This window comes from Mycobacterium parascrofulaceum ATCC BAA-614 (genome assembly GCF_000164135.1).
Lineage (GTDB): Bacteria > Actinomycetota > Actinomycetes > Mycobacteriales > Mycobacteriaceae > Mycobacterium > Mycobacterium parascrofulaceum.
Genome location: NZ_GG770554.1, coordinates 505,971 through 548,568, shown reverse-complemented (window position 1 = coordinate 548,568; position 42,598 = coordinate 505,971). Strand labels below are relative to the sequence as shown.

At 69.5% G+C, this 42,598-nt stretch carries 32 protein-coding genes, 1 tRNA gene and 4 pseudogenes; 20 read left to right on the top strand and 17 right to left on the bottom strand.

Annotation, left to right across the window (positions count from 1 at the left end):
* Positions 1–140 (top strand): annotated as a pseudogene (locus HMPREF0591_RS30950) (type VII secretion protein EsxI); the annotation flags it as partial.
* A gap of 72 nt (positions 141–212) precedes the next feature.
* Here the strand turns inward: HMPREF0591_RS30950 and HMPREF0591_RS34400 are convergent.
* Positions 213–1,595 (bottom strand): PPE family protein, encoded by a 1,383-nt coding sequence (locus tag HMPREF0591_RS34400; protein ID WP_007168949.1) that lies wholly within the window; start codon positions 1,593–1,595, stop codon positions 213–215.
* 479 nt (positions 1,596–2,074) lie between these two features.
* On the opposite strand from HMPREF0591_RS34400, the gene HMPREF0591_RS12635 reads away from it, so the two are divergent.
* From HMPREF0591_RS12635 to HMPREF0591_RS12600, 8 genes are all read left to right on the top strand, one after another.
* Positions 2,075–2,848, top strand: coding sequence for a response regulator transcription factor (locus HMPREF0591_RS12635; RefSeq protein WP_007168948.1), 774 nt, complete (start codon positions 2,075–2,077; stop codon positions 2,846–2,848).
* Positions 2,845–4,392, top strand: a complete 1,548-nt coding sequence (locus HMPREF0591_RS12630) for a sensor histidine kinase (RefSeq protein ID WP_007168947.1) — start codon at positions 2,845–2,847, stop codon at positions 4,390–4,392. The genes HMPREF0591_RS12635 and HMPREF0591_RS12630 overlap by 4 nt, the downstream gene beginning before the upstream one ends.
* 244 nt (positions 4,393–4,636) lie before the next feature.
* Positions 4,637–4,726: a K(+)-transporting ATPase subunit F gene (kdpF, locus tag HMPREF0591_RS30330; protein ID WP_050790038.1), complete on the top strand. Its 90-nt coding sequence runs from the start codon at positions 4,637–4,639 to the stop codon at positions 4,724–4,726.
* On the top strand, positions 4,726–6,396 hold the full coding sequence (gene kdpA, locus HMPREF0591_RS12620; protein WP_007168946.1) for a potassium-transporting ATPase subunit KdpA: 1,671 nt from the start codon (positions 4,726–4,728) through the stop codon (positions 6,394–6,396). The genes kdpF and kdpA overlap by 1 nt, the downstream gene beginning before the upstream one ends.
* A complete protein-coding gene (gene kdpB / locus HMPREF0591_RS12615) occupies positions 6,396–8,546 on the top strand; it encodes a potassium-transporting ATPase subunit KdpB (RefSeq protein WP_007168945.1) in 2,151 nt (716 codons plus the stop codon). Before kdpA ends, kdpB begins: the two co-directional genes overlap by 1 nt.
* A 1-nt stretch (position 8,547) precedes the next feature.
* Complete coding sequence (locus tag HMPREF0591_RS12610) at positions 8,548–9,465, top strand: potassium-transporting ATPase subunit C (protein WP_007168944.1); 918 nt, start codon at positions 8,548–8,550, stop codon at positions 9,463–9,465.
* 12 nt (positions 9,466–9,477) lie between these two features.
* Positions 9,478–12,045 carry a sensor histidine kinase gene (locus HMPREF0591_RS12605; RefSeq protein WP_007168943.1) on the top strand — a complete coding sequence of 856 codons (2,568 nt, stop codon included), beginning with the start codon at positions 9,478–9,480 and terminating at the stop codon, positions 12,043–12,045.
* Positions 12,042–12,722 carry a response regulator gene (locus tag HMPREF0591_RS12600; protein WP_007168942.1) on the top strand — a complete coding sequence of 227 codons (681 nt, stop codon included), beginning with the start codon at positions 12,042–12,044 and terminating at the stop codon, positions 12,720–12,722. Before HMPREF0591_RS12605 ends, HMPREF0591_RS12600 begins: the two co-directional genes overlap by 4 nt.
* Before the next feature lie 33 nt (positions 12,723–12,755).
* On the opposite strand, the gene HMPREF0591_RS12595 is transcribed toward HMPREF0591_RS12600, so the two are convergent.
* From HMPREF0591_RS12595 to mfd, 7 genes and pseudogenes are all read right to left on the bottom strand, one after another.
* Complete coding sequence (locus HMPREF0591_RS12595) at positions 12,756–13,700, bottom strand: Ppx/GppA phosphatase family protein (protein ID WP_007168941.1); 945 nt, start codon at positions 13,698–13,700, stop codon at positions 12,756–12,758.
* Positions 13,694–14,182, bottom strand: coding sequence for a DUF501 domain-containing protein (locus HMPREF0591_RS12590; protein ID WP_007168940.1), 489 nt, complete (start codon positions 14,180–14,182; stop codon positions 13,694–13,696). Before HMPREF0591_RS12590 ends, HMPREF0591_RS12595 begins: the two co-directional genes overlap by 7 nt.
* The gene (locus HMPREF0591_RS12585) at positions 14,175–14,861 is read right to left on the bottom strand and encodes an FtsB family cell division protein (RefSeq protein ID WP_040622432.1); all 687 of its coding nucleotides are present in this window, start codon (positions 14,859–14,861) and stop codon (positions 14,175–14,177) included. The genes HMPREF0591_RS12590 and HMPREF0591_RS12585 overlap by 8 nt, the downstream gene beginning before the upstream one ends.
* Position 14,862: 1 nt before the next feature.
* Positions 14,863–16,152, bottom strand: a complete 1,290-nt coding sequence (eno, locus tag HMPREF0591_RS12580) for a phosphopyruvate hydratase (RefSeq protein WP_007168938.1) — start codon at positions 16,150–16,152, stop codon at positions 14,863–14,865.
* 70 nt (positions 16,153–16,222) lie between these two features.
* Positions 16,223–16,951 (bottom strand): lytic transglycosylase domain-containing protein, encoded by a 729-nt coding sequence (locus HMPREF0591_RS12575; protein ID WP_085981629.1) that lies wholly within the window; start codon positions 16,949–16,951, stop codon positions 16,223–16,225.
* A 123-nt stretch (positions 16,952–17,074) separates the two neighbouring features.
* Positions 17,075–18,048: pseudogene (locus HMPREF0591_RS12570) on the bottom strand (nucleoside triphosphate pyrophosphohydrolase); the annotation flags it as partial.
* Entirely contained in the window at positions 18,045–21,704 is a 3,660-nt protein-coding gene (gene mfd, locus HMPREF0591_RS12565; protein ID WP_040622428.1) for a transcription-repair coupling factor, read from the bottom strand. The pseudogene HMPREF0591_RS12570 and the gene mfd, both read right to left, overlap by 4 nt.
* A 107-nt stretch (positions 21,705–21,811) precedes the next feature.
* On the opposite strand from mfd, the pseudogene HMPREF0591_RS12560 reads away from it, so the two are divergent.
* Positions 21,812–22,534, top strand: a pseudogene (locus tag HMPREF0591_RS12560) (diaminopimelate decarboxylase); the annotation flags it as partial.
* A 27-nt stretch (positions 22,535–22,561) separates the two neighbouring features.
* Here HMPREF0591_RS12560 and HMPREF0591_RS12555 read toward each other — a convergent pair.
* Entirely contained in the window at positions 22,562–23,155 is a 594-nt protein-coding gene (locus tag HMPREF0591_RS12555; RefSeq protein WP_003877537.1) for a TetR/AcrR family transcriptional regulator, read from the bottom strand.
* 168 nt (positions 23,156–23,323) lie between these two features.
* Here HMPREF0591_RS12555 and HMPREF0591_RS12550 point away from each other — a divergent pair.
* From HMPREF0591_RS12550 to HMPREF0591_RS12530, 5 genes are all read left to right on the top strand, one after another.
* A tRNA-Gln gene (locus tag HMPREF0591_RS12550) sits at positions 23,324–23,395 on the top strand.
* Positions 23,396–23,574: 179 nt separating this feature from the next.
* Positions 23,575–25,062, top strand: a complete 1,488-nt coding sequence (gene glmU / locus HMPREF0591_RS12545) for a bifunctional UDP-N-acetylglucosamine diphosphorylase/glucosamine-1-phosphate N-acetyltransferase GlmU (protein WP_007168932.1) — start codon at positions 23,575–23,577, stop codon at positions 25,060–25,062.
* 91 nt (positions 25,063–25,153) lie between these two features.
* The gene (locus HMPREF0591_RS12540) at positions 25,154–26,134 is read left to right on the top strand and encodes a ribose-phosphate diphosphokinase (RefSeq protein ID WP_007168931.1); all 981 of its coding nucleotides are present in this window, start codon (positions 25,154–25,156) and stop codon (positions 26,132–26,134) included.
* On the top strand, positions 26,135–26,491 hold the full coding sequence (gene arsC, locus HMPREF0591_RS12535) for an arsenate reductase (glutaredoxin) (protein WP_007168930.1): 357 nt from the start codon (positions 26,135–26,137) through the stop codon (positions 26,489–26,491).
* The gene (locus HMPREF0591_RS12530; protein WP_007168929.1) at positions 26,488–27,135 is read left to right on the top strand and encodes an LpqN/LpqT family lipoprotein; all 648 of its coding nucleotides are present in this window, start codon (positions 26,488–26,490) and stop codon (positions 27,133–27,135) included. Before arsC ends, HMPREF0591_RS12530 begins: the two co-directional genes overlap by 4 nt.
* A gap of 81 nt (positions 27,136–27,216) precedes the next feature.
* On the opposite strand, the gene HMPREF0591_RS12525 is transcribed toward HMPREF0591_RS12530, so the two are convergent.
* Positions 27,217–30,510, bottom strand: a complete 3,294-nt coding sequence (locus tag HMPREF0591_RS12525; protein WP_085981628.1) for a helix-turn-helix transcriptional regulator — start codon at positions 30,508–30,510, stop codon at positions 27,217–27,219.
* Positions 30,511–30,663: 153 nt separating this feature from the next.
* Here HMPREF0591_RS12525 and HMPREF0591_RS12520 point away from each other — a divergent pair, with 153 nt between their 5' ends.
* From HMPREF0591_RS12520 to pth, 4 genes are all read left to right on the top strand, one after another.
* On the top strand, positions 30,664–31,905 hold the full coding sequence (locus HMPREF0591_RS12520; RefSeq protein ID WP_007168927.1) for a cytochrome P450: 1,242 nt from the start codon (positions 30,664–30,666) through the stop codon (positions 31,903–31,905).
* Between the two features lie 25 nt (positions 31,906–31,930).
* Positions 31,931–32,812 (top strand): oxidoreductase, encoded by an 882-nt coding sequence (locus HMPREF0591_RS12515; RefSeq protein ID WP_007168926.1) that lies wholly within the window; start codon positions 31,931–31,933, stop codon positions 32,810–32,812.
* A 255-nt stretch (positions 32,813–33,067) separates the two neighbouring features.
* Positions 33,068–33,736, top strand: a complete 669-nt coding sequence (locus HMPREF0591_RS12510; protein WP_007168925.1) for a 50S ribosomal protein L25/general stress protein Ctc — start codon at positions 33,068–33,070, stop codon at positions 33,734–33,736.
* Positions 33,737–33,748: 12 nt separating this feature from the next.
* Positions 33,749–34,324 carry an aminoacyl-tRNA hydrolase gene (gene pth / locus HMPREF0591_RS12505; RefSeq protein ID WP_007168924.1) on the top strand — a complete coding sequence of 192 codons (576 nt, stop codon included), beginning with the start codon at positions 33,749–33,751 and terminating at the stop codon, positions 34,322–34,324.
* A 22-nt stretch (positions 34,325–34,346) separates the two neighbouring features.
* Here the strand turns inward: pth and HMPREF0591_RS12500 are convergent, their stop codons facing one another.
* The 5 genes from HMPREF0591_RS12500 to HMPREF0591_RS12480 form a co-directional block, all read right to left on the bottom strand.
* Complete coding sequence (locus tag HMPREF0591_RS12500) at positions 34,347–35,981, bottom strand: fatty acyl-AMP ligase (RefSeq protein WP_040622425.1); 1,635 nt, start codon at positions 35,979–35,981, stop codon at positions 34,347–34,349.
* Positions 35,982–36,307: 326 nt separating this feature from the next.
* A complete protein-coding gene (locus HMPREF0591_RS12495; protein WP_208600848.1) occupies positions 36,308–37,264 on the bottom strand; it encodes a 4-(cytidine 5'-diphospho)-2-C-methyl-D-erythritol kinase in 957 nt (318 codons plus the stop codon).
* Positions 37,265–37,329: 65 nt separating this feature from the next.
* On the bottom strand, positions 37,330–38,283 hold the full coding sequence (rsmA, locus tag HMPREF0591_RS12490) for a 16S rRNA (adenine(1518)-N(6)/adenine(1519)-N(6))-dimethyltransferase RsmA (protein ID WP_007168921.1): 954 nt from the start codon (positions 38,281–38,283) through the stop codon (positions 37,330–37,332).
* On the bottom strand, positions 38,247–39,374 hold the full coding sequence (locus tag HMPREF0591_RS12485; protein WP_040622422.1) for a resuscitation-promoting factor: 1,128 nt from the start codon (positions 39,372–39,374) through the stop codon (positions 38,247–38,249). Before HMPREF0591_RS12485 ends, rsmA begins: the two co-directional genes overlap by 37 nt.
* A gap of 166 nt (positions 39,375–39,540) precedes the next feature.
* Positions 39,541–40,392 (bottom strand): TatD family hydrolase, encoded by an 852-nt coding sequence (locus tag HMPREF0591_RS12480; protein WP_007168919.1) that lies wholly within the window; start codon positions 40,390–40,392, stop codon positions 39,541–39,543.
* 19 nt (positions 40,393–40,411) lie between these two features.
* Between HMPREF0591_RS12480 and metG the strand changes: the two genes are divergently transcribed.
* Entirely contained in the window at positions 40,412–41,953 is a 1,542-nt protein-coding gene (metG, locus tag HMPREF0591_RS12475) for a methionine--tRNA ligase (protein WP_007168918.1), read from the top strand.
* On the opposite strand, the gene HMPREF0591_RS12470 is transcribed toward metG, so the two are convergent.
* Positions 41,938–42,315 carry a nitroreductase/quinone reductase family protein gene (locus HMPREF0591_RS12470; protein WP_007168917.1) on the bottom strand — a complete coding sequence of 126 codons (378 nt, stop codon included), beginning with the start codon at positions 42,313–42,315 and terminating at the stop codon, positions 41,938–41,940. The genes metG and HMPREF0591_RS12470 overlap by 16 nt on opposite strands.
* A gap of 43 nt (positions 42,316–42,358) precedes the next feature.
* Positions 42,359–42,598 (bottom strand): annotated as a pseudogene (locus HMPREF0591_RS12465) (DUF1772 domain-containing protein); the annotation flags it as partial.

The following is a 42,598-nucleotide window of genomic DNA, read 5'->3' as shown; positions in this document are numbered from 1 at the left end:
CCTGCCAGGAGTTCATCACCCAGTTGGGTCGCAACTTCCAGGTGATCTACGAGCAGGCCAACGCCCACGGGCAGAAGGTGCAAAGCGCCGGCAGCAACATGGCCAGCACCGACAGCGCCGTCGGGTCCAGCTGGGCCTGACACCGCGTCTCCACTCGAAGGGCCCGCACACCACGGTGTGCGGGCCCTTTTGGGTTCGGGCCGGCCAGGGGTTCAGCCGGCCACCGGCGAACGCGGGATGAGCGAGGGCCGGAACCCGATCCGGTGCACCGCGCCGTCGGACTCGCGGCCGACCATCCCGCCCAGCGGCAGCTTGGAGATCCCGGCGGCTTGCGACGGCGCCGCGCCCCACCCGGCCGGCGCGGCGCCGGCGTCGAGAGCTGCGGGTAGCGGTGTCACCGACGACGTCGCGTTGGCCCAGCCTGGCGGCACCGACAGGGTCCCAAGTGAGCCTCCCTGACCCAGGCTCGCCGATGCGCCTTCACCGAGGCCACCCAGCGCCCCCATGTTCCCCAAGGCAGAACCACCCAGAGCTTGCGGGCCGGTGAAGCCGGGAACTCCCTCTGCTCCCAGGATCGAACCCGCACCCTCCATGTCGAGGGCCAGACCCCGGTAATCGAGGTCCAAGCCTCGATAATCAAGCCCCAGCCCGTATAGATCGATACCGACACCGCCGCCGTCGGCGCCGAATCCCGCCGCATCAGAACCCAGGCCGGCCACGTCCGAGAACAAACCGGCCGCATCGCCGGTGCCGGCAGCCCCGCCGACAGCGGATACCAGGCCCGACGCCGCCCCGGCACCGGTGCTGACGCTCTTGGTGGCGCTCTTGCCCGACGCGCCGGTCAGGCTCGAGAGGGCGCTGAGCGGGGTCGTAGCCCCCGTCGTTCCCAGTGAGGCCTCCGTGCCTATCGCCGCTTGCGAGAGGCCGGTGCTCGACGACGACCCGGGGGTGGACAAACTCTGCAGGGCCTGTGGCACCGACATGAGGTGCGCCGACGCCGTCTGGGCTTTGCTGGCCGCCTGAATGCCGGTCGCCTGGGTCACCGTGCCGGCCTGACCGGCGACCCCGGCGGGATTGGTCGTCTGCGGCGGCGGGGCGAAGGCGCTGAAGGCCGACGCGGAAGCCGAGCTGGCGGCGTAGGTGTACATCGCGGTGGCGTCCTGGGCCCACATCTCGCCGTACTGGGCCTCGGTGGCCATGATCGCCGGCGTGTTCTGTCCCAGGACGTTGGTGGCGATCAGTGCCATGAGCTGACTGCGGTTGGCCGCGATGAGCGGCGGCGGCACCGTCATCGCGTACGCGGCTTCGTAGGCCGCCGCGGCTGCGGTGGCCTGCGTCGCCGACTGTTCGCACAGCTCGGCGGTGGCCCGCAGCCAGACCACGTACGGCGCCGCCGCGGCGGCCATCGACATCGACGTCGGACCGGTCCACTCCTGGGTCAGGGTGGTAATCACCGATTCATACCCGCCGGCGGCCGAGGTGAGCTCGAGGGCCAGCGACTCCCAGGCCGCCGAGGCGGCCAACAGCGTCGCGGGCCCCGGGCCCAGATACATGCGACCGGAGTTGACCTCCGGGGGCAACGCGCCAAAGTCCATTACTTTCCTTCTGCTAGTTGAGCCCGTCGGGCCCGGCCCGAGGCGCCGACAGCCGTGCCGGAGGAGGCTGCGGCGGGTGGTGCCGGCGCGCACTCTTCGGCGAAAACCATTTCAAACGAACAACTTTGGTAACGTCACGGAACGTAGATTGATGGGAGCCGGGACGCCGTCGTCCCGCTTCATCGAGCGTAGGCACCGGACCCTGAGAGCCGTCCGTAACAATTCGGGGTCCTGCAAACCGGCAGATCCGTTCTGCTGCGGTTAAATCCCGGAAAACTGCCTGGCATCGCGCGCCCAGGCGACCTCGAGGCCCATGCGTCGCAGCACTTTTGGCAAATGGTGCCTGTCCGGGCCCGTCGAAGCGACACATAGAAAACTCATATTTGAATGCCCTTTGACGCGGTGCGCCTCCCCCGTCACATTTGAGCTCTCTATGAACTTCGTGACAGTCAGGTGTGTGGCTTGCCAGAATGTAGGAAATGACCGCAATGTCGGGTTACGCGGGTGGCCAGCGCCCCCGCCAGGCCATCCTCGGGCAGCTGCCCCGGATCTACCGCGCTGATGGATCACCGATCAGGGTGCTGCTGGTCGATGACGAGCCGGCGCTGACCAACCTGGTGAAGATGGCGCTGCACTACGAGGGTTGGGTCGTCGACATCGCCCACAACGGGCGCGAGGCCATGGCCACCTTCGACAAGGTCAGTCCGGACGTGCTCGTGCTCGACATCATGCTTCCCGACGTGGACGGCTTGCGAATCCTGGAGCGCGTCCGCCAATCCGATGCCTACACCCCCACCCTGTTCCTGACCGCGCGGGACTCGGTCATGGACCGGGTCACCGGCCTGACCGCCGGCGCCGACGATTACATGACCAAGCCGTTCAGCCTCGAGGAGCTCGTCGCCCGGTTGCGTGGGTTGCTGCGCCGCTCGGGCCAGCAGACGCCGCCCGCCGACGAAACCCTCAAAGTCGGCGATCTTCGCCTGGACACCGCCAGCCGCGAGGTCACCCGCGACGGCACGCCGATCTCGCTTTCCTCGACCGAGTTCGAACTGTTGCGCTTCCTCATGCGCAACCCCCGCCGCGCGCTGAGCCGCAGCGAAATCCTCGACCGCGTCTGGAACTACGACTTCGCCGGGCGCACCAGCATCGTGGACCTCTACATCTCCTACCTGAGGAAGAAGATCGACTCGGGGCGGGAACCGATGATTCACACCGTGCGCGGTGTGGGATACATGCTGCGGCCCCCGGAATGACCCGGGACCGGGACGCCCTGTCCGGGGATCTCCCGCGGTGGCTACCCCGTTCGCTGCGCCGCCAACTGTTGTTGGGCGTACTGGCCGTGGTCAGCGTGGTGTTGATGACGGTCGGATTCGTCTCCGTGCTCAGCCTGCGCGGCTACGTCACCGCGATGAGCGACGCCGACGTCGCCGAGTCCCTGGACGCGCTGGGCAATTCATACCTGAAATTCCGCACCGGCGAACCCAATCCGGATGCCGACGCCAAGCCGCTGGGCCGGGCGATGTTGCAGTTCACCGATCAAACGCCGGGCAACCTCATCGTGGTTTTGCGCGACGGCGCCGTCATCGGGTCCGCGGTCTTCTCCGAAGCCGAGGCGCGGCCGGCGCCCGCCGACGTGGTCCACACCATCGAAGCGCAGTCCTGGACCGACGGCCGGCCGCGGACCGAAAATCTGGGCAGCCTCGGGTTCTACCGGGTCAAGAGCCATGTCAACGGATCCGACGTGCTGATCGCCGGGGTGTCGCTGAACCTCGCCGACCGCATCATCGCCCGCAAGCAGGTCACCACCACCCTGCTCATCGCGGCGGCCTTGGTGATCACCGCCGGGCTCACCGTGTGGGTGGTCGGCTACACCCTTCGACCGTTGCGCCGGCTGGCCGGTATTGCGGCGGAGGTCGCCGCGATGCCGCTCACCGACGACGACCACCGGATCAGCGTCCGGGTGCGGCCGCGGGACACCAACCAGCAGAACGAGGTGGGCATCGTCGGCCACACCCTGAACCGGTTGCTGGACAACGTCGATAGCGCCCTGGCGCAGCGCGCCGAATCCGATCTGCGGATGCGGCAGTTCATCACCGACGCCAGCCACGAGCTGCGAACCCCGTTGGCGGCGATCCAGGGATACGCCGAACTCACCCGCCAGGACAGCTCCGAATTGCCGCCGACGACCGAATACGCGCTGGCCCGCATCGAATCCGAGGCGCGGCGGATGGCGCTGCTGGTGGACGAGCTGCTGCTGCTGTCCCGGCTGGGCGAAGGGCAGGACCTGCAGAGCGAAGACGTCGACCTGGCCGAGCTCGTCGTCAACGCCGTGAACGACGCGGCGGTCGCGGCGCCGACGCACCACTGGGTGAAGGACCTGCCCGACGAGCCGGTGTGGGTCCGCGGCGACCAGGACCGGCTACACCAACTGGTCAGCAACCTGCTCAACAACGCCTGGGTGCACAACCCGCCCGGGGTCACCGTCACCACCGGAATCACCTGCCACCGCGACGGTCCCGACGCGCCCTGGGTGGAACTCACGGTCGCCGACGACGGCCCGGGCATCGACCCCGCACTTCTCCCCCGTCTGTTCGAGCGGTTCGCCCGCGCGGACAACTCGAGGCTCAACGGCACGGGCACCGGACTGGGCCTGGCGATCGTCAATTCGATCGTCAAGGCCCACCACGGCTCGGTCACCGCCGAATCCAGCGATGAGAGAACGGTTTTCCGGGTCCGGATGCCGATGATCGACGGGCCCGGCGTCGACGCCGGACAACCCCGTGCGCCGGGGCGTTAAGAAACCGTAAATGCGCCGCGCGGCCCCGTTAGGAAAGCGTCAACCAACGGTCCTGGCACCGGCACGCCAGCTAATTTCAAGCTGACCTTGCCTCCGAGACGGCGCCGCCGCTGGCTCGATGGGCCTTTTCGCATGCACGTGACCGGAGACAGGATGGGCTCGAGATGGGCATAGTGGCGTTCGTCGTTCTCACGGTGGGCGTGTTCGCCGTCCTGGGCATGGTGCAGAAGCTGGTCGAGCGGCTGTGAGCTACGAAAACATCGTCGGTTTGGTGCTTTCCGTCCTGCTCGCGCTGTTTCTCGGCTGCGCGCTGCTGTTCCCGGAGCGGTTCTAGTGAGCACGGCAGCGGCGGGGGTGCTGTTTCTCGCGGTTCTCGTCGTCGCACTCGTGGCGGTGCATGTGCCCTTGGGCGACTACATGCACCGGGTCTACACGTCCGAGACGGACTCGTACGTCGAGCGCGCGATCTATCGGCTGATCGGTGTCGATTCCCGCTCCGAACAGACGTGGGGGGCCTACGCCCGCAGCGTATTGGCGTTCTCGTCGATCAGCATCCTGTTCCTGTTCTTCTTCCAGCTCGTGCAGGGCAGGCTGCCGCTGCATCTGCACGACCCGGCCACCACGATGACGCCCGGCCTGGCGTGGAACACCGCGGTCAGCTTCGTCACGAACACCAACTGGCAGGCCTATTCGGGTGAATCCACACAGGGCCACCTCGTGCAGATGGCCGGGCTCGCGGTGCAGAACTTCGTCTCCGCCGCCGTCGGCATGGCGGTGGCGATCGCGCTGGTGCGCGGGTTCGCCCGCACGCGCACGGGCGAGCTGGGGAACTTCTGGGTCGACCTGGTGCGGGGCACGCTGCGGATCCTGCTGCCCATCGCGACTTTGGGTGCGCTCCTGCTGGTTGCGGGCGGAGCGATTCAGAACTTCCACCTGAACGACCAGGTCGTCACCGGCCTCAACGGGGCGCAGCAGACGGTCACCGGCGGCCCGGTGGCCAGCCAGGAAGCCATCAAGGAGCTGGGCACCAACGGCGGCGGGTTCTACAACGCGAACTCCGCCCACCCGTTCGAGAACCCGACCAGGTGGACCAACTGGCTGGAGATCTTCCTGTTGCTGGTGATCAGTTTCTCGCTGCCCCGCACGTTCGGGCGCATGGTGGGCAGCAAGAAGCAGGGCTATGCGATCGCATCGGTGATGGCATCGCTGTACGCGATGAGCGTGACGTTCATGTTGTGGTTCCAGTTGCAGCACCACGGCACCGTGCCGACCGCGGTCGGCTCGGCGATGGAAGGCGTGGAACAGCGGTTCGGCGTCGCCAACTCCGCGGTGTTCGCCGACTCGACGACGCTCACCTCCACCGGAGCCGTCGACTCCTTCCACGACTCCTACACCAGCCTCGGCGGGATGATGGCCCTGTTCAACATGCAGCTCGGCGAGGTGGCGCCCGGCGGCACCGGCTCGGGCCTGTACGGCATGCTGATCCTGGCGGTGATCACCGTGTTCGTCGCCGGGCTGATGGTCGGCCGCACCCCGGAGTACCTGGGCAAGAAGATCAACCCTCGCGAAATCAAGCTCGCCGCAAGCTATTTCCTGGTCACTCCGCTGATCGTGCTGACCGGGACGGCGATCGCGATGGCGCTGCCGGGCGAACGTGCCGGCATGCTGAACACCGGTCCGCACGGCCTGTCGGAGGTCCTGTACGCCTTCACCTCCGCGGCCAACAACAACGGGTCGGCCTTCGCCGGAATCAGCGTCAACACCAACTGGTACAACACCGCGCTCGGCCTGGCCATGGTCTTCGGCAGGTTCCTGCCGATCGTGCTGGTGCTCGCCCTGGCCGGCTCGCTGGCCAGGCAGGGCGCCACCCCGGATTCGGCGGGCACCCTGCCCACCCACCGGCCGCAGTTCGTCGGAATGGTCGCCGGGGTGACCTTGATCCTGGTCGCCCTGACCTTCCTGCCCATGCTCGCGCTCGGGCCCCTCGCCGAAGGAATCCATTGATGACCGCGCCCACCGTCGATTCGGCCGAGCAGTCGCAACCCGCCGGCCACGCGAACAGCAAACGGGTGCAAGGGGGTTTGCTGGACCCGAAGATGCTCTGGACCGCGACGCCGGACGCGCTGCGCAAGCTCGACCCGCGCACGCTGTGGCGCAACCCGGTGATGTTCATCGTCGAAATCGGCGCCACCTGGGCCACCGCGCTGGCCCTGATCAACCCGACCTGGTTCGCGTGGTTGATCGTGACCTGGCTATGGCTCACGGTGCTTTTCGCGAACCTCGCCGAGGCGGTGGCCGAAGGCCGCGGCAAGGCCCAGGCCGAAACCCTGCGCCGGGCCAAAACCCAGACCCTGGCCCGGCGGCTCAGGGACTGGTCCCCGGGCGCGCCCGCCGTCGAGGAGCAGGTCGCGGCGCCGCTCCTGCAGCAGGGCGACATCGTGGTGGTGGAGGCCGGCCAGGTGATACCCGGGGATGGCGACGTCGTCGAAGGCATTGCGTCGGTGGACGAGTCGGCCATCACCGGTGAATCGGCGCCGGTGATTCGCGAGTCCGGTGGTGACCGTTCGGCGGTCACCGGCGGCACCACCGTGCTGAGCGACCGGATCGTCGTGCGGATCACCCAGAAGCCCGGCGAGAGCTTCATCGACCGGATGATCGCGCTCGTCGAGGGCGCCAACCGGCAGAAGACCCCGAACGAGATCGCGCTCAACATCCTGCTGGCCGCGTTGACGATCATCTTCGTCTTCGCCGTCGCGACCCTGCAGCCGCTGGCGATCTACTCGAAGATGAACAATCCCGGGGTGCCGGATACCCAGGCGCTCAACGCAAACGGGGTCACCGGCATCGTGATGGTGTCGCTGCTGGTCTGCCTGATCCCGACGACCATCGGCGCGCTGCTGTCCGCGATCGGCATCGCCCGCATGGACCGGCTGGTGCAACGCAACGTGCTGGCGATGTCCGGGCGCGCGGTCGAGGCCGCCGGTGACGTGAACACGCTGCTGCTCGACAAGACGGGGACCATCACCCTGGGTAACCGGCAGGCCGCGGCCTTCGTCCCCCTCGACGGGGTCTCCGACGAGCAACTGGCCGACGCCGCGCAGCTGTCCAGCCTCGCCGACGAAACACCGGAGGGACGCTCCATCGTCGTCTACGCCAAGCAACACTTCGGGCTGCGCGCCCGCACGCCGGGCGAGCTCACCCACGCCCACTGGGTGGAGTTCTCCGCCGCGACGCGGATGTCGGGAGTGGATCTTGACGGCCACCAGCTGCGCAAGGGCGCGGCCAGCTCCGTCGCGGAATGGGTGCGCGGCCAGGGCGGTAAGGTTCCGCAACAGCTCGGCGAGCTCGTCGACGGCATCTCCGCCGGCGGCGGCACCCCGCTGGTCGTCGGGGAAACCCGCGACGGCGAAGCGGCGGTGTTGGGGGTCATCCACCTCAAGGACGTCGTCAAGCAGGGCATGCGTGATCGGTTCGACGAGATGCGCAGGATGGGCATCCGGACGGTGATGATCACCGGCGACAACCCGTTGACCGCCAAGGCGATTGCCGACGAGGCCGGCGTCGACGACTTCCTCGCCGAGGCAACCCCCGAGGACAAACTCGAGCTGATCAAGCGGGAGCAGGAGGGCGGCAAGCTGGTCGCGATGACCGGCGACGGCACCAACGACGCCCCCGCCCTGGCTCAGGCCGACGTGGGCGTGGCGATGAACACCGGGACGTCGGCCGCCAAAGAGGCGGGCAACATGGTCGACCTCGACTCCGACCCCACCAAGCTGATCGAGATCGTCGAGATCGGCAAGCAGTTGCTGATCACCCGCGGCGCGTTGACCACGTTCTCGATCGCCAACGACATCGCCAAGTACTTTGCGATCATCCCGGCGATGTTCGTCGCGCTGTTCCCGGGGCTGGACACGATCAACGTCATGCGGCTGCACAGCCCGCAGTCGGCGATCCTGTCGGCGGTGATCTTCAACGCGATCATCATCGTGGCGCTGATCCCGTTGTCGCTGCGCGGCGTGCGCTACACGCCGAGCAGCGCGTCAAAGTTGTTGAGTCGCAACCTGTATGTCTATGGCCTGGGCGGCATCGTGGCCCCGTTCGTCGGCATCAAGGCGATCGACCTCGTCGTCCAATTCGTCCCCGGGATGTCCTGACATGAAGTTCTCGAATTTCGTCCGCGTGCACTGGGCGGCCGTGCGCGCGCTGCTGGTGCTCACCGCGATCACCGGCGTCGCCTACCCACTGGTGATCTGGCTGGCCGCGCAGGTTCCGGGGCTGCGGGACAAGGCCGACGGGTCGGTGCTGGCCGCCGACGGGAAGACGATCGGCAGCCGGCTGATCGGTCAGCTGTTCACCGACTCCGGCGGAAACCCGCTGCCCCAGTACTTTCAGAGCCGCCCCTCGGTGGCCGGCAACGGTTACGACCCGCTGTCGTCGGGAGCGAGCAACCTGGAGCCGGAGAGCATCGTCGACACGCCCGCCGATCCGGCGCAACTGGCGGCCGGCAAGTCCGCCGCGGACGCGGGCTTCAAGCCGAGCCTGCTGACCACCGTGTGTTCGCGCAGCGCCGCCGTGGGCCGCCTCGAGGGGGTGGACGGCTCGCGGCCGTTCTGCACCGGCGGCGGTGTGGGCGCGGTCCTGTCGGTGATCGGACCCCGTGACGCCCGCGGAAACGTCATCCACCCCACCCGGGTGGTCAGCGTCAACGAGCCGTGCCAGGCGGCGCCGTTCCTGCCGCTCTACGAGGGGGTGCGGGTCGAGTGCGCCAAGTACGGCGAGGACTACACCATCGGCCAGATCGTGCCCATCCGCGGCGCCGCGCCCGCCGACCCCACCGTGCCCGCCGACGCCGTCACCGCCAGCGGCAGCGGGCTCGACCCGGACATCTCGCCGGCCTACGCCGACCTGCAGGTCGCCCGGGTGGCCAAGGCGCGGCATGTCAGCCCGGACCAGATACGGGAGGTGTTGGCGCAGAACCGAAGCGGCCGCACGCTCGGATTCCTCGGTGAACCCTGCGTCAACGTGTTGCAGGTCAACCTGCAACTCGATCACGAATATCCGGTCTCGAGCTAGCGCGATGGGGGGATGATGGTTGACGTGAGCGTCGTTGACCACCGCCCCAAGCGCGGCGAGCTGCGGATTTACCTCGGTTCGGCTCCGGGGGTCGGCAAGACGTACGCGATGCTCGGCGAGGCGCACCGCCGGCTGGAACGCGGCACCGACCTCGTGGCCGGCGTGATCGAGACCCATGGCCGGGCGAAAACGGCTGAGCTGCTTGAAGGCATCGAGTTCGTGCCGCCACGCTACATCGAGTACCGCGGCGGCAGCTTTCCCGAACTCGACGTGCCGGCCGTCCTCGCGCGCAAACCCCAGGTCGTCCTCGTCGACGAACTCGCGCACACCAACACGCCGGGCAGCAAGAACGCCAAGCGCTGGCAGGACGTCGAAGAACTGCTCGACGCCGGGATCACGGTCATCTCCACCGTCAACGTCCAGCACCTGGAAAGCCTCAACGACGTCGTGGCCCAAATCACCGGCATCGAACAGAAAGAGACCATCCCGGATTCCATCGTCCGGCAGGCATCACAGGTCGAGCTCATCGACATCACACCGGAGGCGTTGCGCCGCAGGCTCTCCCACGGCAACGTGTACGCGCCGGAGCGGATCGACGCGGCGCTGTCCAACTACTTCCGCCGCGGAAACCTCACCGCGTTAAGGGAATTGGCGCTGCTTTGGCTGGCCGACCAGGTCGACACCGCGCTGGCCAAGTACCGCGCCGAGAACAAGATCACCGAGACGTGGGAGGCCCGGGAGCGGGTCGTGGTGGCGGTCACCGGCGGCCCGGAGTCGGAGACGTTGGTCCGGCGGGCATCCCGGATCGCCTCGAAGTCCAGCGCCGAGCTGATGGTGGTGCACGTCATCCGCGGGGACGGCCTGGCCGGCCTGTCGGAGGCGCGGATGGCCAAGATCCGCGAGCTGGCGAGCAGCTTGGACGCCTCCTTACACACAGTGGTCGGTGACGACGTGCCCACCGCCCTACTGGATTTCGCCCGAGAGATGAACGCGACCCAGCTGGTGATCGGCACCTCGCGGCGGTCGCGGTGGGCGCGCCTCTTCGAGGAGGGCATCGGCGCGAGGATCGTCGAGCGGTCGGGCAAGATCGACGTGCACCTGGTCACCCACGAGGAGTCCAAACGCGGCTTTCGCGCGGCGTCGCTGGCGCCTGACGAGCGACGGGTAGCGTCCTGGCTGGCGGCCTTCCTGGTGCCGTCCGCCATCTGCGCCGTCATCGTGACGGCGCTCGACCCGTACCTGGGCACCAGCGGCGACAGCGCGCTCTTCTTCGTCGGTGTGCTGCTCGTCGGGCTGCTGGGAGGCGTTGCGCCGGCGGTGGTTTCGGCGGTGCTGTCCAGCCTGTTGCTCAACTACTTCCTGACCGCCCCCCGGCACACCTTCACCATCGCCGAACCCGATGCCGCCGTCACCGAACTGGTGCTGCTCCTGATCGCGGTCGCGGTCGCGATCCTCGTCGACGGCGCGACCAAACGCACCCGGGAGGCCCGTCGCGCCTCCCAGGAGGCCGAGTTGCTGATCCTGTTCGCGGGCTCGGTGCTGCGCGGCGCCGACCCCGAGACGCTGCTCGAGCGCGTGCGTGAGACCTACTCGCAACGCACGGTCAGCATGCTGCGCGAGCCCGGCGAGCAGGACCATGCCGGCGGCCGGAAGGTCGAGGTGGTCGCCTGCGTGGGCAGGGACCCGTGCGTCACAGTCGATTCCGCGGACACCGCGATCGAGGTGGGTGACGACGAGTTCTGGATGCTGCTGGCGGGCAGAAAGCTTTCGGCACGCGACCGCCGGGTGCTGAGCGCGGTGGCCAAGCAGGCCGCGGGTTTGATCCGGCAGCGCGAACTCGCCGAGGAAGCCAGCCGGGCGGAGGCGATCGTCCGGGCCGACGAACTCCGGCGCTCCCTGCTGTCGGCGGTCAGCCACGACCTGCGGACGCCGCTGGCCGCGGCCAAGGTCGCGGTGTCCAGCCTGCGCGCCGAGGACGTCGCCTTCTCCCCCGAGGACACGGCGGAACTGCTGGCGACCATCGAGGAGTCGATCGACCAGTTGACCGCGCTGGTCGGCAACCTGCTCGATTCGTCGCGGCTGGCCGCCGGCGTGGTACGCCCGGACATGCGCCGGGTCTACCTCGAGGAGACGGTGCAACGAGCGCTGATCAGCATCGGCAAGGGCGCCACCGGTTTCAGCCGATCCGCCATCGATCGGGTCAAGGTCGAAGTGGGTGACGCCGTGGTGCTGGCCGACCCCGGCCTGCTCGAACGCGTCCTTGCCAACCTGATCGACAACGCGCTGAGGTACGCGCCGAACTGTGTGGTTCGGGTCAACGCGGGACGGGTGGGCGACCGGGTGCTGATCAACGTCGTCGACGAGGGGCCCGGCGTCCCGCACGGGGCCGAGGAGCAGATCTTCGAAGCGTTTCAGCGACTCGGCGATCACGACAACACCACGGGGGTGGGTCTGGGCATGTCGGTAGCGCGCGGCTTCGTCGAAGCCATGGGCGGAACCATCGCGGCCGGGGACACTCCGGGCGGTGGGCTTACCGTTTCGGTGGAGTTGGCCGCGCCGGTGCCGGCGGGTGACCGATGACCCGCGTGTTGGTGATCGACGACGAGCCCCAGATCCTGCGCGCGCTGCGGATCAACCTGTCCGTGCGGGGCTACGAGGTGATCACCGCATCCAGCGGCGCGGGGGCGCTGCGGGCCGCCGCCGAGCACAAACCCGACGTGGTGGTCCTCGACCTGGGGCTGCCCGACATCTCCGGCATCGACGTGCTGGCGGGGCTGCGGGGCTGGCTCACCGCACCGGTGATCGTGTTGTCGGCGCGCACCGACTCGTCGGACAAGGTGGAGGCGCTCGACGCCGGGGCCGACGACTACGTCACCAAACCCTTTGGGATGGACGAATTTCTGGCCCGGCTGCGGGCGGCGGTGCGGCGCAACACCGCGGCGTCCGAGCTCGAGCAGCCGGTGATCGAGACGGACACCTTCACCGTTGACCTGGCGGCCAAGAAGGTCATCAAGAACGGCGCCGAAGTCCACCTCACGCCGACGGAATGGGGGATGCTCGAGATGCTGGTCCGCAATCGCGGCAAGCTCGTCGGCCGCGAAGAACTCCTCAAGGAGGTCTGGGGCCCGGCCTACGCCACCGAAACGCATTACCTACGAGTGTATTTGGCGCAGCTGCGGCGCAAACTCGAGGACGACCCGTCACATCCCAAGCACCTGTTGACCGAGTCCGGCATGGGGTATCGCTTCGAGGAGTGAGCGGCCGCCGGAGACGCGCGGGTTGCCCGTGACTTACCCGGCAACCGACAGCACGATGCCGTCCAGGATGTCGTGCTCACTGACGGTCAGCTGGTCGATGCCGGCGCGGGCGCGCAGCTCGCGCGCCAGCTCCTCGACCACGATCGCGCCCCCACCGATCACGTCGGCCCTGCCCTCGTGCATCGGCGCCAGCGCCGCCCGGTCGGCCCGCGGCATCGCGATCAGCCGCTCGCACACCGCCAGCAGGTCGTTGCCCGCGACGCGCGAAAGGTGAATGGCCGCAGAGTCATACGACGTCATGTTGTGGGCCAGCGCGGACAGCGTGGTCATCGTTCCGGCCAGCCCGATCCAGGTCCGCGCCCCCTCGACGGGCACCACGCCGAGCGCGACGCCGAGCCGCTCGCGCACCACCGCGCGGGCCGCCGCCACCTCGTCCGGCGTCGGCGGGTCCGAGTGCAGGCAGCGTTCGGTCAGCCGCACGCAGCCGATGTCGGCCGAGTAGCTCGCCACCACCGCGTCGCCGCCGACGACGATCTCGGTGGAACCGCCGCCCAGATCGACGACGACGAAAGGCCCCGCGGCCGGGTCCAATTCGCCGACGGCCCCGCGGAACGACAGCGCGGCCTCCTCGGCGCCGGTGATCACCTCCGCCACCGCGCCCGGCACCGCGGCGCCCAGCACGTCGGCCGTCATCGCAAAGAAGACGTCACGATTGGCCACGTCGCGGGCGGCCGACGTGGCCACCATCCGCACCCGCTCGACGCCGTGGCGCTTCAGCAGGGCCGCGTAGTCGGCCAACGCATCCCGGGTGCGGGCCATCGCCTCGGGCGCGAATTCACCGGTCGCATCCACCCCCTGCCCCAGCCGCACGATCCGCGTCTCCCGGTGCACGTCGCGCAGCCGGCCGTCGCTCACGTCGGCGATCAGCAACCGGATCGAGTTGGTGCCGCAGTCGATTCCGGCGAACCTGCTCACCACTGCCCCACCACCAGAACGCCCCCCATCCCGGGCTCGGCGGCCAGGATCGCCAGCGCCTCGTCGCCCAGCGGATTGCAGCCGGGCCCCTTGGCCAGCGAGTGCGCGATCAGCACGTGCAGGCACTTGACCCGGTCCGGCATCCCTCCCCCGGAAAACGCCGTCCCCAGCGGTTCGATCGCGTCCCGTTCGGCCAGATACGACTCGTGGGCCCGCCGATACGCGGCCGCCAACTCGGGATCGTGCCGCAGCCGCTCGGTCATCTCGCGCATCAGCCCCGTCGTCTCGAGCCTGCTCGCCGCCGCGGTGAGCACCGGATGCGTCAGGTAGTACAGCGTCGGAAACGGCGTCCCGTCAGGCAGTTTCGGCGCCGTCTTCACCACCCCGGGCTCCCCGTTGGGGCACCGGTAGGCGATGGCCAGCACGCCGCGCGGCTCGCGCCCGAGCTGTCGCGCCACGGCCTCCAGGTCTGCGGGATCAACCACCGGGCGCCGGGGGATTCGGTGCTTCCGGCGGGACGGGACCGGCCGGTGCCGGGGCCGCCGGCGGCGGCACGTTGGCCGGCGGCAGGTGCGGCGCGTCGGCGATGGTGTGCCACAGCGCGGTGTACCAGGGATCGCTGCTGGCCGGGTTCGCCGCCTGGCCGCCCGGCTCGGAGGGGGTGGCCGCCGACTGCGGGAGCTGCACCTGGAAGGGGATGTCGCCCGGCTTCACGAACCCCAGCCGCTCGCGGGCCTGCGCCGCGATGTAGGCCGGGTCACCGAGCTTGGCCTTCCTCTGCTCGAGGTCGGCGATCTGGCGGCGCAGCGCGGCTTCGCTCGCCGTCAACTGGTTCATCTCGGTGCGCTGCGCGAAGTAGGTGCGCACGGGGCCGGCGATCGTCAGCGTCAGCACGCAGACGACCGCGGCCAGCACGGCCGCCCGCCGCGCGGTGAAACCCAGCCGCTGATCGGATCGCTGCTCGACGGACTCGGCGACCTGCCGCTTGATGGGTTCGACGACATGCTCGACGCCCGGGCGCGCGGCGGCCTGCTTCGCGGTTTGCGACGGCTTGGACGACGGCTTGGCCGATGGCTTGGCCGTGCGGCGGCGCCGAACCGGATCCCCGGCCTTCCCCGGACGCGATGCCGGGGAGCGCCGTTTCGGATCCGGCTTGGCGGGCAAGCTATTTGGCCTCCGGCGCATACCGCGGGAACGCCAGGTCACCGGCGTAACGGGCGGCGTCGCCCAGCGCCTCCTCGATCCGCAGCAGCTGGTTGTACTTCGCGACCCGCTCGCTGCGGGCGGGCGCCCCGGTCTTGATCTGCCCGCTGCCGACGGCCACCGCGAGATCGGCGATCGTGGTGTCTTCCGTCTCGCCGCTGCGATGGCTGATCATGGTGCGGTACCCGCTGTGGTGGGCGAGCGCGACGGCGTCGAGCGTCTCGGTCAGCGTGCCGATCTGATTCACCTTGACCAGCAACGCATTCGCGACGCCCTTCTCGATGCCTTCCTCGAGGCGCTCGGGATTGGTGACGAAGATGTCGTCGCCGACGATCTGCACCTTGTCGCCGATGGACGCGGTCAGCGCCGCCCAACCGTCCCAATCGTTTTCGTACAGCGGGTCCTCGAGCGACACCAGCGGATAAGCCTTCAACAGGCCCGCATAGAACTCGGTCATCTGCTCCGCCGTCCGGGTGCTCCCCTCGAACGAGTACTCGGTGCCTTGAGCGTGGAACTCGTTGGCCGCAGCGTCGAGGGCCAGCGCGACGTCGACACCCGGCTTGAGGCCGGCCGACTCGATGGCCTGGGAGATGAGGTCCAGGGCCGCGGTGGTGCCGGCCACGTTCGGCGCGAAGCCGCCCTCGTCGCCCAGCCCGGTGCTCAGCCCCTGCTTCTTCAACACCGACTTGAGCGAGTGGTAAACCTCCGCCCCCCAGCGCAGCGCCTCGCCGAAGCTGGGCGCGCCGATCGGGGCCACCATGAACTCCTGGATGTCGACGGAGGTGTCGGCGTGCGCCCCACCGTTGAGGATGTTCATCATCGGCACCGGCATGATGTGCGCGTTCGGCCCGCCGATGTAGCGGAACAGCGGCAGCTCGGCCGAGTCGGCCGCGGCCTTGGCGACGGCCAGCGACACGCCCAGGATGGCGTTCGCGCCCAGCCGGGACTTGTCCGGGGTGCCGTCGAGGTCGACCAGCGCCTGATCCACCAACCGCTGGTCGTCGGCGTTGAGACCGATCACCGCCGGTCCGATCTCGTCGAGGACGGCCTGCACCGCCTTGTGGACTCCCTTGCCGCCGTAACGCTCACCGCCGTCGCGCAACTCGACGGCCTCGTGCTCACCGGTGGACGCGCCCGACGGCACCGCCGCGCGGGCAAACGTCCCGTCGATCAGGGCGATCTCGACCTCGACCGTCGGGTTACCGCGGGAATCGAGGATCTCGCGGGCCCCGACCTGCTCGATAATCGGCACTGAGTTTCTCCTTGTGTCAATAGCTGGTGCAGGCCCCCGCCGCCGTTAGCGTAAAGCCTGATACATCCTGCTACAGCGGGTGACCCGCCGCGTAAGCGGTCGCCCAGTCGCGCACCGCCCGCGCGTACACGCCGGAGTTGTTGTAGGCCCGCAGCGCGGTGATCCAGCCGCGCGGAGTCGCCAGATCCTTTCCCCGCCAACACAGGTATCCCGCCGCGGCGAGCGCCGCGTCGTCGATGTTGTCCGGGCTGACGCGGCCGTCGTTGTGGGCGTCGACACCGTACAACCGCCAGGTCTCCGGGATGAACTGCATCGGCCCCATGGCCCGCACCACCCCGTCGTCGTCGGTCACCTGTTCCTCGCTGTCGACGATGCGCAGGGTGCCGCCGCTGCCGTCCAGCCGGACACCGCGGATCGGGGGGCTGACGTCGCCGTTGGGCGCCAGCCGCGCGCCGCGGTAGGTGCCGTGGTGGCTCTCGACCTGACCGATGCCCGCCAACGTGGTCCACGCGATGTGGCACTTGGGGTTCTCGACCTCGGCGACCCGGGCCGCGTACGCGTAGGCCTCCAGCGCGATGACGGGGATCTCCAGCGTCGCGGACCGCTGTTCGGCCCAGGCCCGGAGCTGGTCCGCGGGCCGGCCGCTGGCGTGCGTGTCCACCGGCGGCACCGGGGCCCCGGCGGGCGGCGGGACGCCTTCCGGGATGAACAGGCTGAGCTGCCACGTGCAGCTGGAAGCCAGCAGCATCGCGGTCGCGCCGATCACGGCGGCCGCGCGCAACCAACGCCTCGGCGACACCATGCTGGTTAAAGCTCCCTCAAACTCCCCTGCACCAACTTCCGCACAACCATCGTCCCACGGGTTTCGGTGCAGCCCGGCTGCGTCGGTCAGGCGTCGTCGGCCGCGGCGTCCACCGCGGGCTCGTCGACGTCGACCGCCGGCTCGTCGATCACCCCGGGCGACGGCCAGTGCCCACGCCACTCTTCTTCCGTGACCTGGCCCAAGGGGGCCACGTCGAACTCCTCCGGGACGCCGGCGCCGCGGCGCGTCGCGGCGATCGCCCGCTCGACTTCGCGGACGGTGTCGACGAACTCCAGCACCGCCGAGCGCAGCGCGCCTTCGGCGTCGCCGTCGGCCGACACCGAGATGGCGGTGATCCCGGCCGGCACCAGGTCGGCGGGCAGCCCGGCCTTCCCGGCCCGGTCAATCACCTTCTGCGCCAACGCCAACGCCGGTTGCCCGGTATGCACCTCGTCCATCACGGATTTCCGGGGCTTTTCGGCCGCCTTGCGCTCTTCCCACTGCGCCAACTGTTCTTCCAGCGAAATGGTCTGACCCGCAAGCACACCCGGGACCCGGTTGCCCAGCTTGCGCATCAGCGTGGCGGCGACGTCGTCGATGGTGAAGGGAAGCTGCGGCGCGTCCTCGGCGATCCGCGCGTGGAAGAGCACCTGCAGCAGCACGTCACCGAGTTCCTCGCGCAGCGCCTCGGCGCTGCCGCTGCGCACCGCGTCCAACAGTTCGTAGGTCTCTTCCAGCAGGAACCGGCGCAACGAGTCGTGGGTCTGTTCGCTCTCCCACGGCCCGGCGGTGCGCAGTTTGTCCATCATCGCGACGGCGTCGACCAGCCGCTCGCCGCGCGGCGTCTCCGGCGCGGAGATCAACCGGGCGCCCGCCGCCAGCCGGGCGGTGACGGCGGGATGGTCGGGGTCCGACGACAGCAGCACCGGCGCCGGATCGTCGGGATCCCCGGCATGCACCGGACGCGCCGCCGGCAGCGACCACGGCACCGCGACGGGCATCTCCTCGGTGTACTGCACCTCGCCGCCGAGGTGTTCGATGGCTTCCACGGGCACCAGCGAGGGGCGACGCGGGTCGCACAGCACGACAATCACGCTTGCCGCTCCTCACTCGACGTCAGTGCAGGTGAACCCGTTATACCAATGTCCGTCTGCGGTTTACCCTGCAGCGCCGTCACCAGGTTGGCCACCATCTGCACCAACTCGACATCGCGGATGCGAGCCGCCCCGACGCCGCCGTCCCGCGGGATCGGCACCTGCACGGTGGACGTCGTGGCGCGGTAACTCGCGGACGGATACATCCGCTTGAGCCGCACCTGGGCCGAGTCGGGCAGCGTCATCGGCGACAGCCGCACGGTCGCCGCCGACGGGGCCGACACCTCGGTGATGCCGGCGGCCCGGCACAGCAACCGCAGCCGGGCCACCGCCACCAGCCGCAGCGCCGGTTCGGGCAGCGCGCCGTAACGATCGACGAGCTCCTCCACCACGGCGTCGACGGCCGCGTCGTCGGGAGCCGCGGCCAGCCGCCGGTAGCCCTCCAGCCGCAGCCGGTCGCTGGCGATGTAGTCCGGCGGCAGATGCGCGTCCACCGGGAGGTCGATCCGCACGTCCTTGGGCTCCTCGGCGGTGGTCACGGTCTGCCCGTCGGCCGCGGCCCGGTACGCCTCCACGGCCTCGCCGACCAGCCGCACGTACAGGTCGAAGCCGACCCCGGCGACGTGGCCGGACTGCTCGACACCGAGCACGTTGCCGGCGCCGCGGATCTCGAGGTCCTTCAGGGCGACCGCCATGCCCGCGCCCAGCTCGTTGTTCTGCGCGATGGTCGCCAACCGGTCGTAGGCCGTCTCGGTCAGCGGCGCGTGCGGCGGATACAGGAAGTAGGCGTAACCGCGCTCGCGGCTGCGCCCCACCCGGCCGCGCAGCTGGTGCAGCTGCGACAGCCCGAACGTGTCGGCGCGTTCGACGATCAGCGTGTTGGCGTTGGAGATGTCCAGCCCGGTCTCGACGATCGTGGTGCACACCAGGATGTCGTACTCGCGGTTCCAGAACCCCTGCACGGTACGTTCCAGCCGCTCCTCGGGCATCTGCCCGTGCGCGACGACCACCCGCGCCTCGGGCACCAGCTCGCGGATCCGGGCCGCCGTCCGGTCGATGGAGCTGACCCGGTTGTGCACGTAGAAGACCTGCCCGTCGCGCAGCAGCTCGCGCCGCAGGGCGGCCGCGACCTGCTTGTCGTCCTGCGGCCCGACGTAGGTCAGCACGGGATAGCGCTCCTCGGGCGGCGTGAGGATGGTCGACATCTCGCGGATGCCGGCCAGGCTCATCTCCAGCGTGCGCGGGATCGGGGTGGCGCTCATGGTCAGCACGTCGACGTGCGTGCGCAGGCTCTTGATGTGCTCCTTGTGCTCGACGCCGAACCGCTGCTCCTCGTCGACCACCACCAGGCCGAGGTCCTTCCAGCGCACCCCGGTCTGCAGCAGCCGGTGCGTGCCGATCACGACGTCCACCGACCCGTCGGCCAGGCCCTCGATCACGGCGCGGGACTCGGCGTTGTCGGTGAACCGGGACAGCCCCTTGACGGTCACCGGGAAGCCGGCCATCCGGTCGGTGAAGGTCTGCAGGTGCTGGTCGGCCAGCAGCGTGGTGGGCACCAGCACGGCGACCTGTTTGCCGTCCTGCACGGCCTTGAACGCCGCCCGGACCGCGATCTCGGTCTTGCCGTAGCCGACGTCGCCGCAGATCACCCGGTCCATCGGGATCGGCTTTTCCATGTCGGCCTTGACCTCGGTGATGGCGGTCAGCTGGTCGACGGTCTCGGTGAAGCCGAACGCGTCCTCCATCTCGGCCTGCCAGGGGGTGTCCGGCGCGAACGCGTGCCCGGGGCTGGCCTGGCGTTTGGCGTAGAGCGCGACGAGCTCGCCGGCGATCTCGCGCACCGCGCGGCGGGCCTTGGTCTTGGTGTTGGCCCAGTCGCTGCCGCCCAGCTTGGACAGCGCCGGCGCCTGCCCGCCGACGTAACGGGACAGCTGGTCCAGCGAATCCATCGGCACATAAAGCTTGTCCGACCCGCCGCCGCGCTTGGATGAGGCGTATTCGAGCACCAGGTACTCGCGGCGGGCGCCGCCGACGGTGCGCTCGGTCATCTCGACGAACCGCCCGATGCCGTGCTGGTCGTGCACCACCAGGTCGCCGGCGGTCAGCGCCAGCGGGTCGACCGTGTTGCGCCGCTTGGCCGCCAGCCGCTTGCCCTCGACGGCGGTGGCCCGGCTGCCGGTGAGGTCGGTCTCGGTGATGACGACCAGGTTGGCGCCGGGAACGACGACCCCGTCGTGCAGCGGGCCCTTGAGCACGCAGACGACGCCCGGCTTGAGCGTGGTGTCGGCCGCGTCCGGTTCCAGCATGGTGGCGGGGGTGTCGGAGTCCGCGAGCCGCTCGACCACCCGGTGAGCGGTCCCGATACCGGGGGCGACGACCGCGGCGTAACCGCCGGTCGAGACGTGCGCGCGCAGCATCGCGAAGATTTCGTCAATATCGTGCTGATGCCCGCGGGCCGACGGGGCCGCCCGAATGTCCAGCTCCACCGCCGACTCGTCGGACAACTGGCTCAGCGTCCACCACGGGTGACCGGACGTGGCCGCCGCGGCGCGCACGTCCTCCAGCTCGGTGAAGCCCGAGCCGCCGAACTGCGCCACGTCGACGGGCGCGTCGGTGCCCAGGGCCGCGACCGACCACGACGCCTCGAGGAATTCGCTGCCCGTCTTGATCAGGTCAGCCGCCCGGGTGCGCACCTTTTCGGGGTCACACAGCAGCACCGGCGTGCCCTGCGCCAGCTGGTCGGTCAGCAGCACGTGTTCGCCGGGCCGCAGGACCGGCAACAGCGCCTCCATGCCGTCGACCGCGATGCCCTCGGCCAGCTTGGCCAGCATGTCGGTGACGCTGCCGGTGATGGCGGGTTCGGCCCCCGAGTGCCGGGCGGCGAGCGCGGCGGCACGTTCGCGCACGTCGTCGCTCAGCAGGAGCTCGCGGCACGCCACCGCGATGACCGTCTCGACCTCGATCTCGGGGATGGAGCGCTGGTCGGCGACGGCGAACATCCGCATCTCGCTGACCTCGTCGCCCCAGAACTCGATGCGCACCGGGTGCTCGGCGGTGGGTGGGAAGACGTCGAGAATCCCCCCGCGCACGGCGAACTCGCCGCGCCGGCCCACCATGTCGACCCGGGTGTAGGCCAGCTCGACCAGCCGGGCGACGACCTCCTCGAACGCCATCTCTTGCCCGACGCTGAACGTGACCGGCTCCACCAGGCCCAGCTGCGGCGTCATCGGCTGCAGCAACGAGCGCACCGCCGTCACCACCACCCGCAGCGGAGGGCCCAGCCGCGCATCCTCGGGGTGGGCCAGCCGGCGCAGCACCGTCAACCGGGTGCCGACGGTGTCGACGCCGGGCGAGAGCCGCTCGTGCGGCAGGGTCTCCCAGGACGGAAAGGCCGCGACGGCATCGCCGAAGACGCCGCGCAGTTCGGCGGTCAGGTCGTCGGCTTCGCGCCCGGTCGCGGTGACTACCAGCAGAGGTCCCAACCGCGCCAGGGCACTGGCCACGAAGAGCCGTGCGCTGGCTGGACCCACCAGGTGAAGCTCGGGCGGTCGATCGGCCGCGCTTTCGATCAGCTGCTGGAAGGTCGGCGCGGTGAGCGCCAATTCAACGAGCCCCGCGATCGGGGGTTCTGGGCTAGCAGGCCCCGGTGCGGTCATGATGAATCCATTCTAGGGGCGCCAGGATTCGTCAATATCGAGCCCGACGCCGTCAAAGGTTCGTAAGGAACCCGGCGCGAGGCCCCCCGCGGGCGCACGTTGGATGCATGACCTTGCTGGACACCCTGCCCTCCATCGGTGACGCGATCGATGACGCGGCGCCCCCGCTGTGGGCCCGCGCGCGACGCCGCGCCCCGGCCGGCGTGATTGACGAGGCGGATTTCCGGGACCGCGCCCGCCGGTGGCGCAACGCGCTGCGGGGCGCGCGTGTCGTCTACTTCGGCCGGTCGCCGCTGACTGCCGCCGTCGCGCGCTTCGCTCGCGAAGAGGGCCTCGCCATCGGCGTCCGCTCGGACCGCGAGCTGGCGGTCGCCCTCGCCGCGGGGACGGACCCGGCGCGCATCGTCGCGCACCCCGGATCGCCCGAGTTGTTGCGCGCGGCGGTGGGCGCCGGCGTCGGGCGCATCGTGCTGGACTCGCCCCTCGAGGCTCCCCACGTCGCCGGCCCGGCGCGGCGCGGGTCGGCGCGCACCACGTTCGGCCTCGTGGGCCTGCACTGTCGGCCGGATCCTGCCGGCACCCGGGCCGGCGGCGCCCCGGCCCGCTACGGCGAGGCGATCCGCCGGACGATCACCGCGATGGCGGACGTCCGCGCCCGGCAAGGCGTCATCCTCACCGAACTGCACCTGGGCGGTGGCCAGGCCGGCCCCCACGTCGGCGGGTCGGAACCCGGCGCCGACGAGCTGGCCGCCGTCATCGAGGACGCGCTCGACGAGGCCTGCGCCGCAGAACATTTCCCCCGGCCCGTCGTCGCGGCGGGTGTGACGCTGACCCCGTGAACCCGCCGGGCCGAGTCCCTACTCGTCCTGCAGCCTGGGGTCGGCTTCCAGATGGGTCAGCCCGTTCCACATCAGGTTGACCAGGTGGGCGGCGACCACTTCTTTCTTGGGCTCACGGGTGTCCAGCCACCACTGCGCCGTCATCGACACGGAGCCCACCAGCGCCTGGGCGTACAGCGGCGCCAGGTCCGGATCCAGGCCCCGCCGGGCGAAGTCGCCGGCCAGGATGGAACTGACCTGGCTGACGGCGTCGTTGAGCAGGCTGGAGTAGGTGCCCGAGCTGATCGCGGCCGGGGAGTCGCGGATCATGATGCGGAAGCCGTCGGTGCGCTCCTCGACGTAGGTGAGCAACGCCAGGGCTACGCGCTCGACCCGCACCCGGGAGCGGTTGTTGGTCAGCGACGAGGTGATGCCGTCGAGCAGCGCCGACATCTCGCGGTCGACGACCACCGCGTACAGGCCCTCTTTGCCGCCGAAGTGTTCGTAGACGACCGGCTTGGACACGTTGGCGCGCAACGCGATCTCCTCGATCGAGGTGCCCTCGTAACCGCGCTCGGCGAACAGCGAGCGCGCGATGCCGATGAGTTGCTGCCGGCGCTCGCTGCCGGTCATCCGTGCGCGCGGCGCGCGAACCTCCTTGTCCGGCTCCTTGTCGAGAACAGCCACGTCAATCAGCGTATAGCGTCCGCGGCGCCGAACCGGCCGTCTTTCCCTCGGCCACGCGATCGGGGCCCGCACCGTCTAAAGTCTCTTGGTGGCGCGGGCGTACGGGCCTGGCGATCCGTCGTGGTGTAATCGGCAGCACCTCTGATTTTGGTTCAGATAGTTCAGGTTCGAGTCCTGGCGACGGAGCATCGCACCCTGGGTCGCGGGTGGCACCCGTGCCCGAATCCGCCGGGCAGTTCCCGTGGGCGGGGCCACGGTCGGCGACGTGAAGTCGGCGGTCTTTGCGCCGACGTCCGGTGTGATGACACCCTTGACGGCGTGTCGTCGTACCGACACGCAGGTTCGCGCCGGGTTGAGGAGAGTTGATGGCGTCTCGTGGCGATACCGCGGTCGTGGTGCTCGCGGCCGGGCCCGGCACCCGGATGCGGTCGGACACCCCCAAGGTGCTGCACACGATCGGCGGCCGCAGCATGCTGTCCCATCTGCTGCACGCGATCACCAAGGTCGCGCCCCAACACCTGGTGGTCGTCCTGGGCCACGACCACCAGCGCATCGCGCCACTGGTCGCCGAATGGGCCGACAACCTGGGCCGCGGCATCGAAGTCGCCCTGCAGGACCGGCCCCTGGGCACCGGCCACGCGGTCGGCTGCGGCCTGTCCGCGCTGCCCGAGGATTACGCCGGGGTCGTGGTCGTCACCTCCGGCGACACGCCGCTGCTGGACCCCGACACGCTGGCCGACCTGATCGCGACGCACAACGCGGGCTCGGCCGCCGCGACCGTGCTCACCACGACCCTCGCCGACCCAACCGGCTACGGCCGCATCCTGCGCACCCAGGACAACGAGGTCACCGCGATCGTGGAGCACGCCGACGCGACACCCTCGCAGCGCGAAATCCGCGAGGTCAACGCCGGGGTCTACGCCTTCGACGTCGCGGCGCTGCGCTCGGCGCTGAGCCGGCTGAGCTCCAACAACGCCCAGCAGGAGCTTTACCTGACCGACGTCATCTCCATCCTGCGCGGGGACGGGCGGGCCATCCACGCCCGGCACGTCGACGACAGCGCCCTGGTGGCCGGGGTGAACAACCGCGTCCAGCTGGCCCAGCTGGGGGCCGAACTGAACCGCCGGATCGTCGCCACCCATCAGATGGCCGGGGTGACGATCGTCGACCCGGCGACCACCTGGATCGATGTCGACGTCACGATCGGCCGCGACACCGTGATCCACCCCGGCACGCAGCTGCTGGGCAGCACCCGGCTCGGCGGCCATTGCGTCGTCGGACCCGACACCACGCTGACCGACGTCACCGTCGGCGACGGCGCATCGGTGGTGCGCACCCACGGCACGTCGTCGTCGATCGGCGCCGGCGCCACCGTCGGCCCCTATACCTACCTGCGGCCCGGCACGGTGCTGGGCGACGACGGCAAGCTCGGGGCGTTCGTCGAGACCAAGAACTCCACGATCGGCACCGGCACCAAGGTGCCGCACCTGACCTACGTCGGCGACGCCGACATCGGCGACCACAGCAACATCGGCGCGTCCAGCGTCTTCGTCAACTACGACGGCGCCAACAAGCGGCGCACCACGGTCGGGTCGCACGTGCGCACCGGGTCGGACACCATGTTCGTCGCGCCGGTGACGGTCGGGGACGGGGCGTACACCGGGGCGGGAACCGTGGTCCGCGAGGACGTCCCGCCGGGCGCGCTGGCGGTCTCGGCGGGCCCGCAGCGCAACATCGAGGGCTGGGTGCAGCGCAAACGGCCGGGCAGCGCGGCCGCCGAAGCCGCCGAAAAGGCGGCCGGAAAACCCGCCGGCGACGCCGAGCAGGCCGCCGAGCCCGAAAAGACATCGTGACTTTGGTATCTGGTAACCCGGCCACACTTCCGTACCATTCGCTACGTACGATTGGACCTCCGATTTCGATTCGAACGGCGAGGGCAGTGCGTTGAGCCACGACTGGACCGACAACCGCAAAAACCTGATGCTCTTCTCCGGCCGTGCGCATCCGGAGCTGGCCGAGCAGGTGGCGAAAGAGCTCGACGTCCACGTCACCGCTCAGACGGCCCGGGACTTCGCCAACGGCGAGATCTTCGTGCGGTTCCACGAGTCGGTCCGCGGGTGCGACGCCTTCGTCCTGCAGTCGGCGCCGGCGCCGGTGAACGACTGGCTGATGGAACAGCTGATCATGATCGACGCCCTCAAGCGGGGCAGCGCCAAGCGGATCACCGCGGTGATGCCGTTCTACCCCTACGCCCGGCAGGACAAGAAGCACCGCGGGCGCGAGCCCATCTCGGCGCGGCTGGTTGCCGACCTGCTCAAGACGGCGGGCGCCGACCGCATCGTGACCGTCGACCTGCACACCGACCAGATCCAGGGCTTCTTCGACGGGCCGGTCGACCACATGCGCGGGCAGAACCTGCTGACCGGGTACATCCGGGACAACTACCCGGACGGCAACATGGTGGTCGTCTCCCCCGACTCGGGCCGGGTGCGCATCGCCGAGAAGTGGGCCGACGCGCTGGGCGGCGTCCCGCTCGCCTTCATCCACAAGACCCGCGACCCGCGCGTGCCCAACCAGGTGGTGTCCAACCGCGTCGTCGGCGAGGTGCAGGGCAGGACGTGCGTGCTGATCGACGACATGATCGACACCGGTGGCACCATCGCCGGCGCGGTCAAGTTGCTGCGCGACGAGGGCGCCGGTGACGTGATCATCGCCGCCACCCACGGGGTGCTGTCCGACCCGGCCGCCGAGCGGCTGGCGGCGTGCGGCGCCCGGGAGGTGATCGTCACCAACACGCTGCCGATCGGCGAGGAGAAGCGCTTCCCGCAGCTCACGGTCCTGTCCATCGCGCCACTGCTGGCCAGCACCATCCGCGCCGTCTTCGAAAACGGCTCCGTCACGGGGCTGTTCGACGGGGACGCCTAGATGGCTTCGCGGTCTGACGACGCCGTCATCTACCACAACCCCCGGTGCAGCACCTCACGCAAGACGCTGGACCTGTTGCGCGACAACGGTTTCGAGCCGACGATCGTCGAGTACCTCAAGAATCCGCCGTCGCGCGACGAACTGGTGCGGATGATTCGCGATGCCGGGATCGACGTGCGCACCGCCGTGCGCAGGCGGGAATCGCTCTACGGCGAATTGGGTCTCGCCGAAGCGACCGACGACCAGCTGCTCGACGCCATGGCGGAACACCCCATCCTGATCGAGCGGCCGTTCGTCGTCACCCCGAAGGGCACCCGGCTGGCCCGGCCGGTCGAGCAGGTCCGCGAGATTCTGTGAGACGTGCGTGTGCGGCCGCGGCCATAGCGCTGACACTGCCCGCGGCGGCATGTGGTCCGAAAACGCCTGACTACCAATCCATCTGGTCGACGACGTCGACGACCACGACCACCACGACGAGGGCCGCGAAGCCCGTCCCGCTATCGCAGTACCTGCAGAACATCGGCGTGACGGGGGAGCAAGTGGCGCCGGGCAACCTGCCCGACCTGACCGTGTCGATACCGACGCCCGCGGGCTGGACGGTCGCGAGCAATCCGCACATCGCAAAGGAGACGCTGATGATCTCCAAGGGCGGCAAGTATCCGACCGCCCGACTCGTGGTGTTCAAGCTGCACGGCGACTTCGACCCCGCCCAGGTGATCCAGCACGGCAACGACGACGCCCAGTTGTTCGAGGACTTCAAGCAACTGGACGCCTCGACGACGCCGTACAACGGCTTCCCCTCGTCGATGATCCAGGGCAGCTACGACCTGGACGGCACCCGGCTGCACAGCTTCAACCGGATCGTCATCGCAACCGGGGCGCCGCCCGCCAAGCAGCGATACCTGGTCCAGCTCACCATCACCGGCCTGGCCAACGAGGCGGTCGCGCAGTCCACCGACATCGAGGCGATCATGCGGGGGTTCGTCGTCGCGGCGAAGTGATCTCAGGCTTTGGTCGGCGAGATTGCGCCCATGGTCGTGATCGCGGCCCGAACCACAGCCCTGGCGGCAATCTCGGCGCGATCATGTGCAGTGCTGGTCCTTGATGAGTTCCACCCGTGACGAGATACCCAGCTTGGCATACACGTGGGTGAGGTGAGTTTGCACGGTGCGGGGTGAGACGAACAGCCGCGCACCGATCTCCTTGTTGCCCAACCCTTCCCGGACCAGGCGAACGACGTCGTGTTCCATCGGGGTCAACGATTCCCAACCGCTGGCGGGGCGTTTGCGCTCCCCGCGGCCGCGTTGCGCGTACGCGATCGCCTGCTCGGTGGACAGGGCGGCGCCTTCGGCCCAGTTAGTGTCGAAGTCGCTGTCCGGCAGCGCTTCTCGCGCCTTCATCAGCACGGCCTGGTAGCCGGATTCGTACATCGGGCGGCGAACCTCACCCGTCCGCCGCCGCATTCCATCCGCCGCGCCCAGCAGACGAGCCGCGTGCGGGTGGTTGCCGGCGTCCACCGCCAGGCACGCCAGGCATTCCAGCGCGTCGGGCACCCGGAGGTATCCCTGGACGCGGGCGGCGACCGCCAGGGCGTCGTGCGCGTCACGCTCCGCTTGGCCCGGCTCGCCCTGTGCCATCGCGATGTAGGCGCGCGCCGTCAGCGCCACCATCTGTTGGTAACCCGGCACGATGGCGACGTTCTCATCGGCCCATCGGCGGGCGACCTCCAGTTCGCCGCATGCCAAGGCGGCCTCGGCGATCGGGTTGACGCTTCTGGTGAACACCTCCCGTGACGGACTGGTGCGCTGCCATGCCGTCTCGCAGAGCCGCAGCGCCTCACCCGCGTCGCCGGCGGTCAGCGCGGCGTCCGCGAGCATCGCGTACACCGTGTCGTCGGACGACCCGCCCATCGCCTCGGCGGCCGCCAGGGCGGACTCCGCAGCGGACCGCGCGGCGGCGGCGCGACCGAGGCGACTGAGCACCACGCTGTGGACCGTGTGCCCATAGGTTTTCATTACCACCTCGCCCGCCGCCTCCGCCTCCTCCGCCAAAGTCCTGCCCACCTCCTTGGCCTCGGCGAGATGCCCCTGCATCATCAGCGCGATACCGAGCCAGGTCCGGCAATTGCGTGAGAAGAACTTGTCGCCCAGCGTTTCGGCGAGACCACGCCCCCTTTCGGCGGCCGCGCGCGCCTCGATTGGTCGCCCGGCGAAAGCCCCAACCGTCGCCTGGTGGCTGTAGATCTGGCAAAGACTCCACAAATCACCGGCGGCGCCGGCGAGGTCGATCGCCTCCGCGAAGTAGGGCTGTGCCAGCTCCGAGCTGTAAACGCTGCTCATGCCGCATCCGATCAGCGCCCGGGTGACCAGCGTCGGATCGGCGAGCTGTCTTGCTATTCCAAGCGCGTCCTCAGCGGGCCCCAACTCCGTTGGGATTCCGATCCATGCCGCGAGGACCTGTCGCTCGACCAGGGCACCCGCCCGCACTGCCGGAGCGATCTCAGAATGACCTGCCTCGTTGAGAATCGAGTCCAGTCCGGCTATGCCCTCCAGGGTGCGCCCGCCTCGCAGCCACAGCGGTCGGAGTAACGAGATAAGCCTCAGCCCGGCCTCCAGGTCGGAATTTTCACGGCACCAGGTGAAGGCGGCCCGCAGATTGTCGACTTCTGTTTCTCCCCAGCGCAACAGCAGCTCATCGCCGGAATGGCCCTCTGACGCCAGTTCCGCGGCCTTCGCGACGTAGTAATCGCGGTGGCGGGTCCGCACCTCGTCAGACTCACCGGACTCACCGAGTTTTTCCTGCGCATACTGGCGAACCGTCTCCAACAACCGGTAGCGCATCCCGGCGCCGGTGTCGTCGGCGACCACCAGCGATTTGTCGACCAGCAGGCTCAACTGGTCCAACAACTGGTAGCTTTCGACTTCGCTGCCGGCGCCGACGGCTTGAGCGGCGTCCAGGTCGAAGTCGCCCGCAAATGCGGCCAAGCGGCGGAACAAAATTCGTTCGGGTTCGGTGAGCAGCGCATGGGACCAATCCACCGAGGCCCGCAGCGTCTGCTGGCGGCGCACCGCGGTGCGGGCGCCCCCGGTGAGGAGCCGGAACCGGTCATGCAGGCTGTCGAGGATCTGCTGTAACGACAGCGCCCGAACCCGTGCCGCGGCAAGCTCGATCGCCAACGGCATGCCATCCAAGCGGCGGCAAATCTCTTCGACCGGAGCCCGATTATCTTCTCCCACAACGAAATCAGGCCGCGAACGCCGGGCGCGGACGGCGAACAACTCGATCGATTCGTCAGCCAAGCTCAAGGACGGTACCCGCCAACCGAATTCGCCCGGCACGCCGAGCGGTTCACGGCTGGTGGCCAGGATGGTCAACTGCGGGCAAGCCTTGAGCAATTCCTCGGTCAGGGCCACGCACGCGTGGATCAGGTGCTCGCAGTTGTCCAGTAACAGCAACATGTTCCGCCGGCCGAAGAATCGCACCAGTAGTTCCGTGGTGGAAAGAACCTGCTGATCGGGGAGGCCGAGCGCACGCGCGACGGCGACCGGCACCACCGCCGGAATGGTGATCGGCGCGAGGTCGACGTACCACTGTCCGTCGGGGAAGCGGTCGCCGAGATCGGAAGTGATCTCGATGGCAAGCCGCGTCTTGCCCACGCCGCCCGCGCCGGTCAGGGTCACCATGCGGTTGTCCGCCACGATGTGCCGCAACTGCTCGATTTCTGCTTCGCGCCCGATGAAACTCGTTAACTGGGCCGGGAGATTATGCGCGGCAACCGCGCTGCCGACGCGCAGCGGCGGAAACTCGTTGGCCAGGTCGGGATGGCACAGCTGCACCACTCGCTCGGGGCGCGGCAGATCGCGCAGCGGGTAGCTGCCAAGGTCGGCGAGCCATACGCCGTCGGGCAGCCGATCCACCACCATCGATTCGGTCGCACCGGACAACACCGTCTGTCCGCCATGCGCGAGATCGCGTAACCGCGCCGTGCGGTTGATGGTCGGGCCGGCATAGTTGGCGTCGTCGCGCAACTGGATCTCGCCGGTGTGTATCCCGATTCGAAGACGGATGGGCGCCAGCGGGGCGCGCTGCACGGCTAGCGCGCACGCCACCGCGTCCGATGCGCGGGAAAATGCCGCGACGAAGCTGTCGCCCTCGCCCTGCTCGAGCGGGCGGACGCCGGCGTGCGCGTCGACCGCGTCGTTCACCGTCTTGTTCAGCCGGGCCAGCGCGGCGGTCATCTGCTCGGGCTGGGTTTCCCAGAGCCGCGTGGAACCCTCGACGTCGGCCAGCAGCAACGTAACCGTGCCGGTAGGCAGCAACTCGCTCACGCCCAACTCGTTCCAGTTCAGCGACGGCATCTCCGCGTGTTGGCTCATGGTAGCCAGCATCGCGGCCGCGAACCACGCAAACATCGGCCAGTGCGCGTAGATCTTCTACGCGCGTCGCGCGCGAACCTACGCGATGGGCCGCGCACATTTACGCGCTGTGGCGGATGGTCTGGAGTCCCCGGCGCCGGATAGTCGACTGGCATGACCACTTTGATCAGCGACTGCCCGAGCGTCTTCGACGCCGGATTGCCCACCGTCGACTACGACCAACTGACCGATCCCGACGAGGCGCACCGAGTGCTGGCCGACGCGCGAAGCCAGGCCCCGATCGCGATCGGTCCCCATGGGCCCGAGATGTTGAGCTACGAGCTGGTGCGAACCGTGCTGCGCGACGGCCGGTTCGTCACGGCGCGCGGCCTCGGACTCGACCTGCAGGGCGTGACGTCGGGTCCGCTCTGGGATCGGGCGATCAGCAACATCCTGGGTCTCGACGGCGCCCGGCATCACCGGCTGCGCCGGCTGGTGTCCAAGGCGTTCGCGCCCCGGGGCGCCGAGCGCCTGCGCACACTGGTCGTCGACATCATCACGGGGCTGGTCGATCCGCTGACGACCGCGGGCCACTGCGACGTGGTCGCCGACATCGCCCGCCGCTACCCCACGCCGGTGATCTGCGCGCTGCTGGGCGCGCCGCCCGAGGACTGGCAACTGTTCAGCGGCTGGACCGACGACATCAAGAAGATCTTCGATTGGAACGTGGCCGAAGACGGCCCGGCGATCCTGGCCGCGTGGGATCAACTCGACGCCTACCTCGAGGACCTGATCGGGCGGCGACGCGCCTCGCTGTCCGACGACCTGATCTCCGAGCTCATCCGAACCGAAGACCCCGCTTTTCCGGGCGACCGCCTCAGCCACGACGAACTGTTGATGCTGTGCGCGACCCTGCTCGGCGCCGGAACCGACACCACCCGCAACCAGCTCGCCGCCGCCGTGCAGGTGCTCGCCGCCCACCCCGACCAGTGGGCCCTGCTCGCCGAGCGGCCGGCGCTCGCGTCCGGCGCGGTCCACGAGCTCATGCGTTATTACCCGGTCGTTTTCGGCACGATCCGCCTGGCCGCCGAGGACGTCGACCTGGCCGGTGTCCGGATTCCCGCCGGCACCCTGGTCGTGGCCAACACCGCGGCGGCCAACCGCGACCCAGACGCCTACCCCCACCCGGACCACGTCGACATCACCCGCGCAGACCCACCGGCAATGCTCACCTTCGGGGGTGGGGTGCACTACTGTCTCGGCGCGCACCTGGCGCGTCTGGAACTGACCGAAGCGCTTCGGGTCATCACCCAACGCATGCCCAACCCCCGTCGAACGGGCCCGGCTCCGTGGCAAGCCATCAGTGGCATCACCGGCCCCACGACCCTGCCGCTGGAGTTCGACGTCCGGGAGTGAGCGAGCCCGATTACCCTCGTCAGTCATGACCAACTGGACCGCCGCAGACCTGCCGTCGTTCGCCGGGCGCACCGTCATCGTCACCGGGGCCAACAGCGGTCTGGGCGCGGTGACGGCCCGCGAGCTGGCGCGGCGGGGCGCCACCCTGATCATGGCGGTCCGTGACGTCCGCAAGGGCGAGAAGGCCGCGCTACAGATCAGGGGCTCGCACACCGGCCCGGTCGAGGTGCGCCCGCTCGACCTGCAGAACTTGTCGTCGGTGCGCGAGTTCGCCGACGGCATCGACAAGGTCGACGTGTTGATCAACAACGCCGGCATCATGGCCGCCCCGTACGCGAAGACGATCGACGGCTTCGAGAGCCAGATCGGCACCAACCACCTCGGGCACTTCGCGCTCACCAACCTGTTGCTGCCGAAGCTCACCGATCGGGTGGTCACCGTGTCGTCGATGGCGCACTGGCCCGGGCGGATCAGTCTCGACGACCTGAACTGGGAGCGGCGGCGATACTCGCCCTGGTTGGCCTACAGCCAATCGAAGCTCGCCAACCTGCTGTTCACCAGCGAGCTGCAGCGACGCCTGGACGCGGCCGGCTCCACGCTGCGCGCGCTGGCCGCCCACCCCGGCTACTCGCACACCAACCTGCAGGGCGCCTCCGGCCGCAAGCTGGGCGACGCGATGATGTCGGCGGTCACCAGGGTGGTGGCGACCGACGCCGACTTCGGTGCCCGGCAAACGCTGTACGCAGCGTCACAGGACCTCCCGGGCGACTCGTTCATCGGGCCGCGGTTCGGCCAGGTCGGCCGCACCCAACCGGTCCGGCGCAGCCCGCGGGCGCGCGACCCGCAGACGGCCGCCGCGCTGTGGGAGCTGTCCGAGCAGCTCACCGGCACCAAATTTCCACTCTGAGGTGCGGATGCAACCGCCGGCGACGCACCCAACGCCCGGCCGGCCGGGCGCACCGACGCCGAGTTCCCCGCCGGGCGGGCGCACGCGCCCCGGCCCGCCCGGATTTCCGCCCTGAGGTGCGGATGCGCTAACCTGACCGGGCGTCACGGCGAGGGTGGCTGGCCAGCCAGCACCGTTATCGACGGAGGCCGACGGACTGTCGCGATCCTTGCCGTGCCCCCAACACTCAGGCACTGAGCACACAGGAGCGACACGATGGCCAAGTCCGCAGGCAACCAACTCACCGCCACGGTGCGAACCGAGACCGGCAAGGGCGCGTCGCGCCGAGCCCGGCGCGAGGGCAAGATTCCCGCGGTCCTCTACGGCCACGGCGCCGACCCGCAGCACCTGGAGCTGCCCGGCCACGACTTCGCGGCCGTGCTGCGCCACGCGGGCACCAACGCGGTGCTGACCCTCGACATCGACGGCAAGGAACAGCTGGCGCTGACCAAGGCGCTCGACATCCACCCGATCCGTCGCACCATCCAGCACGCCGACCTGCTGGTCGTGCGCCGCGGCGAGAAGGTCGTCGTCGAGGTCCGGGTCGTCATCGAGGGCGACGCCGTCCCCGGCACCCTGGTCACCCAGGACACCAACACCATCGAGATCGAGGCCGACGCGCTGTCGATCCCCGAGCAGCTGACGGTGTCCATCGAGGACGCCGAGCCGGGCACCCAGTTCACCGCCGGGCAGATCACGCTGCCGAAGGGCGTCAACCTCATCTCCGACCCGGAGATGCTGGTGGTGAACGTGGTCACCGCACCGACGGCCGAGGACCTCGAGGAAGAGGGCGCCGGCGAGGGCGCCGAGGCCGAAGCGGCCCCCGCGCAAGAGGAAGCCGGCGAGGCCACAGATTCCGGGGCCGCCGCGGACGAGTCCGAGTAGGCGGACCCCGTCGTGGCCGAGCCGCTGCTGGTCGTCGGCCTGGGCAACCCCGGAGACAACTACGCCCGCACCCGGCACAACCTCGGCTTCATGGTCGCCGACCTGCTCGCTGGCCGGCTGGGCTCGAAGTTCAAGGTGCACAAGCGGTCCGGGGCCGAGGTGGTCAGCGGCCGGCTGGCCGGGCACCCGGTGCTGGTGGCCAAGCCGCGCTGCTACATGAACGAGTCCGGCCGCCAGGTCGGGCCGTTGGCAAAGTTCTACTCGGTCCCCCCCGCCGACATCGTGGTCGTCCACGACGACCTCGACCTCGACTTCGGGCGCATCCGCCTCAAGATCGGCGGCGGTGAGGGCGGCCACAACGGCCTGCGCTCGGTGGCGTCCGCGCTGGGCACCAAGGAGTTTCAGCGGGTCCGCATCGGCATCGGGCGTCCGCCGGGACGCAAGGACCCGGCGGCCTTCGTGCTGGAGAACTTCTCCGCCGCCGAACGCGGCGACGTCCCCACCATTTGCGAGCAGGCCGCGGACGCCACGGAGTTGCTCGTCGAGCTGGGGCTCGAGCCGGCGCAGAACCGCGTGCACGCCTGGTAGGCGCGCGCCGGCAAGGCCGGCCTTAGGTGACCAGGGTGGCGGAGTGCGACCGGCGCAGCTTGCCCGACGGGGTCTTCGGGATGGTGCCCGGGCCGAGCACCACCACGTTGCGCGGCCGCATGTCGACCTCGGCGACCACCTCGCGGGCGACCTGATGCTCGATGCGGCGCACCTCGGCCGGGTCCTGCCACGCGTTGGACTCGACGGCGACGGCGAACGTCTCGCGGGAGTGGCCGGCGTCCAGGCGCACCGCCACGGCGCAGCCGGGCCGCACCCCCTCGACGCGGCAGGCGGCGCGCTCGATGTCGGTGGGATAGATGTTGCGGCCCGCCATGATGATGACGTCCTTGACGCGTCCGCAGACCACGACGTGGCCCTCCTCGGTGAGGTAGCCGAGGTCGCCGGTGTCATACCAGCCGTTCTCGTCCTGCGCCGGGATGAAGCCGCCCATGGTCAGGTAGCCGGGCGTCAGCGACTCACCGCGCAACTCGATGACGCCGACGCCGCGCGGCGGCATCACGTCGCCGTTCTCGTCGATGATGCGCGCCTCGAGGTCCTGCAGCAGCGGGCCGAGCGTGGCCAGCCGCCGCGTGTTGCCCTTGGTGGCGGGCACGGCCCGGCGCAGGGCGGCGAGCAGGTCGGCGTCGACCTCGTCGACGACCAGGCCGGCGTTGCACTCCGAGAACGACACGGCCAGCGTGGTCTCGGCCATGCCGTACGCGGGCAGGATCGCCGAGGGCCGCAGGCCGAACGGCTTGCCCGCGTCGAGCAGGTCCTCGACGTCGGCCGGTTCGACGGGCTCGGCGCCCGACAACGCGAACCGCAGCGTGGACAGGTCGAAGTCGCCCGGCTTGGCGTTGCGACGCAACCGCTTCGCCAGCAGCGCGTAGGCGAAGTTGGGTGCCGCGGTCATGGTGCCCTTGTACTTGTCGATCAGCTTGGCCCACAACAGGGTGTCGCGCAGGAAGTCCATCGGCGTGACCTTGACCAGCTCCGCGCCGAAAAACATCGGGATGGTCAGGAAGCCCACCATGCCCATGTCGTGGAAGCAGGGCAGCCAGCTCACCATGACGTCCTTGTCGACGTCGTACTGGGCGCCGATGAACATCGCCTCGGCGTTGGAGTAGATGTTGCGGTGGGTGATCTGGACGGCTTTGGGAGATCCGGTCGAGCCGCTCGTCAATTGCATCAGCGCCAGGTCGTCCTCGCCGACCTCGACCGGGTCGATCGGGTCCGACGCCAACAGGTCGGCCACGGTGAGGACCTTGATGCCCTTCTCTTCGAGCACCGGGGTGGCGACCAGGAAGGGCTCGGAGACGATGACCGCCTTGGCCTCGATCATGCCGATGACGTTCATGGTGTCCTCGGCCCACACGGCCAGGTCGGTGCGTGGCGTGGGCTGGTGCAGCATCGTCAGGCTGGCGCCGCGCATCCACAGGCCCTGGGCCGTCGGGGCGATCTCGACCGGGAAACCGGCGAGCACACCGACCGCGTCGCCGAGTCCGATGCCCGCGGCGGCCAGGCCGCCCGCGATGCGACGGGCGCGCTCGTGCACCTCGCCCCAGGTGTGGCGGACCGGTTCATGGGGTTCACCGGTGACCATGCCCGTTTTCGCGTTGCGGGCATTGCGGTACATCTTCTCGGTAAACCTGCTCACACAAACCTCCTCGGTTGCGGCGCTTGCCCCAACGCCCGCGATCTCATATTCCGCCCGCCGGGTAACACTTGGGAGCAGGCGCGCAAACACAGTCGGGCAGCGGTTAGGTCTCGAATCGGCGATGAGTCGACGACCTCGCGTCCGACCGCCCGATAAGCCAGGATCGGGGCCGTAGAACGCCGGTGGGCCCGAAGTATCAGTCGTCCGCCGGAAGCCCCGGCGGACGACGATATTGAGTGGTCTAGCTCAGCGGTACCCGTCACCGCGGATTATCTTAAACTCCTCTTAGGGAACAGCCCAAACGAATGCGCGATTTGGGGCGATTTTCACACTTCGGTCGGGGCCGGAACCACCCGCGCCCCGGCCACGGGCCCACTGGCGACCCGCACCGTGCGGCAGACCCCCGCACCCGACACCTCGGTGCCCACGTCGACCGCCGCACCCGCCGAGCCGCACAAGAAGGCGCACGTCGGGCCCGAGCCGGACACGATGCCGGCCAGCGCGCCGGCCTCCACGCCGGCGCGCAGGGTCCGGCGCAGCTTCGGGTTGAGACTCACCGCGGCCGCCTGCATCTCGTTGCCCAGCAGCGACGCCAGCTGTTCCGCGTCGCCCGCGGCCAGCGCGGCCAGCACCGGCCCGGGGCCGCCGAGCCGCGGCGGATCCCCCGCCTCCCGCAGCCGGTCCAGCTCGCCGAACACCGACGGGGTGAGCAGCTCGCCGTCGGCGAAGGCCAGCACCCAATGGAAGGTGTTGCGGGACAGGACGGTGGCCAGCTCCTCGCCGCGGCCGGTGCCCAGCGCGGTGCCGCCGTGCAGCGCGAAGGGCACGTCGCTACCCAGCCGCGCGGCCAGCATGCGCAGGTCGCGGCGGGGCACGTTGAGTTCCCACAGCGAGTTCATGGCGACCAGCACGGCCGCCGCATCGGCGCTGCCACCGGCCATCCCGCCGGCCACCGGAATGGATTTGTCGATCATGATCGAGACGTCCGGCGCCCGGCCGACGTGTTCGGCCATCAGCTCGGCGGCCTGCCAGGCCAGGTTGCGTTCGTCGGTGGGCAGCGTGTCGGCGCCCTCGCCGACCAGCTCGAGCGACAGCACGTCGGCGTTCCGGACCGTCACCTCGTCGAGCAGGGAGACGGCCTGGAACACGGTCGTCAGCTCGTGGTAGCCGTCCTCGCGACGATCGCCGACCGCCAGATAGAGGTTGACCTTCCCGGGCACCCGAACGGTGACCGACCCGGTGGGCACCCACTGGGCGGCGGTATTGCCGTCAGACATTGTCACCCACCGCAGCAGACTATCGCTGCGACCGGCCAACTACACGCAGCGGCGCCCCGAAGACACCGCAGTCAGCTCGGGGACGGCTGCTGCTGCGTCGCGGGCGGGCCGACCGGGGCCGCGGTATCGGCCGGTTCGGTGGAGCGCCGCAACAGGCGCACGAAGTCGTCGACGGACAGGGTCTCACCACGGCGGGCCGGGTCGATGCTGGCGGCCAGCAGCCGGTTCGCCGACTCGTTGCCCGAGCCGGCCCAATCCACGAAGGCGTTGCGGGCCGTCTTGCGGCGCTGGGCGAACGCGATGTCCACCAACCGGAACACCTGACGGCGGAACGCTTCGTCGGTGGGCCACGGGGCGGTGGGGTAGCGATCGATGCGGACCAAACCGGAATAGACCCGGGGAATCGGCCAGAACACCGCCGGCGACACCGTGCCACACCGCCGGACCGTCCCGAAGAATCGGACCTTGACGCTGGGCACCCCGTAATCCTTGCCGCCGGGCTCGGCGGCCAGCCGCTCGGCGACCTCCGCCTGCACCATGACGGTCACGGTCTGGATGGACGGGAAGTCGGCGAGCAGATGCAACAGCGCGGGCACGGCCACGTTGTACGGCAGGTTGGCGACGACCGCGTTGGGTTCGGCGGCGAGCTCGTCCGGTCCGAGGGTCAGGACGTCGCGGTTGAGCACGGTGAGCCGGTGGATTTCGCTGTGCGAGTGCTCGGCGACGGTCAGCGGCAGCCGCTCGGCGAGGACGGGGTCGATCTCGACGGCGGTGACGGCGGCACCGCGGTCGAGCAGGGCCAGCGTCAGCGAGCCCAGCCCGGGACCGACCTCCAAGACGTGGTCGGAGCGGCCCACCCCGGCGGTCGAGACGATCCTGCGGACCGTGTTGGCATCGTGGACGAAGTTTTGACCGAGGGATTTCCGTGGCCGAAAGTCAAGTTCTTTGGCGAGCCGCCTGATCTCGGTACGACCGAGCAGCCGGATGGTCAGCTCGCACCAGCTCTTCCGCTGCAGACCGGCCACGCGCCCCAGCCCTGACGTTCCCGGGTCACCTCGGCGACGGCGATCTGCTCTTCCCGCGTAGCCAGGTCGGCGCGCGCGGCGAACCTCAGCCCGCCGTTGCGTTCCCAGGTGCCCTGGTCGAACTGCACACCGCCGTAGTAGCCGTTGCCGGTGTTGATCGCCCAGTTCCCGCCGGCCTCGCAGCCCGCGATGGCGTCCCAGATGGCTCCGTTGCTGACCGGCGGCACGTCGGTGCCGGGCTTGGTGCCCACCCGCACCACCGCGTCCCGGGCGGGAGTGATCACCGTGTTGGCGATCGGCAACCGGCCGGTCTCGACGCCGTTGACGGTGGCGACCGCGAACGTGACGTCCTGGGTGCCCGGGCTGCCGGGGTCTTCGACCACCTGGCGGCTCATGTTCATGTCCGGATCCTCGACCCGACGGGCGTTCGGCGGCAAGGGCATCCGCTCGGTGATTCGCTGGATCCGGTTGCGGGTCACCTGGATCTCCATGCCGTCGACGATGGGCGACGCCGCGTTCGGCGTCGCCTGGTCACCCTCGAGGAGCGGGGCGCCGGCGGCGCTCAGCAGCCCGGCGACGTTGGGCGCCGGCAGGTGGACCGTGCGGGTCGCGCCGCCGTCGTTGATGCGGACCGTCTTCGCGCTGACGACGGGCAGCGCCATCCCCGCCAGCGGGACCCGGCTGCCGCGCGAGGCCGCGGCCGGGGCGGTGTCGGTCATGGCGAGCTGGGCCAGCGCCTCGTCGACGGTCGACGCCGTCGTCCACACCTGCTTGGTGTCGTGGCCGTCCAGCGAGATCTGCAGCGGGCGGCTGCGACGCAACACGATGTTGGTGGCGTCGTGCACCTTGACGTCTCCGGCGGGGTACAGGTCGTCACGCTCGTCGACGGCGAAGCCGTTCTCCTGAACGATGTCGATCACCCGCGACTTCATGGTCGTCACCCGCATCGCGATTCCGTCGACGGTCAGCGTCACCGTCTTGCACGCCGAAACCGCGAATCCGCCGGCGAACGCGAGAACTACCAGCAGCCCACCGACGACAAACCGCAACATCGGGGACGGGGTCTGATGAAGTTTTGTTAATACGGTCAACGCGCGTCTATCCCGGCCACAGCAAGCACCCCAACGACCTAATCAGCACCAAGCGACAAATAAGGGCCCGGAGGCCCCACCCTTTCGATCACAAGACGGTAACGAACCGGCCAATGTTGAGCAACTCCGGCGCGAGCTTGTTAACGGAATCGACCCGTTTCGCGAGTCAATCGCGAGCCAGCCCGTAGACCCGCCGAGCGTTGCTCGTGGTGGCCTGCGCCAGCTCTTCGGCCGGCCGGCCCACCAGTTCGGCGACCGCTCGCACAGTATAAGGAAGGCAGTACGGCTCGTTGGGCGCCCCACGGTAGGGATGCGGCGTCAAGAAGGGCGCATCGGTTTCCACGAGCAGCTGCCCGAGCGGGATCAACGGGATGGCCGCCTGGAGGTCGCGGGCATTACGGAAGCTCGCCGTTCCCGACAGGCTGAGCAACCACCCGGCGTCCACGCAGCGGCGGGCCATCGCGGCATCCGACGAGAAGCAATGGAAGATCACGGTGTCGGGCGCGCCCTCGGCGGCCAGGACGTCGAGCACCTCGGCGTCGGCCTCGCGGTTGTGGATCATCAGCGGCTTTCCGCACCGCTTGGCCAGGTCGATGTGCCAGGCGAAGGCGTCCCGCTGGGTGTCCGGCCGCGCGCAGCCGTCCAGGCGCCCGGGCCAATACAGGTCCAGGCCGGTCTCGCCGACGGCGACCACCCTGGGGTGCGCCACCAACTGTTCGATCTCGGCGCGGGCGTCGTCGTCCAGCGCGTCGGCGCGGGTCGGATGCAGGGCCACCGCCGCATACACCCGGGGATCCCACTCGGCGGCCCGCGTCACCCAGCGCGCCGACTCCAGGTCGTCGGCGATGGTGACCACGGCCCCCACCCCGGCGGCCGCGGCGCGGTCCACGATGGCGCGCACGCCCTCGGCGTCCCGCGCACCGCAGGCGTCGAGGTGGGTGTGGGCGTCGACCAGGGGCGCCAGCGGTTCGGGCGCGGGCGGCGCTTCTCGTTGTCGTCGGTTGGAGCTCACGCGCACACAATAAGGTGGACTCTCGATGAGGCCCTTCTACGTCACCACCGCGATCACGTATCCCAACGGCAATCCGCACGTCGGGCATGCCTATGAGTACGTGGCCACCGACGCGATCGCCCGGTTCAAGCGGCTCGACGGCTTCGACGTGCGCTTCCTGACCGGCACCGACGAGCACGGCCTGAAGATGATGGAGACGGCGGCGGCGGAAGGCATCCCGACCGCCGAGCTGGCGCGGCGCAACTCCGACGTTTTCCAGCGGCTGCAGGAGAAGCTGAACATCTCCTTCGACCGGTTCATCCGGACGACGGACCCCGACCACCACGAGGCGTCCCAGGAGATCTGGCGGCGGATGGAGGCGGCGGGCGACATCTACCTGGACAGCTATTCCGGTTGGTACTCGGTGCGCGACGAGCGGTTCTTCGTCGAGTCCGAGACCGCCGTGGTGGAGGGGACCCGGGTCGCGGTCGAGACCGGCACGCCGGTGACCTGGACCGAGGAGCAGACCTATTTCTTCCGGCTGTCGGCGTATGCGGACAAGCTGTTGGCCCACTACGACGCGAACCCGGAATTCATCGCCCCCGAGGTGCGGCGCAACGAGGTGGTCAGCTTCGTCTCCGGCGGCTTGCGCGACCTGTCGATCTCGCGCACGTCGTTCGACTGGGGCGTGAAAGTCCCCGGGCATCCCGACCACGTCGTGTACGTCTGGGTGGACGCGCTGACCAATTACCTGACCGGGGTCGGCTACCCCGACACCGATTCCGAACTGTTCCGGCGCTACTGGCCGGCCGACCTGCACATGATCGGCAAGGACATCATCCGGTTCCACACCGTCTACTGGCCGGCATTTCTGATGTCGGCCGGGATCGACTTGCCCCGAAGGGTTTTCGCGCATGGCTTCCTGCTGAACCGCGGCGAGAAGATGAGCAAGTCGGTGGGCAACATCGTCGACCCGGATGCCCTGGTCGACACGTTCGGGGTGGATCAGCTGCGCTATTTCCTGCTGCGCGAGGTGCCCTTCGGGCAGGACGGCAGCTACAGCGAAGACGCGATCGTCACCCGCACCAACACCGATTTGGCCAACGAGCTCGGCAACCTGGCCCAACGGTCGCTGTCCATGGTGGCCAAGAACCTCGACGGAATCGTCCCGGCGCCCGGCGAATTCACCGCCGAGGACACCGAACTGCTCGACGTCGCCGACGGTCTGCTCGACCGCGTTCGCATCGAATTCGACAACCAGGCAATGCATCTGGCGCTGGAAGCGATCTGGCTGATGTTGGGCGCGGCTAACAGGTATTTCTCGGCCCAGCAGCCGTGGGTGTTGCGCAAGAGCGAGTCCGAGGCGGACCGGAAGCGGTTCGCGACGGTGCTTTACACGACGTGCGAGGCGGTTCGCATCGCGGCGCTGTTGGTCCAGCCGGTAATGCCCGAGTCGGCGGGCAAGCTACTGGACCTGCTCGGCCAGGCGCCCGAGCGGCGCGGCTTCGACGCGGTGGCGACGCGGCTGGCGCCCGGCACGGCGCTGCCCGCGCCGACCGGCGTCTTCCCGCGCTACCAGGTCGACTGACCGCTTGCGAGGCGCACGCGAACGGTGACGCGCCCGTCGGCGCCTCGGTGCGCGACGGCATGCCCGGTGCGCTCGACGCCATCAAGTGTCACCGACATCGGCGCGCCGTCGCCGACGAAGTTGCGCCACCACGTCTTGGCGTCGGGCATGTTCGCGGCGATCTCGATCTCGTCGCCGCGACGGCGGTAGGCCACCGGAATCGAGAACGTCCGTCCCGACCGTCGGCCCGTGTAGGTGACGAGCGCGATGCTGCGCCGCATTCGCGCGCCGAGGCGCGGCGAGGCCGCCATCGCCGCGACCGGCTTGTTGAGCAGCGGTGCCGCGCGCATCAGCAGCCGTCCGATGTTGTTGCCCATGCTCATTGTCCCGTTGTCCTTTCCCCCTCAGATCCACTTCAGATCAACTTCAGAGCAGCAGCGCCAGGCACAACGCCGCGACGGCGAGGCCCTGCAGAGCAGCCCTGATGGTGATCACCCTGTCCCAGTCACGTTGCAGCCCACGCGCGTTGGTTGACGGCTCGGGTTGGTCCGCGCCGGCGGTGAGTTGGCGGTTGATCGGCGCGCTCACGCGCAGGTAGATCAGCAGCCAGACCAGCAACAGGCCGACCGCGGCGCCGGCCGCCCCGGCCTGCGGCCAGCGGCCGGA

Coding starts and splice junctions, on each gene's coding strand:
- HMPREF0591_RS12520 (WP_007168927.1), top strand. CDS start 30,664: ATGACCACTTTGATCAGCGACTGCCCGAGCGTCTTCGACGCCGGATTG.
- HMPREF0591_RS34400 (WP_007168949.1), bottom strand. CDS start 1,595: ATGGACTTTGGCGCGTTGCCCCCGGAGGTCAACTCCGGTCGCATGTAT.
- glmU (WP_007168932.1), top strand. CDS start 23,575: ATGGCGTCTCGTGGCGATACCGCGGTCGTGGTGCTCGCGGCCGGGCCC.
- kdpB (WP_007168945.1), top strand. CDS start 6,396: ATGACCGCGCCCACCGTCGATTCGGCCGAGCAGTCGCAACCCGCCGGC.
- HMPREF0591_RS12470 (WP_007168917.1), bottom strand. CDS start 42,315: ATGAGCATGGGCAACAACATCGGACGGCTGCTGATGCGCGCGGCACCG.
- metG (WP_007168918.1), top strand. CDS start 40,412: ATGAGGCCCTTCTACGTCACCACCGCGATCACGTATCCCAACGGCAAT.
- mfd (WP_040622428.1), bottom strand. CDS start 21,704: ATGACCGCACCGGGGCCTGCTAGCCCAGAACCCCCGATCGCGGGGCTC.
- HMPREF0591_RS12515 (WP_007168926.1), top strand. CDS start 31,931: ATGACCAACTGGACCGCCGCAGACCTGCCGTCGTTCGCCGGGCGCACC.
- arsC (WP_007168930.1), top strand. CDS start 26,135: ATGGCTTCGCGGTCTGACGACGCCGTCATCTACCACAACCCCCGGTGC.
- HMPREF0591_RS12630 (WP_007168947.1), top strand. CDS start 2,845: ATGACCCGGGACCGGGACGCCCTGTCCGGGGATCTCCCGCGGTGGCTA.
- HMPREF0591_RS12605 (WP_007168943.1), top strand. CDS start 9,478: ATGATGGTTGACGTGAGCGTCGTTGACCACCGCCCCAAGCGCGGCGAG.
- HMPREF0591_RS12635 (WP_007168948.1), top strand. CDS start 2,075: ATGACCGCAATGTCGGGTTACGCGGGTGGCCAGCGCCCCCGCCAGGCC.
- HMPREF0591_RS12510 (WP_007168925.1), top strand. CDS start 33,068: ATGGCCAAGTCCGCAGGCAACCAACTCACCGCCACGGTGCGAACCGAG.
- HMPREF0591_RS12600 (WP_007168942.1), top strand. CDS start 12,042: ATGACCCGCGTGTTGGTGATCGACGACGAGCCCCAGATCCTGCGCGCG.
- HMPREF0591_RS12525 (WP_085981628.1), bottom strand. CDS start 30,510: ATGAGCCAACACGCGGAGATGCCGTCGCTGAACTGGAACGAGTTGGGC.
- HMPREF0591_RS12610 (WP_007168944.1), top strand. CDS start 8,548: ATGAAGTTCTCGAATTTCGTCCGCGTGCACTGGGCGGCCGTGCGCGCG.
- HMPREF0591_RS12555 (WP_003877537.1), bottom strand. CDS start 23,155: ATGACCGGCAGCGAGCGCCGGCAGCAACTCATCGGCATCGCGCGCTCG.